Genomic DNA, 56,167 nt, shown 5'->3' on the forward strand with positions numbered 1-56,167 from the left:
GATGCAGGGGCAGCTCGCTGGTGGGGACCAGCGTGCCGAGCACCTGCCGGCCCGTGAGGTCCACCCCGGTGACGTCGGCCGGGGTGAGCCGGTCGTACGGGACCCCCGAGGGCGTGACGAGGACGGTGTCGCCGACCCGTACCGAGACGTTGCCCGAGGTGCCGACGACGAGCCCGTCGGCCACGGTCCGGCGGGCGGTCCCGACGAGCTCCGCCCAGGCGCGCGCCACCTCCTCCCCCCCGCCCCCAAAGCCCTTGCCGCGCGTGCCCGTGTCGCCACGCACAGCGCCTTCCGCTTCCTGTCCGGTCCGCTGTTCTTCGGCCATGCGGAGATCCTGCCAGGAGCCCAGGCGGCTTGGGCTGTACGGCGGAGCGCCCGCCCCCTCTTACGGTCACCGTGATGCCCATTCCAGTTCATCTTCCGTTCACCCTGGTTACGTACGTTCGACCAGCCAATGACCTCGAACGATTGCCTGGGTAAATGGAAAGCTTCTCGCTGATCCTCGCGATTGTGGTGGTAACCGCACTCGCGTTCGATTTCACGAACGGTTTCCACGACACCGCGAACGCGATGGCAACGACCATTTCGACCGGTGCGATGAGGCCCAAGGCGGCAGTGGCCATGTCCGCCGTCCTCAACCTTGTGGGTGCTTTTCTCTCGGTGGAGGTCGCCAACACGATCTCCAAGGGCCTCGTCGACGAGGCCGGCATCCGTCCCGAGGTCATCTTCGCCGCGCTGGTCGGCGCGATCCTCTGGAATCTCCTCACCTGGCTGGTCGGCCTGCCGTCCAGCTCCTCCCACGCCCTCATGGGCGGTCTGATCGGCGCCACGGTCGCCTCCGCCGGCTTCGGCGCGGTGCACGGCGACGTGCTGGTCACCAAGGTCCTGATTCCCGCGATCGCCGCCCCGCTGGTGGCCGGCGTCGCCGCGTTGCTCGCGACCCGGCTCACCTACCGCATGGGCCGCAACGCCGACGACAAGGCCTCCGCGAAGGGCTACCGCGCCGGCCAGATCGCCTCCGCCGGTCTGGTCTCCCTGGCCCACGGCACCAACGACGCCCAGAAGACGATGGGCATCATCACCCTCGCCCTGGTCGCCGGCGGCACCCTCGCCCCCGACTCCGACCCGCCCATGTGGGTCATCCTCTCGGCGGGCATCGCCATCGCGCTGGGCACCTACCTCGGCGGCTGGCGCATCATCCGCACCATGGGCAAGGGCCTCACCGACCTCCAGCCGCAGCAGGGCTTCGCCGCCCAGACCAGCGCCGCGACGGTCATCCTGGCCTCCTCGCACCTCGGTTTCTCGCTCTCCACCACGCACTCCGTCTCGGGTGCCGTCATGGGCGCGGGCCTCGGCCGCAAGGGCGGCGTGGTCCGCTGGTCCACGGCCACCCGGATGTTCGTCGCCTGGGGCCTGACCCTGCCGGCCGCCGCCCTGGTCGCGGCGCTCGCCGAGTGGGTGTGCGGCTTCGGCGACTGGGGCACCGCCGTGGTGGCCGTCTTCCTGGTCGCCTCCAGCGCGGCCATCTGGAAGATCTCCCGCCGTGAGATCGTCGACCACACCAACGTCAACGACCACGACGACGCCGGCGAGGAGCCGTCCGGCGTGGTGACCCAGGCGATGGCCGCCGTGACCCCGCCCCCGGCCGGCACCGTGGCCGAGGACCTCACGGCCTCCATCCCGGCGCCGACGGCCGGCGACCCGGCGGGCCCGCCGGCCAAGACGTCCGTCTGACCGCGACCCGGCACGAAGGAAGAAGAGCACCATGAAGATCGACTGGGCGGCCCTCGGTTCCGTCTTCGGCGTCAGCCTCGTGGTCACCGTGGCCCTGGTGGCCCTGTTCACCCTCGGCATCTCCGGCATGTCCCGCCGCGAGCGGGCCGCCGCGGCGGGCCGGTCCACGGCTCTCGCGGTCACCGGCGCCTACACCTGCTTCGCCGCGTGCGCGGCGGCGGTGGGCTACGGCATCTACCTGATCATGGCCTGACGACAGGCCGCACGCGTGAGCGGGCGGGGCGGGAGCAGCGGCTCCCGCCCCGCCCGTCGCCGTGTCCGCGCCCCCGCGGGCCGGTCACGCCGTTCCCGCCGTTCCCGCCGTTCCCGCCGTTCACCCACGTGAGTCCCGCTGTGGGCCTCGGCACACTTCAGCCCCGCAGGTCAACGGCAAGTTGACGGCCCTTCCGGGGTCATGGTGGACTGCCTCCGCCAACACGGCGGCAGGAGAGGAAGCCGGTGCGAATCCGGCGCGGTCCCGCCACTGTCACCGGGGTGACCACCCCGGGAGCCAGGAACTCTCACCGCCGGTCTCGTCGAACCAGGGCGTGGACACCCTGAGTGAGGACATATCGCCATGCGCGGCTGCCTGTCGAGGTCGATCAACGACGCCCCACCCGTTTTCGGGGCCGTGCCCTCCGGATCCGTCACCGGCTGACCCATGGGTGCCGATCGCGTGTTCGCGTACGGCGCCGCCGCCGGCCTCCTCGGCGACCTGCTGCTCGGCGATCCCCGCCGTGGGCACCCGGTCGCCGCTTTCGGGCGGGCCGCGGCTGCCGTGGAACGGGTGCTGTGGCGGGACGACCGGGGCCGCGGGGCCGTGCACACCGCCGTGTGCGTCGGCGGCGCCGTCGCGCTCGGCGGCCTGGCCGCCCGCGCCGTACGCCGTTCCCCCGCCGCTTCCGTCGCCCTGACCGGCGTCGCCACCTGGGCCGTCGTCGGCGGCACCTCGCTGGCCCGGGAGGCGCGTGCCGTCGGACGGGCCCTGGAGTCCGGTGACGTCGAGGCCGCCCGGGAGCGGCTGCCGCACCTGTGCGGCCGGGACCCGCAGGCCCTGGACGCCGACGGGATCGCCCGCGCCGTGGTGGAGTCCGTCGCCGAGAACACCTCCGACGCCGTGGTGGGCGCCCTGGTGTGGGGCGCGGTCGCCGGGGTCCCGGGTCTGGTGGGCTTCCGGGCCGTCAACACCCTGGACGCGATGGTGGGGCACAAGTCGCCCCGCCACCGCCGCTACGGCTGGGCCTCCGCCCGCCTCGACGACGTCGCCGGCTGGCCGGGGGCGCGCCTGACGGCCGTGCTCGCCGCGCTGAGCGGGCCGGACCCGCGCGGGGCGGTACGGGCCTGGCGTGCGGACGCGGCCAGGCACCCCAGTCCCAACGCCGGTCCCGTCGAGGCGTCCTTCGCGGGCGCGCTCGGCGTACGGCTCGGCGGAACCCTGTCCTACGGCGGCCGGGTCGAGCACCGGCCCGTCCTCAACAGCGGCGGGCGCCCCGTCGCCGTGGCCGACATCGAGCGGGCGGTGCGCCTGTCGCGGCGGGTCGGCTGGCTCGCGCTCGCGGCCGGGGTGGCCGCGCGGCGCGTGCTGAGGGGACGTGCGACGTGAGCGGTGGCGGGCTGCTGGTCGCCGGGACGACCTCGGACGCCGGCAAGAGCGTGGTCACCGCCGGGATCTGCCGGTGGCTGGTGCGCCAAGGGGTGAAGGTCGCGCCGTTCAAGGCGCAGAACATGTCGCTGAACTCGTTCGTCACGCGCGAGGGCGCCGAGATCGGGCGGGCCCAGGCCATGCAGGCCCAGGCGTGCCGGGTGGAGCCGACGGCGCTGATGAACCCGGTGCTGCTGAAGCCGGGCGGCGAGCGGTCCAGCCAGGTGGTGCTGATGGGCCGCCCGGTCGGCGAGATGAGCGCGCGCGGCTACCACGGCGGCCGTCAGGAGAGCCTCCTCGGCACGGTCCTGGACTGCCTGGACCGGCTGCGGAGCGAGTACGACGCGGTGATCTGCGAGGGCGCCGGGAGCCCCGCGGAGATCAACCTGCGCCGCACCGACATCGTGAACATGGGCGTCGCCCGCAACGCCGGTCTGCCGGTCCTCGTCGTCGGGGACATCGACCGGGGCGGCGTCTTCGCCTCCTTCTTCGGCACGGTCGCCCTGCTCTCCCCCGAGGACCAGGAGCTGGTCGCCGGGTTCCTGGTGAACAAGTTCCGCGGGGACGTCTCGCTGCTGGAGCCGGGCCTGGAGATGCTGCGCGGCCTGACCGGGCGGCGCACCTACGGCGTGCTGCCGTTCCGGCACGGGCTCGGCATCGACGAGGAGGACGGGATGGGGGTCCCCCCGCTCGAGCGAAGCCGGGAGTGGGGGAGGACGTCGCTCAGGGGCGCCGCGCGGGAGTCCGCGGTGGCCGCGCCGGCCGGTGAGGAGGTGCTGCGGGTCGCGGTGTGCGCGGTGCCGCTGATGTCCAACTTCACCGACGTGGACGCGCTGGCCGCCGAACCGGGCGTCGTGGTGCGGTTCGTGGACCGGCCGGACGAACTCGCCGACGCGGACCTCGTGGTCGTGCCGGGCACCCGCGGGACCGTGCGGGCGCTGCGCTGGCTGCGCGAGCGCGGGCTGGCCGACGCCCTGGTGCGGCGGGCCGCCGAGGGCCGGCCGCTGCTGGGCGTCTGCGGCGGCTTCCAGCTCCTCGGCGAGCGCATCGAGGACGACGTGGAGAGCCGCGCGGGCCGCGTGGACGGGCTCGGCGTGCTGCCCGTACGGGTGCGGTTCGCCCGCGAGAAGACCCTGGCCCGCCCGGTCGGCGAGGCCCTCGGCGAGCGCGTCGAGGGGTACGAGATCCATCACGGGGTCGCCGACGTACGGGGCGGCGAAGCCTTCCTGGACGGCTGCCGGGTGGGCGGCACGTGGGGCACGCACTGGCACGGCGCGCTGGAGTCGGACGGGTTCCGGCGGGCGTTCCTGCGCGCGGTGGCCGACCGCGCGGGACGCCGCTTCGTGCCGGCCCCCGACACCTCTTTCGCCGCGCTGCGCGAGGAGCAGCTCGACCGGCTCGGCGACCTGATCGAACAGCACGCGGACACGGACGCGCTGTGGCGGCTCATCGAGTCCGGCGCGCCACGAGGACTGCCCTTCATTCCACCGGGAGCGCCCGCATGAGCACTGTGTTGTTGTTGTCGACCGCCGACACGGACCTGCTGGCGGCCCGGGCCTCCGGCGCCGGCTACCGCATCGGCAACCCCACCCGCGTGGACGTCGCGGAGGAGCTGCCCGCGCTGCTCGACGGCGCCGACCTCGCCGTGGTGCGGCTGCTGGGCGGAAAGCGCGCCTGGGAGGACGGGCTGGCCGCACTCAGGGCGTCCGGGATCCCCACGGTGCTGCTCGGCGGGGAGGCCGTGCCGGACGCGGAGCTGATGGCCGAGTCCAGCGTCCCGGCGGGCGTGGTGGCCGAGGCGCTGCGGTACCTCGTGGAGGGCGGCCCGGAGAACCTGGCCGAGCTGGCGCGCTTCCTGTCGGACACGGTGCTGCTGACCGGCGAGGGCTTCGAACAGCCGCGCAGGATGCCGGAGTTCGGGGTGCGCGGGGAGCGTCCCGTCGTGCCGGGCCGTCCGACGGTCGGCGTGCTCTTCTACCGTGCCCACGAACTCAGCGGCAACACCGCGTTCGTGGACACCCTGTGCGACGCGATCGAGGCGCGCGGCGCCAACGCGCTGCCCGTGTACTGCGGTTCGCTGCGCGACGCCGACGCGGAGCTGTACGAGCTGCTGGGGCGGGCGGACGCGCTGGTCGCCACCGTGCTCGCGGCCGGCGGCACGCACGCCTCGCAGGCGTCGGCGGGCGGCGAGGAGGAGGCCTGGGACGTCGGCGCGCTCGCCGAGCTGAACGTCCCGGTGCTGCAGGGGCTGTGCCTGACGTCCTCGCGGGCGGCCTGGGAGGAGTCCGACGCCGCCCTCTCCCCCATGGACGCGGCCATGCAGGTCGCCATCCCCGAGTTCGACGGCCGGCTGATCACGGTCCCGTTCTCCTTCAAGGAGCAGGGCCCGGACGACGTGCCGGTGTACGTCGCCGACCCCGAGCGGGCGGCGCGGGTCGCCGGGATCGCCGTGCGGCACGCGGCCCTCCGGCACAAGCCGAACGCGCGGAAGAAGGTGGCGCTGGTCTTCACCGCGTACCCGACGAAGCACTCGCGCGTCGGCAACGCGGTGGGGCTGGACACGCCCGCGTCGGCGGTGCGCGTGCTGGACGCGCTGCGGGACGCCGGGTACGCGGTCGAGGGGCACCCGGCCGAGGGCGACGAGCTGATCCACCGGCTGATCGAGGCGGGCGGGCACGACGTCGAGTGGCTGACGGAGGACCAGCTGGCCGCCGCGCCCGCGCGGGTGCCGCTGGCCGACTACCGGGCGTGGTTCGAGACGCTCGACCCGGGGCTGCGGGAGGCGATGACCGAGGCGTGGGGCGAGCCGCCGGGCTCGCTGTACGTCGACGGGGACGACATCGTGCTGGCGTCGCTCCGGTTCGGGAACGTCGTGGTGATGATCCAGCCGCCGCGCGGCTTCGGGGAGAACCCGATCGCGATCTACCACGACCCGGACATGCCGCCGTCCCACCACTACCTGGCCGCCTACCGCTGGCTGGAGAACGGTTTCGGCGCCGACGCGATCGTCCACATGGGCAAGCACGGCACGATGGAGTGGCTGCCCGGCAAGGGCCTCGGGCTGAGCGCCGGGTGCGCGCCGGACGCGGTGCTGGGCGACCTGCCGCTGGTCTACCCGTTCATCGTCAACGACCCCGGCGAGGGCACCCAGGCCAAGCGGCGCGGGCACGCCACGGTCGTCGACCACCTGGTCCCGCCGATGGCCCGCGCCGACACCTACGGCGACCTCGCCAAGCTGGAGCAGCTCCTGGACGAGTACGCGCTGGTCTCCGACCTGGACCCGGCGAAGGCGCCGGCGGTGCGCGCGCAGATCTGGACGCTGGTGAAGGCCGCCGAGCTGCACCACGACCTGCACGTGGACGACCAGCCGGACGACGACGCATTCGACGAGTTCGTCATGCACATCGACGGCTACCTGTGCGAGATCAAGGACGTGCAGATCCGCGACGGGCTGCACATCCTGGGCGGCGGTCCGGCCGGCGGACCGCGGGTGAACCTGGTGCTGGCGGTGCTGCGCGCCTCGCAGGTGTGGGGCGGGCGGGCCAACGCCCTGCCCGGACTGCGGGCCTGCCTCGCCGGGCACTTCGGGCTGGTGGAGAAGGAGCTGCTGGCCGAGCCGGGCGCGCCGGTGAAGGCGCCGGTGGAGCTGACCGACCTGGTCGAGGGTCCGTCCCGTACGGCCGCCGACGCGATCGACCTGCTGGAACAGCTGTGCCGGCGGCTCGCGGAGGGCATGGAGGAGCGGGGGTGGGCGGCCGAGGCCGTGCCCGCGCTGGTGCGGGAGGCGCTGGGCACGGAACTCCCGGACGCGGTGGCCGTGCTGCGGTTCGCGTGCGAGGAGGTCGTGCCCCGCCTCGAGCGGACGACGGACGAGATCGGACACATCCTGCGCGCGCTGGACGGCGGGTACGTCCCGGCGGGCCCGTCCGGCTCCCCCACGCGCGGACTGGTCAACGTCCTGCCGACGGGCCGGAACTTCTACTCGGTCGACCCCAAGGCGATTCCCTCACGGCTGAGTTGGGAGGTCGGACAGTCGCTGGCGGACTCGCTGGTACGGCGCTACCTGGAGGACACGGGCGCGTACCCGAGGTCGGTGGGCCTGACCGTGTGGGGCACGTCCGCGATGCGCACCCAGGGCGACGACATCGCCGAGATCCTGGCGCTGCTGGGGTGCCGCCCGGTGTGGGACGACGCGTCACGCCGCGTGACCGGCTTCGAGGTCGTTCCGCTGGAGGAACTGGGCCGGCCCCGCATCGACGTCACCGTCCGCATCTCCGGCTTCTTCCGGGACGCGTTCCCCCACGTGGTCGGCCTGATCGACGACGCGGTGCGGGCGGTGGCCGAGTTGGACGAGCCGGCCGAGTCGAACTACGTGCGTGCGCACGTGGAGGAGGACGCCGCCGAGCACGGTGACCGGCGGCGGGCCACCGCACGCGTCTTCGGCTCCAAGCCGGGGGCGTACGGGGCGGGGCTGCTGCCGCTGATCGACGCCCGGAACTGGCGCTCCGACGCGGACCTCGCCGAGGTGTACGCGGTCTGGGGCGGCTACGCCTACGGGCGCGGGCTCGACGGGCGGGCGGCGCGCGGCGACATGGAGACGGCGTTCCGGCGGATCGCGGTGGCGGCGAAGAACGTCGACACCCGCGAGCACGATCTCGTCGACGCGGACGACTACTTCCAGTACCACGGCGGCATGGTCGCCATGGTGCGGCACCTGACGGGCGCGAGCCCGGAGGCGTACGTCGGCGACTCGGCGACCCCGGACCAGGTGAAGACGCGCACGCTGGGCGAGGAGACGCACCGGGTGTTCCGGGCGCGGGTGGTGAATCCGCGCTGGATGGCCGCGATGCGCCGGCACGGCTACAAGGGCGCTTTCGAGATGGCGGCGACCGTGGACTACCTGTTCGGGTACGACGCCACGGCCGGGGTCGTGGACGACTGGATGTACGAGAAGCTCAGCGCGGAGTACGTGTTCTCGCCGGAGAACCGGGACTTCATGAAGAAGTCCAACCCCTGGGCGCTGCGCGGCATCACGGAACGGCTGCTGGAGGCGGCGGACCGCGGGCTGTGGGCGGAGCCGGACGCCGACACGCTGGAGCGGCTGCGCGCCACCTACCTGGAACTCGAGGGCGACCTCGAAGGCGACTCGGAGGGCGACGACCAGTGACCACCCCCTTTCCTTTCACGGCCGTCGTCGGCCAGGACGACCTGCGGCTCGCGCTGCTGCTGAACGCGGTGTCGCCGTCGGTCGGCGGTGTGCTGGTGCGCGGCGAGAAGGGCACCGCGAAGTCCACCGCCGTACGCGCGCTCACGGCGCTGCTGCCGGAGGTCGCCGTGGTGCCGGGCTGCCGCTTCTCCTGCGATCCGGCCTCACCCGACCCCGCGTGCCCGGACGGGCCGCACGAGGCGGGCGAGGGCACCGCACGGCCCGCGCGCATGGTGGAGCTGCCCGTCGGTGCTTCCGAGGACCGGCTCGTGGGTGCGCTGGACATCGAGCGGGCCCTGGCAGAGGGGGTGAAGGCGTTCGAACCCGGTCTGCTGGCCGCCGCGCACCGGGGCATTCTGTACGTGGACGAGGTGAACCTTCTCCATGACCACCTCGTCGACCTGCTGCTGGACGCGGCGGCGATGGGCGCCTCGTACGTGGAACGGGAGGGCGTGTCCGTGCGGCACGCGGCGCGGTTCCTGCTGGTCGGGACCATGAACCCGGAGGAAGGGGAACTCAGGCCACAACTCCTCGACCGGTTCGGGCTGACCGTCGAGGTCGCGGCCTCCCGGGAGCCGGACCAGCGGGTCGAGGTGGTCCGGCGGCGGCTGGCGTACGAGGACGATCCGGCCGCCTTCGCCGCACACTGGGCCGACGAGGAGGCCGCCGTACGGCAGCGGATCGTCGCGGCGCGGGAGGTGCTGCCGTCGGTGCGGCTGGGCGACGGGGCGCTGCGGCAGATCGCGGCGACCTGTGCCGCCTTCGAGGTGGACGGCATGCGGGCCGACATCGTGATGGCGCGGACCGCGACCGCGCTGGCGGCCTGGGCCGGGCGGACGGACGTGCTCGCGGAGGACGTGCGGCAGGCCGCGCTGCTCGCGCTGCCGCACCGTCGGCGGCGCAACCCCTTCGACGCGCCGGGGCTGGACGAGGACAAGCTCGACGAAACGCTGGAGGAGTTCTCCGGGGACGACGGTCCGGACCCGGACGGGGACGGCGGCGGCCCCGGTGGGGGTGGTGGGCAGCCGGAGCCGGACGAGGGGCCGGCGGGCGACGGCGCCGACGCCGCCCGGTCCGAGGCGGGTGAGGGTGGGCCTGCGCCCGGTGGGGCCGGGGAGCAGTCCCCCGTGCGGGCGGCGGAGCCCTTTCGCACCAAGGTGCTGAGCGTCCCCGGCATCGGCGAGGGGACCGCCGGGCGGCGGTCGCGGGCCCGGACCGAGCACGGGCGGACGACGGGCGCGCGCCGGCCGGAGGGTCCGCTGACCAAGCTGCATCTCGCGGCGACCGTCCAGGCGGCGGCTCCGCACCAGCGGGCGCGGGGGCGCTCGGGGCGCGGTCTCGTCGTGCGCCGGGACGATCTGCGGCAGGCGGCCAGGGAGGGCCGCGAGGGCAACCTCGTGCTGTTCGTCGTGGACGCCTCCGGCTCCATGGCCGCGCGGCAGCGGATGAGCGCCGTGAAGGGCGCCGTGCTGTCGCTGCTGCTCGACGCCTATCAGCGGCGGGACAAGGTGGGCCTGGTGACCTTCCGGGGGACGTCCGCCGATGTCGCGCTGCCTCCGACCTCGTCGGTGGACGCGGCGGCGGCCCGGCTGGAGTCGCTGCCGACCGGGGGGCGCACCCCGCTGGCGGCGGGGCTGCTCAAGGCGCACGACGTGCTGCGCGTGGAGCGGCTGCGGGACCCCGCGCGGCGGGCGCTGGTCGTGGTGGTGACGGACGGGCGGGCGACCGGTGGGCCTGAGCCTGTCGCGCTGGCGTCGCGTGCGGCGCGGCTGTTCGCGGCGGAGGGCACCGCCTCCGTGGTCGTGGACTGCGAGTCGGGGCCGGTGCGGCTGGGGCTGGCCGGGCGGCTCGCCGGTGAGCTGGGCGGGACCGCCGTGACGCTGGACGAGCTGCGGGCCGACTCGATCGCCGGACTGGTGAAGGACGTGCAGAGGAGGGCCGCGTAATGCCCAAGGGGCAGCCGAGTGTTGTGCCGGATGACGGCTTGACGACCCGTCAGCGCCGTAATCGGCCGCTGGTGGTGGTGCACACGGGCGTCGGCAAGGGCAAGTCGACGGCCGCGTTCGGGCTGGCGTTGCGCGCCTGGAACCAGGGATGGCCGATCGGGGTGTTCCAGTTCGTCAAGTCGGCGAAGTGGAAGGTCGGCGAGGAGCGGGCGCTGCGGGTGCTCGGGGACTCCGGTGAGGGCGGGTCCGTCGCCTGGCACAAGATGGGCGAGGGCTGGTCCTGGGTGCAGCGCGAACTGCAGGGCGACAACGTCAGCAACGAGGAGAAGGCCCGCGAGGGCTGGGAGCAGGTCAAGCGGGACCTGGCCGCCGAGACGTACAAGCTGTACGTGCTGGACGAGTTCGCCTACCCGATGCACTGGGGGTGGGTGGACACCGCCGAGGTGGTGTCCGTGCTGCGGGAGCGGCCGGGGACGCAGCACGTGGTGATCACGGGGCGTAACGCGCCGGCGGAGCTGGTCGGTTTCGCGGATCTGGTGACCGACATGTCCAAGGTGAAGCATCCGATGGACGTCGGGCAGAAGGGGCAGAGGGGAATCGAGTGGTGACGGGAACTGCCGTCGGCTCCGTTCCCCGGCTGGTCATTGCCGCGCCCGCGTCGGGGAGTGGGAAGACCACCGTCGCCACGGGGCTGATGGCCGCGTTGTCCGCGCGCGGGATGGCCGTCTCGCCGCACAAGGTGGGGCCCGACTACATCGATCCCGGGTATCACGCGCTCGCCACGGGGCGGGTGGGGCGGAACCTCGACGCGTACCTGTGCGGGGCCGAGCTGGTGGCTCCGTTGTTCGCGCACGGCGCGCGGGGGTGTGACATCGCCGTCGTCGAGGGCGTGATGGGGCTGTTCGACGGGGCCGCCGGGGAGGGGGAACTGGCGTCCACCGCGCAGGTGGCGAAGTTGCTGCGGGCGCCGGTGGTGCTGGTGGTCGACGCGTCGGCGCAGGCTCGGTCGGTGGCGGCGTTGGTGCACGGGTTCGTGAGCTTCGATCCTGAGGTGCGGGTCGGGGGCGTGATCCTCAACAAGGTGGGGTCCGAGCGGCATGAGGTGCTGCTGCGGGAGGCCTTGGAGGCTGTCGGGGTCCCTGTGATGGGGGTGTTGCGGCGGGGTGCGGGGGTGGAGACTCCGTCTCGGCACCTGGGGCTCGTGCCTGTGGCTGAGCGGGCCGACATGGCTGTCGAGGCCGTCCGGGCGATGGGGGCGGTGGTTGCCGACGGGTGTGATCTGGCGGGGCTGGTCGCGCTGGCTCGCGGTGCGGGGCCCTTGGCGGGTGCGGCTTGGGATGCGGGCGACGCCCTGGCTTCCCCGCCCCCGCCTCCCCTTCCCTCCCCGGCCCCGGGGGCTGCGCCCCCGGACCCCCCTGCCGGCCCTGGCGGGTCCCGTCCTCAGACGCCGGACGGGCTGAGGGCGCCGGTCGTCGCCGTTGCCGGTGGGGCCGCCTTCACCTTCTCCTATGCCGAGCACGCCGAACTGCTGGCCGCCGCCGGGGCGGACGTCGTCACCTTCGACCCCCTGCGCGACGAGGAACTGCCCGAGGGGGCCTCCGGGGTCGTCATCGGTGGGGGCTTCCCCGAGGTGTACGCCTCCGAGCTGTCCGCCAACGAAGCCCTGCGGAAGCAGATCGCCGAACGTGCCGCGAGCGGCGCGCCCGTCGCCGCCGAGTGCGCCGGGCTGCTGTATCTGTGCCGGGAGTTGGACGGGATGCCCATGTGCGGCGTGCTGGACGCCTCCGCTCGGATGTCGGAGCGGTTGACGCTCGGGTACCGGGATGCCGTCGCCGTCAGCGACAGCGTGCTGGCGGCGGCCGGGACGCGGATGCGGGGGCACGAGTTTCATCGGACGGTCGTCGAGCCGGGGGCCGGGGCTTCTCCCGCGTGGGGGCTGCGCACGCCTGAGCGGCGGGTCGAAGGATTCGTCGGGAAAAGCGTGCACGCCAGTTATCTGCACATCCACTGGGCGTCGGCGCCCGGTGTCGCCCTTCGGTTCGTGGAGAGGTGCCGGACGTCATGAGCAGCAGGCTGATCGGGGTGGGCGTCGGGCCCGGGGACCCGGAGCTGGTGACCGTGAAGGGGGTCAACGCGCTGCGGGCCGCCGATGTCGTCGTCGTGCCCGTGATGGACACGGGTGAGCGCGGGCGGGCCGAGGCGACCGTGCTGCACCACGTGCCCGCCGAGAAGGTCGTCCGGGTGGTGTTCGCGCTGAACGAGCGGACCGACCGGGCGCGCCGCGAGGCCGCCTGGGACGCGGCCGGTGAGCGGGTCGCCGGGCTGTTGCGGGAGCGGGGGTGCGTGGCGTTCGCGACGATCGGCGACCCCAACGTCTATTCGACCTTCACTTATCTCGCGCAGACCGTCGCCGGGCTGGTGCCGGGAGTGGTCGTGGAGACCGTGCCCGGGATCACCGCCATGCAGGATCTCGCGGCCCGGTCGGGGGCCGTGCTGACGGAGGGGACCGAGCCGCTCACCCTGGTGCCGGTGACCGCCGGGGCGTCCGTGCTGAAGGAGGCGCTGGCCGGGCCCGGCACCGTCGTCGCGTACAAGTTCGGGCGGCAGGCCGGTGAGGTCGCCGACGCGCTGCGGGAGACCGGGCGGCTCGACGACGCGGTGTGGGGGTCGGCGCTGGGGCTCCCGGAGGAGTCGGTGCGGCCGGCGGCGGAGCTGGACGGGCGGCCGCTGCCGTATCTGTCGACGCTCATCGCGCCGCCCCGGCGCGGGGACGGGCGGGGCGGCAAGCTGTGAGCCGGGCGGACGGGCGGTCAGTGGGCGGCGCCCACGACCAGCCAGATGAACAGCACCCCGGCGACCGTGCACACCAGGGTGGAGCGGGCCGGGTGGTCGTGGTGGGCCTCGGGCAGGATCTCGGCCGCCGCGAGGTACAGCAGCGCGCCGCCGAACAGGCCGAGGTAGCCGCCGAGCAGCGGCTGGGGGATCGTGAAGAACAGGGTGGAGGCGGCGCCCGCGACCGGCGCCACGGCGTCCGCCCCCAGCATCGCGAGGGCGCGGCGGCGGGCGTTGCCGTAGGCGTGGGTGAGCGTGTACGTGTTGAAGCCGTCCGCGAAGTCGTGGGCGATCACGGCGACCGCGACGGCGGCGCCCATGCCGCCGCCGACCTGGAAGGCGGCGCCGATCGCCACGCCGTCCATCGCGCTGTGCCCGACCATCGCCGCCGCGGCCGTGAGGCCCACCTCGGGGATGCGGCCGCGGTCCTCGCCCGCGCCGTGCGCGGCCATGGGGGTCCCCCCGGCTCGAGCGGAGCCGAGATGCCGGGGGATGTGGGCGAGCAGGCGTTCCACCAGGTGGGCCAGCAGGAACCCGGCGACGAAGAGCAGCAGCGCCGCCGGGACGCCGTGCACCTCGGCGCCGGCGGCCTCCAGGGACTCCGGAAGGAGTTCCAGGCCGACCACGCCGAGCATCAGTCCGCCGGCCAGGCCCAGCACCAGGTGGCGGCGGTCGGTCACCCGGTGTGCCGACCAGCCGCCGGCCAACGTCATCAGGAACGCGCCCAGCGCGACGAGGACCGCCATGTGCCCTTCGTATCCGATCGGCGGCCGCTCGCGCACGCGTGACGGCCGCCCGCCTCACCCCGACTTGTGACCGCATTCAGGAAGGACCCCTTTTCCATGGCCGACGCCCCCACCGGCAAGGTGACCTTCGTCGGGGCCGGTCCCGGCGCCGCCGATCTGCTGACGTTCCGCGGCGCGCGGGCCATCGCCGAGGCGGACGTGGTGATCTGGGCCGCCAGTCTCGTCCAGGCGGAGGTCCTGGAGCACGCGCGCCAGGACGCCGAGGTCCTGGACTCGGCGACGATGTCGCTGGAGGACGTGGTGGCCGTCTACGCGCGGGCCCGGGACGAAGGGCTGAGGGTCGCGCGGATCCACTCGGGTGACCCCGCGCTGTGGGGCGGCACCCAGGAGCAGCTCGACCGGTGCGCGGAGCTGGGCATCCCGACGGAGATCGTGCCGGGCGTGTCGTCGTTCTCGGCGGTGGCGGCGCTCGCGGGGCGGGAGCTGACGGTGCCGGAGGTGGCGCAGTCGGTGATCCTCACCCGGCTGGGCGGCGGCAAGACGCCGATGCCGCCGGGTGAGGAGGTCCGGGAGTTCGCGCGGCACGGCACCACGATGGCGGTGTTCCTGTCGGCGGCGCGCAGCGGACAGCTGGTGCGGGAGCTGCTGGAGGGCGGCTATCCGACGTCCACGCCGGTCGTGGTGGCGTACCAGGCGACCTGGCCGGAGGAGCTGGTCGTGCGGTGCACGGTCGGCACGCTGGAGGAGACGGTCAAGGAGCACAAGCTGTGGAAGCACACGCTGTTCCTGGTCGGTCCCGCCCTCGACGCGCACGGCACCCGCTCGCACCTGTACCACCCGGGGCACTTCCACGGCTTCCGCAAGGCCGACCCGCGGGCCCGCAGGGAGCTGCGGGAGCGGGGGGCGAGCACATGATCACCGTGGTCGGGACGGGTACGGGCGGGCCGGCCGGCGTCCTGGTGCCCGAGGAGGCCGCGCTCGTGGTCGGCGGGCGGCGGCACCTGGACGCCGTGGAGCTGCCGGAGGGGGCCGAGCGGGTGGTGCTGGGGCCGTTGGCGCCCGCCCTCGACACCGTCGCCGCGTACGTGGCCGAGGAGCGGCCCGTGGTGGTGCTGGCCTCGGGTGATCCGGGGTTCTTCGGGATCGTGCGGGCGCTGGCCGAACGGTTCGGGCCGGAGCTGCTCGACGTGCGGCCCGGGGTGTCCTCCGTCGCGGCCGCCTTCGCGCGGGCCGGGCTGCCGTGGGACGACGCCGTGGTGGTCAGCGCGCACGGCCGGGACCCGCGCACGGCGGTCAACGTGTGCCGGGCGCACCCGAAGGCCGCCGTGCTGACCGGGCCCGGCGCGGGACCCGCCGAGCTGGGGGCGGCGCTGCGCGGGGAGCGGCGGGTGCTGGTCGTCGCGTCCGGGCTGGGGTCGGCCGGGGAGTCGGTGGAGCGGGTGACGCCCGAGGAGGCGGCCGGCCGTGACTGGGGAACGGCGGTGAGCGTGGTGCTGTGCCTGGACGAGACGCGGGCGTCCGGGCCGGTGCGTACCGTCGCGGGGCCCGCGGGACGCCCTGCCGGGTGGGCGCTGCCGGAGGCGGAGTTCGCGCACCGGGACTCGATGATCACCAAGTTCGAGGTGCGGGCGCTGGCGCTGGCCCGGCTGGGTCCGCGCCCCGGCGACCTGGTGTGGGACGTCGGCGCGGGGTCGGGGTCGGTGGCCGTGGAGTGCGCGCGGCTCGGCGCGGCGGCCGTCGCCGTGGAACGCGCCCCGGACGGTGTGGAGCGGGTGCGTGCCAACGCCGCCGCGCACGGTGTCGACGTGCGGGTGGTGCACGGGGAGGCGCCCGGGGCGCTGGACGGGCTGGACGACGATCCGGACGCCGTGTTCGTCGGCGGCGGGGGCCGGGACCTGCCGGCGGTCGTCACCGCGTGCGCGCGCCGGGCGCGGCGGACGGTCGTGGTGGCGATGGCCGCGCTCGACCGGGTGCCGGCCGCCCGTGCGGCGCTGGCCGGCGCCGGTCTGGTCTGCGACGGCGTGCTGCTGCAGTCGTCGCGGCTCGCGCCGCTCCCGGGGGACGTGACCCGGCTGGCGGCCGCCAATCCGGTTTTCCTGCTGTGGGGCGTCCGGCCCCCGGCGCACAGTGAAGGAGTCTGCGAGTGATCGGCCTCATCTCCGCCACGGCGGCGGGAGCGGCGGCGCGCGACCGGCTGGCCGCCGCCTGGCCGGACCGCACGCGCGTGTACGACGGTCCGGTGGCGGACGCGGTACGGGCCGCGTTCGCCGAGTGCGACCGTCTGGTGTGTTTCCTCGCCACCGGGGCCGTGGTGCGGCTGGTGGCGCCGCTGCTGGACGGCAAGGCGAGCGATCCGGGCGTGGTGTGCGTGGACGAGGCGGGCCGGTTCGCGGTGTCGCTGCTCGGCGGGCACGGCGGCGGGGCGAACGACCTGGCCCGCGAGGTCGGCGAGGTGCTGGGCGCGGAGCCGGTGGTGACGACCGCGACGGACGCGGTGGGCCTGCCCGGTCTCGACACGCTGGGCCTGCCGGTGGAGGGCGAGGTCGCCGCCGTGTCGCGGGCGCTGCTGGACGGGGAGGCGGTGGCGCTGCGCGCGGAGGTGGCCTGGCCGCTGCCGCCGCTCCCGGTCGCCGACGAGGGCGCGTACACGGTCCGGGTGACGGACCGGCTGGTCGGACCGGCCGACGGGGAGGCGGTGGTGCGGCCGCCGAGCCTCGTCGTCGGGGTGGGCGCGTCGAAGGGCGCCCCCGTCGAGGAGGTGCTCGGGCTCGTCGAGAGCGTCCTGCGGGAGGCGGGGCTGTCGGCCGCGTCCGTGGCGGAGCTGGCCACCGTGGACGCCAAGGCCGGGGAGCCGGGGCTCGTGGAGGCGGCCCGGCGGCTGGGGGTGCCGCTGGTGACGCACCCCGCCGGGGAGCTGGCGCGGGTCGAGGTGCCGAACCCGTCCGACGCGCCGCTCGCCGCCGTCGGCACCCCGTCGGTCGCGGAGGCCGCCGCGCTCGTGGGCGGGGGCGAACTCCTCGTGCCCAAGCGGAAGTCCGCGGGATCTCCGGCCATGGCGACCTGTGCCGTCGTACGGCGCCCGGGGCGGGGGAGGCTCGCGGTGGTCGGACTCGGGCCCGGTGCGCGGGACCTGCTCACCCCGCGGGCGCGGGACGAACTGCGCCGCGCGTCCGTGCTGGTGGGCCTGGACCAGTACGTCGACCAGATCCGCGACCTGCTGCGGCCCGGCACGCGGGTGCTGGAGTCGGGGCTCGGCGCGGAGGAGGAGCGGGCGCGCACGGCCGTGGAGGAGGCCCGGCGCGGGCAGGCGGTCGCGCTGATCGGCAGCGGTGACGCGGGGGTGTACGCGATGGCGTCCCCGGCGCTCGCGGAGGCGTCCGACGACATCGACGTGGTCGGCGTGCCGGGGGTGACGGCGGCGCTCGCGGCGAGCGCGCTGCTCGGCGCCCCGCTGGGCCACGACCACGTGTCGATCAGCCTGTCCGACCTGCACACGCCGTGGGAGGTCATCGAGCGACGGGTGCGGGCGGCGGCCGAGGCGGACCTCGTGGTGACGTTCTACAACCCGCGCAGCCGGGGCCGCGACTGGCAGCTGCCGAAGGCGCTCGCCGTCCTCGCCGGGCACCGTGCGCCCGCCACCCCCGTCGGGGTGGTGCGCAACGCGTCCCGCGCGGACGAGTCCGTGCGGCTGACCACGCTGGCCGCGCTGGACCCGGCGACGGTCGACATGATGACGGTCGTGACCGTGGGCAACACGGCGACCCGGGAGATCGCGGGGCGCATGGTCACCCCGCGCGGCTACCGCTGGCAGGAGGAGGCCCGGTGAACCGCGTGGTCCACCCCATCGAGCAGGAGTCCTTCCGGCGGCTGCGCGCCCGCCTCGACACCACGTGCTTCCCGCCGTTGACCCGCGCGGTCGTGGAGCGGGTCGTGCACTCCTCCGCCGACCTGGAGTACGCCCGCGACCTCGTCATGGACGAGGGCGACCTGGTACGCGCGCACGCCGCGCTGCACGCGGGCGCGCCGGTCGTCGCGGACGTGGAGATGGTCGCGGCCGGGATCACCCGCCGCGAGACCGTGTGCCGGCTGCGCGACGCGCGGTCCGGGCCGGGGCTCACCCGGTCCGCGCACGCCGTGCGGCTCGCCTACGAGGAGGTCGGTCCCGGCGCCCTGTGGGTGATCGGCTGCGCCCCCACCGCGCTGGAGGAGCTGCTGGCCCTGGACGCCTCCCCCGCGCTCGTCGTCGGCCTGCCCGTCGGGTTCGTCGGCGCCGTCGAGTCCAAGGCGGCGCTGCGGGAGAGCGGACTGCCCGCCGTGAGCAACGTGTCCGAGAAGGGCGGGTCGGCGGTCGCCGCCGCCGCGCTCAACGCCCTGCTGTACCACCCCCTTCCGACCGAGGAGACCCTGTGACCACCCCGCCCGCCCTGCTCATCGCCGGCCACGGCACCCGGGACGACGCCGGAGCGGAGGCGTTCCGCGCCTTCGTGCGGGAGCTGGGCCGCCGCCGGCCCGACCTGCCCGTCGCGGGCGGCTTCATCGAGCTGTCCCCGCCGCCGCTGGGCGAGGCCGTCGCCGAGCTGGTGGAGCGTGGGGTGCGGCGGTTCGCGGCCGTGCCGCTGATGCTGGTGTCCGCCGGACACGCCAAGGGCGACATCCCGGCCGCGCTGGCCCGCGAGAAGGAACGCCACCCCGGCATCACGTACACGTACGGCCGTCCGCTCGGTCCGCACCCGGGTCTGCTGCGGGTGCTGGAGCGGCGGCTCGCGGAGGCGGTGGACCCGTCCTGGGACCCCGCCGAGGTGACCGTGCTGCTGGTGGGGCGCGGGTCGACGGACCCGGACGCCAACGCCGAGGTGTTCAAGGCGGCCCGGCTGCTGTGGGAGGGGCGCGGCTGGGCGGGCGTGGAGACCGCGTTCGTGTCGCTGGCCGCGCCGGACGTGCCGGGCGGGCTCGAGCGCTGCGCCCGGCTGGGGGCGCGGCGGGTCGTCGTCCTGCCGTACTTCCTGTTCACCGGCATCCTGCCGGACCGGGTGCGGACGCAGACCGAACAGTGGGCGGCGGCGCACCCGGACACCGAGGTGCGGTCGGCGGACGTCATCGGCCCCGAGCCGGAGCTGCTGGACCTGGTCCTGGAGCGGTACGAGGAGGCCGTCAAGGGCGATCTGCGGATGAACTGCGACACGTGCGTGTACCGGATCGCGTTGCCCGGTTTCGAGGACAAGGTGGGGCTGCCGCAGCAGCCGCATTTCCATCCCGACGACGACGGGCACCATCATCACGGTCATGGTCACGCCCCCGCGCACACCCATGCCCACTGACCCGGCCCGCGGCCACGACCTGCGCCATCACGGTGACGCCGAGGTCCGCGACGACGGCGGCACGCTCGTCGACCTCGCGGTGAACGTCCGCGCGGGCACGCCCCCGGCGTGGCTGCGGGAGCGCGTCGCGGCGTCGCTGGCGGGGCTCGCCGCCTACCCCGACGGGCGGGCCGCGCGGGCCGCGGTGGCGGCGCGGCACGGGCTGCCCGTGGAGCGGGTGCTGCTGACGGCGGGCGCGGCGGAGGCGTTCGTGCTGCTGGCGCGGGCGCTGAAGGTGTCCCGGCCGGTGGTGGTGCACCCGCAGTTCACCGAGCCGGAGGCGGCACTGCGGGACGCCGGGCACACGGTGGACCGGGTGCTGCTGCGGGAGGCCGGCGGTTTCCGGCTGGACCCGGCGGCGGTCCCCGAGGACGCGGACCTGGTGGTGGTCGGCAACCCGACCAACCCGACGTCCGTGCTGCACCCGGCGGAGGCGCTGGCCCGGCTGGCCCGGCCGGGGCGCACGCTGGTGGTGGACGAGGCGTTCATGGACGCGGTGCCGGGTGAGCGGGAGGCCCTGGCCGGGCGGACGGACGTGCCGGGACTCGTCGTCCTCCGCAGCCTCACCAAGACGTGGGGGCTGGCGGGCCTGCGCATCGGGTACGTGCTGGCGGCCCCGGAGATCGTCACGGAGCTGGAGCGGGCGCAGCCGCTGTGGCCGGTGTCGACGCCGGCGCTGGCGGCGGCGGAGGCGTGCGTGGCCCCGGCCGCCCTCGAGGAGGCGGCCGGGGCGGCCCTGCGCATCGCCGAGGACCGGGCGCGTCTGATCGCCGGCCTGCGGGGGTTCGCCTCCCGCGGCCTGCGGGTGGTGGAACCGGCCGAGGGCCCCTTCGTCCTGCTCCGCGTCCCGGACGCGGCGGGGGTGCGGGAGCGCTTGCGCGCCCTCGGCTACGCGGCCCGCCGCGGCGACACGTTCCCGGGCCTGGACGAGGACTGGCTGCGCCTGGCGGTACGGGACCGGGGGACGACGGAGGGCTTCCTGCGCGCGCTGGACCGGGCGCTGGCCGGCTGACCGCCGTCGCGGTGGACGGGGAGGGGGCCCTCACACACGCACCCCGCAGCGGCGCACAGTGCCCCGCCGTCACCCTCCGGGGCCCCACCGGCGGGCGCGCCCTACGCGACGACGCGCCCGTTCAGCACCACCCGGCGCGGACCGGTGAGCACCCGGAGGTCCGCGCGCGGGTCGGCGTCGTAGACCACCAGGTCGGCCGGGGCGCCCTCCTCGAGACCGGGGCGGCCGAGCCACGCCCTGGCCTTCCAGGTGCCGGCCGCGAGGGCCTCGACGGGCGGGAGGCCTGCCTTGGCGAGCTCCGCCACCTCCTCGGCGGCGAGCCCGTGCAGGAGGGAGCCGCCGGCGTCGGTGCCGACGAAGACGGGGACGCCGGCCTCGTACGCGGAGCGCACGGTGTCGTAGCGGCGCTCGTGCAGCCGGCGCATGTGGGCGGACCAGCGCGGGAACTTGGCCTCGCCGCCGTCGGCGAGCGCGGGGAAGGTGGCGATGTTGACCAGGGTGGGGACGATCGCCACGCCCCGCTCGGCGAACAGCGGGACCGTCTCGTCGGTCAGACCGGTGGCGTGCTCGACGCAGTCGATGCCGGCCTCGACCAGGTCGCGCAGGGAGTCCTCGGCGAAGCAGTGGGCGGTGACGCGGGCGCCGAGCCGGTGCGCCTCGGCGATCGCCGCCTCGACGGCGCCGCGCGGCCAGCAGGCCGACAGGTCGCCCAGGTCGCGGTCGATCCAGTCGCCGACCAGTTTGACCCACCCGTCGCCGCGCCGGGCCTCCTGGGCGACGTACGCCGCGAGGTCGTCCGGCTCGACCTCCCAGGCGTAGTTCCGGATGTAGCGGCGGGTGCGGGCGATGTGCCGGCCCGCCCTGATGATCTTCGGGAGGTCCTCGCGCTCGTCGGTCCAGCGGGTGTCGGACGGCGAGCCGGCGTCGCGCAGCAGCAGCGCGCCGGCGTCCCGGTCGGTGAGGGCCTGCTGCTCCGCGACGTCCGCGGGGACGGCGCCGTGCCGGTCGAGACCCACGTGGCAGTGGGCGTCGACCAGACCGGGCAGCACCCAGCCGTCGACGGTCCGGAGGTCACGGGCCCCGGCGGGACGGTCGTAGGAGATGCGCCCGTCGACCACCCAGAGTTCGTCGCGGACCTCGTCCGGGCCGACGAGGATCCGTCCCTTCACGTGCAGCACCGCGCGTTCGCTCATGGAGCGCACCCTAGTTGTGCGTCAGCCGGGCCTCCCCACCTGGTCCGAGGTCTCCTCCTCGACCTCCGCCATGGCGGGGTCGAGCAGCCGGGAGAGGAAGTGGCGGGTGCGCTCGTGCCGCGGCGCGCCGATGACCCGCTCGGGGGCGCCGTCCTCGACGATCACGCCGCCGTCCATGAAGACCACCCGGTCGGCGACCTCGCGGGCGAAGGTCATCTCGTGGGTGACGACCATCATCGTCATGCCCTCGTCGGCGAGCATCCGCATCACCGCGAGGACGTCGCCGACCAGTTCGGGGTCGAGCGCCGAGGTCGGCTCGTCGAACAGCATCACCTCGGGGCCCATGGCGAGCGCGCGGGCGATGGCGACGCGCTGCTGCTGGCCGCCGGAGAGGGAGGACGGGTAGGCGCCCGCCTTCTCGGCGAGGCCCACGCGCCGCAGGTTCTCGGCGGCGACCTTCGCGGCCTGCGCCTTGCCGCGCCGCAGCACCCGGCGCTGCGGCAGCGTGAGGTTCTCGGTCACGGTCAGGTGCGGGAACAGGTTGAACTGCTGGAAGACCATGCCGATCCGGCGGCGTACGGCGTCGATGTCGACGTCCGGGTCGGTCAGCTCGGTGCCGCCGACGAAGACCTGGCCCTCGCTGGGCTCCTCCAGGAGGTTCACGCAGCGCAGCAGGGTGGACTTGCCGGACCCGGACGGGCCGATGACGCAGACGACCTCGCCCTGGCCGATCTCCAGGTCGATGCCGCGCAGCACGTGGTTGTCGCCGAACGACTTGTGCAGGCCGCTGACGCGGATCTCGGGGCGGTTCACCTGACGGCCTCCTGGGCCTTGGCCTCCATGCGGCGCACGACGAAGCCGAGCGGAACGGTGATCAGCAGGTAGCACAGACCGGCCACCAGGATGGGCGTGGAGTTGGCGGTCTGGCTGGCCAGGTCGCGGCCGTACTTGGACAGTTCGCGCTCCTCCAGGGTGACGCCGAGGAACAGCACCAGCGAGGAGTCCTTGAACAGCAGGACCAGCTCGTTGGTGAGCGGCGGCAGGATGATCCGGAAGGCCTGCGGGATGATGATCGACACCATGGCGCGGGCGGGCGAGAAGCCCAGCGAGCGGGCCGCCTCCATCTGTCCCTTGGGCACGGCCTGGATGCCGGCCCGGATGGTCTCCGCCATGTAGGCGGCGGCCACCAGGCCGAGCGCGAGGGCGACCTTGCCGTACGTCCCGCCGACGATCTCCGTGCCGGGGAAGGCGAGCGGGACGGCGACGCCGATGAAGATGAAGATCAGCAGGGCGGGCAGGCCGCGGAAGATCTCGATGTAGATGCCGGCCAGCCAGCGGTAGGGGCCGACGGACGACAGCCGCATCAGGGCGATGACCATGCCGAGCGCGAGCCCGACGCCGAAGCCGGTCACCGTGTAGAGGACGGTGTTCTTCAACGCGAGCGTGATGACCTCGGGGAACATCCGCTCGGCGATGTCGACCTGCGCGAACTGGTTCTGCAGCCGCCCCCAGTCGGCCGTGACGCCGAACGCGGTCACGGCCGCGACGAACACGGCGTACTGGATGCCGCGCGACACACTGCGCTTCTGCCGCCGGGTCAGGCCCTTCCGCCGGGGCTGGAGCGGCGTCTTCTCCGTGTCGGCCATGGGGGTCAGGAGGTGGCCGGCGAGGCGGCGGACTCGTCGTACGGGCCGATCCACTGCTCGTAGAGCTTCTTGTACGTGCCGTCGGCCCTGGCGTCCGCGAGCGCCTTGTTCACCGCCTCGCGCAGGGCGGTGTTGCCCTTCTTGACCGTGAAGCCGTACTGCTCGCCGGTGTCGATCTGCTCGGCGACCGTGAAGGCGTCGGCGTTGGCCTCGTCCTTCAGCCAGCCCTGGACCACGGGGTAGTCGATGACGACGGCCCCGACCTGGCCGGTGCGCAGGCCGTTGAGGACGGCGTCGGAGGACTCGAAGGAGACCGGGTCGAAGCCCTCGCCCTTGACGTGGTCCTCGCCGGTGGTCTGGGCCTGGGCGCCCAGCTTGACGTTCTCGGCCTTGACGTCGGCGAGGGAGCTGACGCCGCTGTCCTTGTCGACGAGGACGGCCTGGGTGGCGTTGAAGTACGGGTCGGAGAAGTCGACGTTCTTCTTCCGCTCCTCGGTGATGGTCATACCGGCGGCGGCCAGGTCGCACTCGCCCGAGTTGAGGAAGGCGCCGGTCTTGAAGTTCTCGAACGGCGTGTCGAGGATCTGCTGCTCCACCCCGAGGTCCTCGGCGACCAGGTCGATCAGGGCCACGTCGAAGCCCTGCACCTCGCCGTCGATCTCCGACTGGAACGGCGGGTACGGCAGGTGCGTGCAGGTGGTGAGCTGCCCCGCCTTGACGAGCTCGACCCCGCCGGCCGCGGTCGTGGACCCGCCGCCCCCGTCGTCGGTGGAGGTGCAGGCGGCGAGGAGGATCATCCCGGCCGTCGCGGTGGTGGCGGCCAGGACCCGGGTCCTGCGGCCGAGAAGCGTCTTCACGGAGCCTCCTGTCGGGGGAACGGAACCGTCCGCCGAAGGTTTACCCTCGACGTCGTCGTACCTACCCGCGCCGCCGTGAAGCATGAGCAAAGAGAGCACAGCCGTGACGAACCTCCTCCTCGACCTGCCCCCGCTGAGCGCCGCGCGCTTCGCCTCGATCGAGGACCGGGTGGCACGGCTGCTGGGCACCGGACAGGACGTCGTGATCACCCAGGGTGAGGCGCTGCTGCCGCTGGAGGGCGCGATCCGTGCGGCGGCCGGGCCCGGGACGACCGCGCTGAACGTCATCACCGGCCCCTACGGGCAGACCTTCGGCGACTGGCTGCGGGACTGCGGCGCCACCGTCGTCGACCTGGCGGTGCCGTTCCACACGGCGGCGACCGCCGGGCAGGTGCGGGACGCCTTCGCGGAGCACCCGGAGATCGACTTCGTGTCGCTGGTGCACGCCGAGGCGGCCACCGGCAACACCAACCCGGTCGCCGCGATCGGCGAGGTGGTCCGGGAGCACGGCGCGCTGTTCTACCTGGACGCGGTCGCCTCGGTGGGCGCGGAGCCGGTACTGCCGGACGCGTGGGGCGTGGACCTGTGCGTCATCGGGGCGCAGAAGGCGATGGGCGGGCCCGCCGGCGTCTCGGCGGTCTCCGTGAGCGAGCGGGCCTGGGCCCGGATGGCGGCGAACCCGAACGCCCCGCGCCGCTCCTACCTCTCCCTCCTCGACTGGAAGGAGCGGTGGATCGACGGCGGCCGCAAGGCCCTGCCGCACGCCCCGGCGCAGCTGGAGATGCTCGCGCTGGAGGCGTGCGTGGAGCGGATCGAGGCGGAGGGCCTGGAGACGGTGATGGCGCGGCACGCCGCGGCGGCCGCCGCGACCCGGGCGGGTGCGCTGGCGCTCGGCGGCGGGATCGCGCCGTACGTCCATGACGCGGGGGACGCGGCGCCCGTCGCGACGACCCTGCGGGCGCCGTCCGGCACCACCGCCTCGGACCTGGTCGCCCGCGCCCTGGCCGCCGACCCGGACCTCCCCCTCGCGGCGGGCGGCGGCGCCCTGGCCCGCGAGATGGTCCGCGTCAACCACTACGGCCCCGACGCGACCCGGCACACGGTCCGCGCCTGCCTCACCGCCGTGGCGACGGCCCTGACGGACGCGGGGCTGTCCGTCGACCTGCCCGCGGCCCTCACGGCGGCGGAACGGGCCTGGCGGTAGGCGCGGAGGCTGTGGCCGACGGGGAAGGTGCCCCGCCGGCTTGAGAAGGCCGGGGGCTGACGTGCGGCCAGGAAAGCTCGGAGCGGCTGACGCATGGCCTGCGAAGGCCGGGGGCTGACGCGCGGCCTGCGAAGGCCGGAGCGACCGACGCGCGGCCAGGAGAGCTCGGAGCGGCCGACGTGCGGCCCGAGGGACGGCGGGGCGACTGCCCGGGGCCGGAACCGTCCGGTGGGCCGGGTGACACGGCCCGCCCCCGTGTCATGCTCCCCGCATGTGTGCCGACGCCTCCTCGTCCGTGCCCGCGCCCCCGCGTCTCCCCGACGGGCGGCCCGTCCCCCGGTTCACCGGGGACGAGCGGGCCATGCTCGAAAGCTGGCTCGACTACCACCGGTCGACGCTCGCGCTGAAGTGCGCGGGCCTGGACGACGCGCAGGTGCGGGTCGCGGCGGTCGAGCCGTCGCGGCTGACGCTGCTGGGGCTGGTGCAGCACATGGCGGAGGTGGAGCGGAACTGGTTCCAGCGGATCGCCGCCGGTCAGGACGTGCCGGCGGTGCACGAGGACGGGACCGGGTTCGCGCTGGCGCCCGCGCGCGGGATCGACGAGGCGCTCGCCGTGTGGCGGCGGGAGATCGCCCGTGGGAGGGAGCTGTGCGCCGGGCGCCCCCTGGACGGCACCGGACGGATCGCCGACGGCCCACTGGCCGGCACGGAGGTCGGCCTGCGCTGGGTGCTGGTCCACATGATCGAGGAGTACGCGCGCCACAACGGTCACGCCGATCTCTTGCGGGAACGCATCGACGGAGTGACCGGAGCGTGAATTCCAGGGGATTATCGAAATCCCTCGCACAGATACTCCTGCGACATTACCCGGCTTATTTCCCTATTACTTTACGGAGCAGCTTCCCGTCTTCTTCTGCCCGCTTCTCCGAACCCTAAACACCCCGATCCAGGGATCGGCTACCGGACGATTCCGGGCGCGGTCACGAGAGTTACACAGATGTGACCGGTTCCACATCGCGCCCGATTCATCCCTCTTCATCCGCATCATAGCGGGGCATTTCGCCAACCCCTCGCGCAGACCCGTCCGCTCGCGCGATAACATATCTCGCGCTCGTACGTAACCCCGCAGGACGATGCAATTTTGAATTTACCTGGGTAAGTTCAATTCGCATGACTGCCGCACAAGCAGACCTGCAAATCGACCGCCCGACCGTGGCGGACGGAGCCGTGCTGTGGCGGATAGCCAGGGACTCGAAGGTCCTCGACCTGAACTCGTCGTACAGCTATCTGCTGTGGTGCCGTGACTTCGCCGCCACCTCGGCCGTCGCTCGCGACGAGCGCGGAGAGCCGGTGGGCTTCATCACCGGCTACCTCCGCCCGGACAGCCCGCGCACCCTGCTGGTCTGGCAGGTCGCCGTCGACGCGTCGCACCGCGGCCGCGGCCTGGCCGCCGCCATGCTCGACGGCCTGGCCGCCCGGACCGCCGCGGAGCACGCCGTGGACACCGTGGAGACCACCATCGCTCCCGGCAACACGGCCTCCGAGCGCCTGTTCACCGCGTTCGCGGAGCGTCACGGCGCCCTGCTGGAGCGCGAGGTGCTGTTCGACACCGGACAGTTCCCCGACGGACCGCACGACCCCGAGGTTCTGTACCGCATCGGGCCGTTCGCCTTCTGACGGGCCGGCCCGGCCCCCCGATCTTCCGACTCCCTCTGACTTCCCACGCCACCGAGGAGCGATTCGTCGTGACCATCACCCAGCCCGACCTCAGCGTCTTCGAGACCCTCGAGTCCGAGGTGCGCAGCTACTGCCGCGGCTGGCCCACCGTCTTCGACCGTGCGCACGGCAGCCGCATGTACGACGAGGACGGCCACGAGTACCTCGACTTCTTCGCCGGAGCCGGCTCACTCAACTACGGCCACAACAACCCCGTCCTGAAACGCGCGCTGATCGACTACCTGGAGCGGGACGGCGTCACCCACGGTCTCGACATGTCGACGACGGCCAAGCGCGCGTTCCTGGAGACCTTCCAGAACGCGATCCTGCGCCCCCGCGACCTGCCGTACAAGGTCATGTTCCCGGGCCCGACGGGCACCAACGCCGTGGAGTCCGCGCTGAAACTGGCGCGGAAGGTGAAGGGCCGCGAGGCCATCGTGTCGTTCACCAACGCCTTCCACGGCATGTCGCTGGGCTCGCTCGCCGTGACCGGCAACGCCTTCAAGCGGGCCGGCGCGGGCATCCCGCTGGTGCACGGCACGCCGATGCCGTTCGACAACTACTTCGACGGCCAGGTCCCGGACTTCCTGTGGTTCGAGCGTCTCCTGGAGGACCAGGGCTCGGGCCTCAACAAGCCGGCCGCGGTGATCGTCGAGACCGTGCAGGGCGAGGGCGGCATCAACGTGGCGCGGCCCGAGTGGCTGCGCGCGCTGGCCGACCTGTGCGAACGCCAGGACATGCTGCTCATCGTCGACGACATCCAGATGGGCTGCGGCCGCACCGGCGCGTTCTTCTCCTTCGAGGAGGCGGGCATCACGCCGGACATCGTCACCGTCTCCAAGTCGATCAGCGGCTACGGGCTGCCCATGGCGCTCACCCTGTTCAAGCCGGAGCTGGACGTCTGGGAGCCGGGCGAGCACAACGGCACGTTCCGCGGCAACAATCCCGCGTTCGTGACGGCCACCGCCGCCCTGGAGGCGTACTGGGCGGACGGCTCCGCGATGGAGAAGCAGACCCGGAAGCGCGGCGAGCAGGTGGAGCAGGCGATGACCGCCATCACCGAGGAGAACCTCGCCGACGTCAAGGAGTACCGCGGCCGGGGCCTGGTGTGGGGCCTGGAGTTCCACGACAAGGAGCGCGCCGGCCGCGTCGCCCGGCGCGCCTTCGAGCTCGGGCTGCTGATCGAGACGTCCGGCCCGGAGGGCGAGGTCGTCAAACTGCTCCCCGCCCTGACCATCACCCCGGACGAGCTGGACGAGGGCCTCACCGTCCTCGCCCGCGCCGTCCGGGAGACCGCCTGACACACACCCCCCAGCCGAGGAGGCATCGCAACACCGTGATCGTCCGTTCGTTCAAGGAGATCGAAGGCACCGACCGGCACGTGAAATCGGCGTCCGGCACGTGGGAGAGCAAGCGCATCGTCCTCGCCAAGGAGAAGGTCGGCTTCTCCCTGCACGAGACGATCCTGTACGCGGGCACGGAAACGGACATGTGGTACGCGAACCACATCGAGGCGGTCGTCTGCACCAAGGGCGAAGCCGAGCTGACCGACCGCGAGACCGGGAAGACCTACCACATCACTCCCGGCACCATGTACCTCCTCGACGGCCACGAGCGGCACACGCTCAAGGTCAAGGAGGACTTCCACTGCATCTGTGTCTTCAACCCGCCCGTGACCGGACGGGAGGACCACGACGAGAACGGCGTCTACCCGCTGCTCACCGAGGAGGTGTGAGTCACCGTGACCACGACCACGCACGTCACCGATCTCTACCCGACCCGCGGTACCACCGAGGTGGTCACCCCCCGAAAGGACCCGGTCGTCTGGGGCTCCCCGGACACCCCCGGTCCCGTCTCCGCGACTGACCTCCAGGCGCTCGACCGCGACGGCTTCCTGGCCGTCGACCAGCTGATCGGCCCGGACGAGGTCGAGGTGTACCACCGCGAGCTGGAGCGGCTGGTCAACGACCCGGAGATCCGCGCGGACGAGCGCTCGATCGTCGAGCCGAAGTCCAAGGAGATCCGCTCGGTCTTCGAGGTGCACAAGATCAGCGAGGTGTTCGCGAACCTGGTGCGCGACGAGCGGGTCGTCGGGCGGGCCCGGCAGATCCTCGGCTCGGACGTGTACGTCCACCAGTCGCGGATCAACGTCAAGCCCGGCTTCGGCGCCAGCGGCTTCTACTGGCACTCGGACTTCGAGACCTGGCACGCCGAGGACGGTCTGCCGAACATGCGCACCATCTCGGTCTCGATCGCGCTCACCGAGAACTACGACACCAACGGCGGTCTGATGATCATGCCGGGGTCGCACAAGACGTTCCTCGGCTGCGCCGGCGCCACGCCGAAGGACAACTACAAGAAGTCCCTGCAGATGCAGGACGCGGGAACGCCGTCCGACGAGGCGCTGACCAAGATGGCGTCGGAGTACGGCATCAAGCTGTTCACCGGCAAGCCCGGTTCGGCGACGTGGTTCGACTGCAACTGCATGCACGGCTCCGGCGACAACATCACGCCGTACCCGCGCAGCAACGTGTTCATCGTGTTCAACAGCGTCGAGAACGCGGCGGTCGAGCCCTTCGCCGCCCCGATCCGCCGCCCCGAGTTCATCGGGGCGCGGGACTTCACTCCCGTCCGGTGAACCCCCCCGGCCGGGGGTCCGGGGGTCGCCCCCCAGTGAACACAGCATCGGGGCGCGGGACTTCACCCCCGTCCGGTGAACCCCCCCGGCCGGGGGTCCGGGGGTCGCCCCCCAGTGAACACAGCATCGGGGCGCGGGACTTCACCCCCGTCCGGTGAACCCCCCCGGCCGGGGGTCCGGGGGGCGCCCCCCAGTGAACACAGCATCGGGGCGCGGGACTTCACCCCCGTCCGGTGAACCCCCCCGGCCGGGGGTCCGGGGGGCGCCCCCCGGTGAACACAGCATCGGGGCGCGGGACTTCACTCCCGTCCGGTGACCCCCCCGGCCGGGGGTCCGGGGGTCGCCCCCCGGTGAACACAGCATCGGGGCGCGGGACTTCACCCCGGTGAAGTAGGAACGCACGGCGGTGACGTGTGCGCACCGCCTCACCGACCGCGGGCCGGGCCTCCTCGTGTGGGACAAGGAGGCCCGGCCCGCTGCCGTGCGCTCAGCCGGACAGCGCGTCGAGCAGCCGGTCCACGTCGGCGACCGTGTTGTACAGGTGGAAGGACGCCCGCAGGTGGCCCGCGCGGTCCGACACCTGGATGCCCGCCTCGGCCAGCTCCGGCTGCAGCCGCCCCAGCCCCGGCACGGACACGATGGGCGAGCCGGGCGCGGGCACGGGCTTGTGTCCCAGCTCGGCGAGTCCCGCGCGGAACCGGTCGGCGAGGGCGAGGTCGTGGGCGCGGACGGCGTCCACGCCGATCTCCTCGAGGAGCGTGAGGGACGCCCGCAGCCCCGCGTAGCTGAACAGCGCGGGTGTGGTGTCGAACCGCCGCGCCGAGCGGGCGAGTTCGGTGACCGGGCCGTAGCAGCTGCCCCACGGGTCCTCCCCCGCGCGCCAGCCGGCCTGCACCGGGACGAGGTCCCCGAAGTCCTCGGGGACGACGAGGAAGGCCGCGCCGTGCGGGCCCAGCAGCCACTTGAAGGCGATGGCGACGCTGTAGTCGTACGCGTCGGCCTCCACCGGCAGCCAGCCCGCCGCCTGGGAGAAGTCGACGTAGGTGCGCGCCCCGTGGGACCGGGCCGCCTCGCGCAGCGCGGGCAGGTCCGCGATCCGGCCGTCGGCGGACTGCGCGGCGCTGACCGCGACCAGCGCGGTGCCCGGCCGCACGGCGTCGGCCAGCCCGTCCAGCGGCGCGGCCCGCACCGTGAGGTCGCCGCGTGCGTGGAAGGGGTTGAGCACGGAGGTGAAGTCGTCCTCCGCGGTGAGGACCTCGGCGCCCGGCGGCAGGGAGGCGGCGACCAGCGAGGAGTACAGGGCGACGGTCGCCCCGGCCGCCACCCGTTCGACGGGCACGCCCGCGATCCGGGCGTAGGCGGCACGGCACGCCTCGACGTCGGCGAACAGCCCGTCGAGCGCGCCCCCCTCCGCGCGCAGCCGGGCGGCCGCGTCGAGCGCGGCCACGGTACGGGCCGGCAGCAGGGCGCTGCTCGCGGTGTTCAGATAGGTGTTCTTCGGGGTGAACTCGGCGCGGACGAGGCTCTCGAAGGTCTCCATGGGACCACTCTGCGGCTCCGCCCCCTCCCCGTCCATGGCATATCTCTGCGCGGTACCGCTAAGGAATGCTTATGGATACGCCCCGGCCTGCGCGTTCTACCTCTGAGGCACCGCGCACCCGTCCGGGCCGCAGGCCTCGGCGTCCGTGCCGCCGTCGACGAGGGTCAGCGGCGCGCGCTCGCCCCAGGCCTGGGTGAGTGCCCGGGTGAAGACCTCGACGGGCTGGGCGCCGGAGACGCCGTACTTCCGGTCGAGCACGAAGAACGGCACCCCGCGCGCGCCGAGCCGCGCGGCGTCCTGCTCCTCGGCGCGCACCTCGGCGGCGTACGCCTCCGGGTCGGCGAGCACCCGGCGGGCGGCATCGGTGTCGAGGCCGGCGGCGCCGGCGAGTTCGACGAGCCGCTCGTCGTCGCCGAACAGGGAGCGCTCCTCGGCGAAGTTGGCCCGGTAGAGCAGGTCGAGCAGCTTCTCCTGGCGGCCGTGCTCGCGGGCGAAGTGCAGCAGGCGGTGCATGTCGAAGGTGCCGCCGTGATCGCGGCCCCGGGTGCGGTAGGGCAGGCCCTCGGCGGCGGCCTGGGCGCCCAGGTCGTCCTCGCCCGCCTCGGCCTGCGCCTGGCTCATGCCGTACTTCTTGGTGAGCATCGTGAGCACGGGCTCGGTGTCGTCCTTGGCGCGGCCCGGGTCCAGCTCGAAGGAGCGGTGCACCACCTCGACCCCGTCACGGTGCGGGAAGGAGGCCAGCGCCTTCTCGAAACGGGCCTTTCCGACATAACACCAGGGGCAGGCGATGTCGCTCCAGATCTCGACGCGCATGGGCCGGCTCTCTCCAGGGTCGTACGGCTGCGGAGACTCCCTCCGCAGCCGGATGAACGTTCAAGCAGTGGTCGGCATTCCCCGGCGCGGGACGGGCCCCGCTCAGCTTCCGTCGCGCAGGTCCGGCGGCCAGTACGGCCGGTACTCGATGTGGTCGAAGGTCACCACGCAGCCCTCCCCCGTCGGCGACTGGGTCGCGAACCCGGCCAGGGCGGCCCCGGTCTCCTTCTCGTCACCGAGGGTGAACAGGCGGACGAAGGTCCACCGCTCGCCGTCGCGGGAGGCGTGGAAGGCGAAGGCGCGCCCGGTGCGGCTCACCCGCAGCCAGACGGTGTCACCGTCCACGGTGAAGGAGTTGGCGTCGTCGGAGTGGCCCCGGGTGACGACCGTGCAGACGGTGGGCACGTCCGGGGAGTACTCCAGACAGAGCTTGGCCCAGGCCCGCTCGCCGGCGTGGACGTGGAGCACCCCCGCGTCGAAGGCGGCGGCGAAGCCGACCGTGACGCGGGCGATGAGCTGGAAGTCCCCCTCGGGCGCGCCGAGCAGCCGGGGCGCGTCGGCGGCGGGCTCCAGGGACTCGCCGGTGGGCGGCACGAAGCGGTCCTGCCGCGGTCCGGCCCGGCCGGTGAGGACGCCGTCCTCGTAGGACCAGGAGCCGTCAGGGCCGTAGGTCCGCAGCGGGAAGGGGAGTTCGGGTAGGTCGAGGTCCATGGCGGGATTGTTCCAGGCGGTGCGCCGGTCCGCACGGCCGGTCCGCTCAGCGGCCGTGGAAGGTGTCCGGGGCGACCGCCTGGGCGACGGCGCGCGGCGAGGACGCGCGCCGTCGTCTGTCCGCGCTCACCGGGCGGGAGCTCGAGGCTCCGGCGCTCCTCGGGGAGGGGCTGTCGAACGCGGACGCCGGGGCCCGGCCGCACAGGAGCGAGGCCACGGCGAAGACGTACGCCGGCCGGATGCCGACCGAGCCGGCTGCGACAACCGGGTGCGGGCCGCGCTCCCGGCCCGCGTCGCGGGCCGGGAGCGCGGCCGGCGGGTGAGCGGGGGTCAGCGCTCCAGGCGGCCGTTGAACCTGCGGGGCAGCCCGAGCGGGTTGTCGTCCCTCAGTTCCGGCGGCAGCAGCGCCTCGGGGGCGCCCTGGTAGACCACGGGCCGCAGCCAGCGCTCGATGGCGGTGCCGCCCACGGACGTGGAGGTGGAGGTGGTCGCCGGGTAGGGGCCGCCGTGGTGCTGGGCGGGGGCGACGGCGACGCCGGTCGGCCAGCCGTTGACCAGGACGCGTCCGGCGAGCGGGGTCAGCTCCCGCACCAGTTCGGCCCCGCGGCCCCGGCCCGCAGCCTCCTGCGAGGACAGGTGCACGGTCGCGGTGAGGTTGCCGGGGAGCCGGGACAGCACGGCGCGCACCTCGCTCTCGTCCGTGTAGCGGGCCACCACGGTGACCGGTCCGAAGCACTCCTCCAGCAGCAGGTCGTGCTCGCCCTCGCGGGTCAGCCGCTCGGCCGGGACGGTGAGGAAGCCGGCGCTGACGGTGTGCTCGCCGCCCGCGCCCGCGGTCACCGGGGACTCCACGTCGGGGAGCTGGGCGCGCTCGGTGACCCCGGCGAGGAAGTTGTCGCGCATGCGGTGGTCGAGCAGGACGCCGGGGTCGGTGTCGCTGACCGCGTCCGTCAGCGACTTCAGCAGCGCGTCGCCGGCCGTGGAGGCGGGGGCGAGGACCAGGCCGGGCTTCACGCAGAACTGGCCGACGCCGAGCGTCATCGAGCCGGCCAGTCCGGCGCCGATCGTCTCGCCGCGTTCGGCGGCGGCGTCCTCGGTGACCACGACCGGGTTCAGCGAGCCGAGTTCGCCGTGGAACGGGATGGGCACGGGCCGGGCGGCGGCCTCGTCGAAGAGGGCGCGGCCGCCGCGGACCGAGCCGGTGAAGCCGGCCGCCGCGACCAGCGGGTGCCGGATCAGCTCGATCCCGGCGTCGAAGCCGTGCACCAGGCCGAGCACCCCGTCGGGCACCGCGTGCCGGGCGGCGGCCCGCCGGATCACCCTGGCGACCAGCTCCGACAGGGCGGGGTGGTCGGGGTGGGCCTTGACGACGACGGGGCAGCCGGCCGCCAGCGCGCTCGCGGTGTCGCCGCCGGCCACGGAGAAGGCGAACGGGAAGTTGGACGCCGCGTACACGGCGACGACGCCCAGCGGGATCCGGTAGCGGCGCAGGTCGGGGACGGGCGGGGTGGCGGTGTCGTCGGGGTGGTCGATGACGACGTCGAGGAAGGCGCCCTCCTCGACGATGCCGGCGAAGGCGCGCAGCTGGTAGCAGGTGCGGGCGAGTTCACCGGTGAGCCGGACCGGGCCGAGCGCCGTCTCGGCGTCGGCGGCCTCGACGAGCCGGTCACGGGCGGCTTCCAGTTCGTCGGCGGCGGAGCGCAGGAAGGCGGCGCGGACGGTGCGGTCGGCGAGCGCCTCGCGCGCGTCGTGCGCGGCCCGGACGGCGGCGTCCACCTCCGGGGCCGTGGCCTCCACCGCGACCTGTTCACGCTGCTTCCCGGTTCGGGGGTCGACACTCCAGACTGGTGCTGCTGCCACCGCGGGTCCCTCCACTTGAATGCCGCTTGCCATGCCGCAGTACGGACGCCACCCACGGCGCTTGTTCGATATACTGAACACTGTCTCTGTGGGTGAATGCGCTTCGGAGACTATTTCCCGGCGAACGAAGGGGTCAAGGGCGATGTCGGCTGGCGAGACGGGCGGCGGGGCGCAGGTCAAGTCCGCGGTGCGGACCGTTGAACTGCTCGAATACTTCGCCGGGCGCCCCGGGATGCACTCCCTGGCGGCGGTCCAGGAAGCCGTCGGCTACCCCAAGTCCAGCCTGTACATGCTGCTGCGCACACTCGTCGACCTCGGCTGGGTCGAGACCGACGCGACGGGCACCCGGTACGGCATCGGCGTGCGGGCCCTGCTCGTGGGCACCTCGTACATCGACGGCGACGAGGTCGTCGCGGCGGCCCGGCCCACGCTGGACCGGCTCTCCGACGACACCACGGAGACCATCCACCTGGCCCGTCTCGACGGCACCAACGTCGTCTACCTCGCCACCCGTCAGTCCCAGCACTACCTGCGCCCCTTCACCCGCGTCGGCCGCCGGCTGCCCGCGCACTCCACATCGCTGGGCAAGGCGCTGCTGAGCACCCGCACGGACGAGCAGGTGCGCAAGATGCTCCCGGAGACGCTGCCCGCGCTCACCGAGAACACCATCACCGACCGGGAGAAGCTCATCGAGGAGCTGCACCAGGTGCGGGAGCAGGGCTTCGCCGTGGACCGCGAGGAGAACACCCTGGGGCTGCGCTGCTTCGGCGTCGCCCTTCCGTACCGCACGCCCGCCCGGGACGCCATCAGCTGCTCGGTCCCGGTGGCCCGGCTCACCCCGGCGCACGAACAGACGGTGAAGGACGCCCTGTTCGACGCCCGCGACCGGCTGACCCTGGCCACCCGGAGGCTCTGACCCGTGGACATCGCCCTGCGCCCGGTGCACGACAGCGACCTGCCCGTCTTCTACCGGCAGATGAACGACCCGGAAGCGGTGCGGATGGCCGCCTTCACCCCGGAGGACCCGGCCGACCGGGACCGCTTCGACGCGCACTGGGCGCGCGTCCGCCGCTCCCCCGGGATCGTGGCGCGCACCGTGCTCGCGGACGGTGACGTGGTGGGCACCGCCTCCGTCTACGGCGAGGCGGGCGAGCGCGAGGTGACGTACTGGATCGACCGCGCCCACTGGGGCAAGGACATCGCCACGACCGCGCTGCGCCTGCTGCTGGCGGAGGTGACCGACCGCCCGCTGTACGCGCGCGTGGCCGCCGACAACGCGGGGTCGCTGCGGGTGCTGCACAAGTGCGGTTTCCACGTCACCGGGCAGGCCACGGCGTACGCGCCGGGGCGGGGCGAGGAGACCGACGAGCTGGTGCTGGAACTGGAAGGCTGACCGCGCGTCGCGGCACCGCGGGCGCCGTCCGGACGGCGGGGGAAGCCGCGTTCGGGGACTGGACCCCTCCGGCCGGGAGGCCGCCCGCACGGACGGGCCGCCCCCTCCCCCCGGGGGACGGCCCGTCCTCTTCCGCCCGCACCCGCCCAGAGCCCGGGATCCGCTCGACCGGGCCGACCGCGGAGCGGGCCGGCGACGGCGTCGTCCTCCGCGCGCCGGACGCGGTGCCGGAGCTGACGAGTGCCCCCTGCGCCGGAGGGCCGACGGGCGCGCGCCGGCCGGACCGCGCCCGTCCGGTACGGAGTTCGGACGGAGCCCGGAGGACGGAGCCCGGAGGACGGAGCCCGGAGGGCGGAGCCGGCTGTCGGCCCGTCAGACGGCGTTCGGCCCCCCGCACGAACGCATGAACGATCACTGCTACGCTCCGGATCTCGTCCGGTCGACGCCGGACACGCACACGCCGTCCACACGACGCGCACAGCCACACAGGTGCCCGCCGGGCGCCCGACGCCGCCGCGAGGGGAGGGAGGCCATGGGCACCGTCGTCGACGACACCGCCTCCGTGGAGTTCCACGCCTTCTTCGAGCGCCACTACGCCGAACTGTCCCGGCTGGCCCATCTGCTGACCGGTGAGGCGGACGCCGCCGACGACCTGGCGGCGGACGCGCTGCTGGCGCTGTGGCACCGCTGGGACCGGGTGCGGGCCGCCGACCACCCGGTGGCGTACGCCCGGGGCGTGGTGGCCAACCTGGCCCGCACCCGGATCCGCAGCGCGGTGCGCGAGCGGCGCCGGATCGCGCTGTTCTGGCCGCAGCGCGAGGAGTGGACCGAGAACCCCGACGTGGCGGGCGTGGTGGACGTGCGGGAGGCGCTGCGCCGGCTGCCGTTCCGCAAGCGGGCGTGCGTGGTGCTGCGGCACGCCTTCGACCTGTCGGAGAAGGACACCGCGCTGGCCCTGGGCGTCTCGGTGGGTACGGTGAAGAGCCAGACCTCGAAGGGGATGGCCGAACTGCAGCGGCTGCTGGGCGCGCGGGAGGTGCCGCAGCGGGTGCACGCGGCGATGGGGGCGGCCGCCCGCGGGGACACGGCCGAGGGTATGCGCAAACACTCCGGCGGGAACGGGGGAAGGGACCGGTGACGATGCGGCGGGACGTGCACGAGGAGCTGCGCGCCCGGCTGCAGGAGGCGGCCGGGGCGCACGAGCCCGACCGGGAGCGCATGTGGGCCCGGATCGAGCGCGGCATGGCCGGCCCGGCCCGGCCGGACCACCGGGCCCGGCGCCCGCCGGTGTTCGGCTGGCTCCGGATGGCGGGCGCGACGGCCGCGGTGTCCGGTGTGCTCGCGGTGGGCGGTTACGCAGTCGCCTCCGCGGTGAAGGACGACGAGCCGCCTTCGCAGCGGCACGTGGCCGTCTCCCCGGTCCCGACGCCCACGCCTTCCCCGGACGCGACGAGCAGGGCGCCCGTGCCGCCGGTGGAGCCCTCCTCGGAGGCCCCGGACCGGCCGCGGGACACCGGCGCCCCGTCCGCCGGAACGCCGAGTGCGTCCGGCACCGTCCGGCCGCCGGCCGGGGTGGAGGACGGGCCGCTGTGGTCGGACGGCTCGGTGGACCCGCACAGCAACGAGTTCTGGGCGCAGAGCAACGTCACCCTGAAGACCACCGAGCGGCTGACCGCGCTCACCGTGGAGCTGCGGATCGCGCAGACCGGCAAGGTGGCCTCCACCGGCGCCTGGCGTTCGCTGCCCGAGGCCGACTTCGACCTCACGGTCCGGGAGCGGGGCGGCTTCCTCGTCTACACCTGGACGCTCAAGGAGGGCCGTGCGGTCCCGCCGGGCGAGTGGGTGTTCGCGGGGCAGTACGACCACGAGCGGGGCGGCCGGGACGCCGGGGACGACCGCTACACCGCGACGGCCGCCACCGATGCGCAGCGGCTCTCCGTGGGCGGCGACTTCGCGCGCCGGGGGGACAAGGCGGCGGCGGACGAGGACGGTTCGTCCGACGACGGGGACTCGTGACGGCCGGCCCGGAAAAAAATTCTTCGGAGAGGCGGCAACCCTTCCTGCTGCGGCGGCGACCAAGAGACGCAAAGACCCTCTCCACGCAAGGAATGGCATGACTGCACGAGCCGAACAGCGCGTCTCCCACCGGCGCCGGACCGCGAAGAGGCGGGCGGCGATCGCCGGGTTCTCCGCGCTCGGCATCACGGGTGCGGCGATCGTCACCTCGACGATGCTGTCCACCGCGAGCGCCGCTCCGTCCTGGCCCTCGGACACCGGCAGCAAGCCGGTGTCGAAGACCGTGCCGGTCTCCGGCGTCTACGACGGCGGCATGAAGAAGTTCTACGGCACCGGCGCCCTGGGCGGCGACAGCCAGGACGAGGGCCAGGACCCGGTCTTCGAGCTGGCCGACGGCGCCACGCTGAAGAACGTCGTCATCGGCACCCCGGCCGCCGACGGGGTGCACTGCAAGGGCAGTTGCACGCTGGAGAACGTGTGGTGGCTGGACGTCGGCGAGGACGCCGCCAGCTTCAAGGGCAAGTCCTCGTCGGCGCAGTACAAGGTGATCGGCGGCGGCGCGCGGAAGGCCGACGACAAGGTGCTGCAGTTCAACGGCGCCGGCACGCTGACCGTGAGCGGCTTCCAGGTCGAGGACTTCGGCAAGCTGGTGCGCTCCTGCGGCAACTGCAAGACGCAGTACAAGCGCACGATCGTGCTGAAGGACATCGACCTCACCGCGCCCGGCAAGTCGATCGTGGGCATCAACACCAACTACGGCGACACCGCCACGCTGTCGGGGATCCGCATCCACGGCGACAGCAAGAAGAAGATGAAGACCTGCACCCGCTACCAGGGCAACAACTCGGGCAAGGAGCCGAAGGACCTCGGCTCCGGCCCCGACGGGAAGTACTGCAAGTTCTCGGACTCGGACATCACCTACAAGTGATCCCGCCGCGTCCGTGACATGGTCCCGGGCCGCCGTCTCGACATCCGGCGGCCCGGTCCCGGCGGCGCCCGACCCCCCCTCGGGCCCGCCGGAACCCCGGCCCTTCGGACCCCCATCCAAAGGGCCGTCAGGGCGCCCCCGCCGGCCCACGCCCGGTGGGGGCGTCCGCGTTTCCCGGTGCGGGGCCCTCCGGTGCGGAGTCCTCCGCGCGGGTGTCCGGGGCCGGCGGCCACCAGCGGCACGGCGACGCTGGACACGGCCCTGCACGGCCCCGAGCCGGGGTCCCGGATCGCCGCGTCCGTCCGGACGCAGGAGGACCGCCCGGCCGCGTCGTCCACCGGCGGGTCCCACCGGCGAAGCCCCCGTGACACCGCACCGGGCACGCCGTCCGGTCACCGCGCTCAGGGCCCTGTTCACGGGCCTCGGCCAGGGCGTCGTCCTCGCCCTCGCCCCCGGTGCCGACGAGCGGTACTTCGCCGACGCCGCCCGCGACCTGGCGTCCGGCGCGGTCCTCACCGGTCACGGCACGCCCGCTCCCTGGCCGCACGGTTCACCGTGACGGCGGTGACCGGGGACCGCCCCGACGTTCCGGCGTCACGGAAGGGGCGGGCCGGCAGGTCCTCGGCCGCGCGGATCAGCCGCGCAGGACGGAGCCGAGCCAGGCGTGCACCTCGTCCTGCATCGCGGCGTCGAAGACGTGGCCGGCCTCGGGCCAGGTCTTCAGCCGCAGCCGGTCCTCCGCCCCGCACGAACGCCAGACGGCGCGCAGCCGGTCGTACGCGGCCCGCACCCCGCCGGCGGGGAAGAGGGCGTCGCGTCCGCCGTGGAAGAACAGCATCGGCTTCGGCGCGGCGATGCTCGCCACGTCGGGGATGTCGAGGTACCGGGCGAGCCCGGGGTGGAGCATGTGGAACGCCGACTGCCCGCGCAGCGTGTTGTTGCCGGGGACCATCATCTCCCTCAGGCCCGTCATCCAGCACACGCTCGCCGCGGCCGCGACGTCGTCGCTGAGGGCGGCGACCTGCCAGGCCCGGTAGCCGCCCATGGAGAACCCGAGGGCGGCGACCCGGCGCGCGTCCACCCGGTCCAGTCCCGCCAGGAAGGCCGCGGCCCGCTGGTCCTCGCGGGCGTGGAGTCCGGCGAGCGAGGAGCCGAGGTGGAAGAGGTTGCTCGCCAGCGCCTGTTGCTGCTCGTAGGCGAGGGGCCCGCGCTCGCCCCAGCCGAGGGCGTCCGGGCAGAGCACGACGTGGCCGCGCCGGGCGAGTTCGTCCCCGACGAAGCGGCCGTCGAAGTGCCGGCCGGCCCATTCCCCGGCGGAGGCGAGCCGGGTGTCGTCGTACCAGGGCCGGACGGCCTTCTCCTTGCCGATGTCGAACCGGGAGCCGTGGTCGTGCAGCAGCAGCACGGCCGGGAAGGGGCCGGTGCCCCACGGGGTGAGCAGGGCACCGCGGACCCGCGTGTGGCGGGTGAGGGTGACGGTCACGAGTTCGCGCGTGAAGCCGTCGGCCTCCGAGCGGTCCGTGTACCGCGGCGCGTACGGGACGCCGTCCTGGCGGGGGACGACGAGCAGTTCCTCGACCTTGGCCCGGGCCGCCCGCCGCCACGCGGGGAAGTCGCGGACCGGCGAGGTGCCCCAGGCGAGCGGGAAGCGCAGGTCGTCCCTGAGCGCCCGGTGGAGGCCGGGCGGGCCGGGGGCGGGGGCTGTCACCGGGGCCGCCAGTCGCCGAGGTGGGCCCGCGGGGTGTGGGAGGCGGCCCGGACCCGGTCGAGCTGGGGCCGGTTCTCCGGCACGGTGATCACGGCACCCGGCCCGGTGTTGCGGTACTCGGCGAAGCGCTGCTCCTGCCAGGGACGGCCGCTCGACATGTTCGCGTACGGGGCGACCGCGTCGATGCCGGCGTCGATCCGGGTCTCACGGACGGTGAGCATGGGCCGGGCGGTCGGGTCGGAGCCGGGCACCCAGGGGCGGGCCAGCTTGTAGCAGCCGTCCGGCGCCTCGCTGCTGATCCGGCTGCGGGTGACCAGGAAACCCCGCGGGTTGGCGACGGCGGTGGAGGGCGCGAAGACGAAGCCGAGGGGGGCGGAGCTCAGGTCGGGGCGGAGCAGCGTGCGGAAGTGACAGTCCTCGAAGACGGCCGTGGCCCGGCCGAAGACGAAGTCGACGTCGCCCTCGGCGTAGCAGCGCGCGAAGTACTGGCGGGCCACGGTGGCCAGGGACGCCGAGTCGGCGTAGAGGGTGTCCTGGTGGCCGAGGAACCGGCAGTCGAAGAAGGCGCTGCGGTCGCCCATGACCTTGACGGCGACGGCCTGTGTGCCGCTGATGCCGGGGTGGTCGGCGCGCAGCCAGTCGTTGGCGAAGGTGATCCGGCGGGCGGTGAAGCCGTCGGGGCGCAGGGTGGTGGTGGCCGACCCGGAGGTGCCGTAGGTGCCGCCTCCGGGTCGGGGGGTGCCGGCCGCGTTGTCGTGGACGACGACCACGTCGCGGGCGTCGTCACAGGCGCCGATCCAGGTCATGTCCGTGCGGTCGGCGGGGACGGAGACGGTCTCCCGGTAGACGCCGGGGGCGATGACGAGGGTGCGTCCGGGGCCGGTGGCGGCGTCGACGGCGGCCTGGACACCGGTGAAGTCGCCGGCGCCGTGCGGGTGGACGTACAGGGTGGTAGGGGTGAGCCGCGCGGACGGCGAGCCGTGCCGGCCGAACGGGCCGTGCGGGCGGCGGCGCGCGTGGGCGGGTGCGGCGGACAGCGCGAGGGCGGAGCCGGCCGCGGCGCCGGCCAGCAGGGCGTTCCTCCGGGACAGGGGCGAGGGCATGCGGGTGCTCCTTGGGGCGGGCGGGGGCCGGTGCGGTCGGCAGTGGGGGCGGACCGCACCGGCGGTACGGAGGGGTGCGGGTCAGCGGAGGCGGCCGGCGCCCGCGCCGAGGCCGACCAGGACGGGCACGGCCCACGCGGGGTGCACGGCCTTGCGCAGGGTGGGCGTCCAGCCGGCGCCGGAGCGCAGGGTCTCCTCGGGGATCTCCGCGTTGTGCACGGCGATCAGGTCGACCGGCCTGCCGTTGACCAGGTTGTGCCGGGCGGTGAGCGGCGCGTCGTTCCAGCGCTTGAGGATCTTCGCCGGGCTGGTGCCCCGGGGCAGGGTGAACGCGTTGTGTTCGGCGACGAGCTGGGACTCCTTGCCGATGCCGAAGCTGTAGCCGTAGCCGGAGCCGGCCACGAAGTGGTTGTTGTAGACGTCGACCTGTCCGAAACGGACGCGCGGGGTCCGCTCGGTGAGGTTCTCGAACAGGTTGTGGTGGAACGTCGCCTTGAGCTTGCCGCGGTCGCCCGCGGCGGTGGACTCGCTGTCGCTGTTGCCGATCAGGATCGTCTTGTCGTGCTCGGTGAAGACGTTCCAGGAGGCGGTGACGTGGTTCGCGCCCCGGACGATGTCGAGCTGGCCGTCGTGCTGCTGGTAGAGCATGCCGAAGTGGGTGGGGGCCGCGCTGTCGGGGTGCGCGCCGTCGGTGAAGGTGTTGTGGTCCAGCCACACATGGGTCGAGCCGTACACGACGACGGTGTCGTACTCGCTGTTCCAGTTGCCGCGGTCGCCGTCGGTCGGGTCCCACTGCGGGAAGCAGTCGACCGGGCTCTCCAGGGTGAGGTTGCGGACGATGACGTTGTCGACGCCCTTGATCTGGAGGCTGGCGCCCTTGACGGCGGCGCCGCGGCCGACGCCGATGATCGTGGTGTTGGAGGGGACGTTCACCTTGATCGCCGCGTCCTGGTTGGCCGCGGAGGCGCGGCGCAGGCCCTCGGGGCTGTCGTCGGGCTCGTCGGCCAGGTCCCGCTCCAGGCCCCAGGTCTCGGGGGCGTACGTCTCCAGGTAGGCGTCGAAGTCGTAGCCGGGGGCGGCGAGCGCGTCGCAGCCGTCGGCGACGGCGTCGAGGACGCCCTTCACCTTGATGATCTTCGGGGTGTCCCCGCCCTCGGCGAGGGCGGCGGTGAACTGGTCCCAGTCGGTCACGGTGCGGACGTGCGCGGCGTCGGCGGCGGCGCCTCCGGTGGTGCCGGTGCCGTACGAGGCCCAGCCGTCGCCCGCGGGCAGGGTCTGGCGTGCGGGGTCGCGGTGCGCGTGCGCGGGGGTGTGGGCCTGCGCGGCGGTACCGGTCAGGGCCAGCGCGAGGGCGGTGCAGCCGGCCAGCACACCGGTTTTTCTAGCATGCCCATGCCATACAGATACGTTCATGGTGCGGCTCTCCTGTTCGTGGTCCGGGGGGTGTCACGCGGCGGCATCCGGCCAGGTGATCCACGACGGGGGGATCTCCTGGTCCAGCCGCCGCACGTCGTGCGGCGCGAGCACCCGGGTGCGCGGCGGCTCCCGGGCGACCAGCCGTGCCACGGCGATCGCGCCCGTCGGGGGAACTGGGTGTCGTCCTGCTCGGTGTCGGTCCAGTTGAAGTACGTCCGCGTCGCCTCGGGCCCGAGCTCCTGCCACAGCGCCAGGGACAGCGCCTGGACGTCGAGCAGCGCGACCCGCTCCTGCCGGGCCGGCGCCCGCATCGCCGCCGGGCGCTCCCCGTGGCCGGGCACGGTCCGCCCGTCCGCGTCGAACCGCCGCCGTTCCACCGGGGTCGCCGGCACCGGACGCGCTCCCCGCGTCCGGGCGCCGTCCAGGTACCGGCGCGGGTACGGCCGGTACGTGGTCCAGGGTTCGGTGCACCGGCCGGGGACGGCCCGCGGCCTGCGCACTCACAGGCCGCCCCCGGCGAAAGGCACCGCTCAGCTCATCTGCTCGTCCCACTCGGTCTGCGCCTCGTTCAACTGCTTGGCCAGCCCGTCCAGGAAGTCCTTCGCGCTCATGTCCCCGAGCAGCACCTTCTGGAAGTTCGGCTCGTTGTCCGCCTTCGAGACGGTGTTCCAGTCCGGCAGGTAGTACGGCAGCTGCACGATGGTCGTCGACCCGTCGCTCAGCGCCTCGGCGGCCAGCTTCGTCGGCTCCGCCTTCGCGATCCACGCGTCCTTCGCGGCGTCCGCGTGCGCCGGCACCTGCCCCGCCGACTCGTTGAACTTCGAGTTGGACTGCGCGGAGGCGGCGAACTCGATGAACTTCCAGGCGGCGTCCTTGTTCTTGGAGCTCTTGAACAGGCCGAGGCCGTCGACCGGGTTGGAGACCTGCACCCGCTTGCCGCCGGGGCCGACCGGCTGCGGGATGCCCCGGAACTTCTCCGTGCCCAGCGCCTTCACGTGGTCCTGGTAGGAGCCGAGGTTGTGGTTGAGCATCCCGATCTCGCCGGAATCCCACTGCGCGACCATCTTGGTGAAGTCGTTGTTGAGGTCGGCGGCGGGGGTGACCCGCTTGAACAGGCCCGCGTACTTCTCCAGCGCCTTGACGTTCTCCGGGTCGTTGACCGTGGTCTTCTTGCCGGTGGAGTCCCAGAACGAGGTGATGCCGGACTGCCCGTACATCGCGTCCAGGGCCTGGGCGATGGAGCCGGCGCCGCCGCGGATGGTGTAGCCGAAGCGGTTGTCGCCCTTGTCGGTGAGCTTCTCCGCGGCCTCGAAGAAGCGGTCCCAGGTGGTCGGCTCCTTCAAGCCCGCCTTCTCGAACATGTCGGTGCGGTAGTACAGGACGCCGTTGTTGGCGGAGGTCGGCACGGAGTACAGCCGGTCGTCCCCGCCCCCGGCCGCCCGCATCGACTCGATCATGTCCTTGTTGAGCTTGCCGTCGAGGGACGACCCCTCCAGCCGCTCGTCCAGCGGTTCCAGCGCGCCCTGGGCGGCGAAGCCCGCGAGCATCGACGCGCTGATGCCGCCCACGTCCGGCATGCCGCCGCCCTGGATGGCGGTGTCGACCTTGGACTGGTACTCGGTGGAGGCGATGCCGACGTACTGGACGTCGATGTCCGGGTTCTCCTTCTCGAAGTCGGCGATGATCTCCTTCCAGACGTCGGTGCGGACACCGCCGTTGTTGTCCCAGAAGACGATCTTCCCGGTGCCGTCGCCCTCGGCTCCCGCGCCCCCGCCGCTGCCGTCGTCCCCGCAGGCGGTGGCGGTCAGGGCGAGGACCGCTCCGAGGGCGACGGCCGCCGACGTCCTGCCGCGGCGCCCGCTGCCCGTGCTTCTTCCGAGAATGCTGATCTTCATCGGTCGGCTCTCTTCTCCTGGATACGGATCCTGAACTGCGTGAACGTGGCGGTACCGGCGTGTCCCTGTCCGGTGGGCGCCAGGGCGACCAGGCCGAGCAGAGCACCGACCCAGCGCCAGGGAGTCGCGGCGAAGACCTGACCGGAGGGGCGGAAGCCGTCCCCGGTGCCGTCTTCGGTGCTGTCTTCGGTGTCGTCTTCGGTGCCGTCCTCCGTGCGGTACGAGAAACGGCAGCGCGCGCCGGCGCCGATGTCGACGCGCAGCCGGGCCCGGCCGCCGGGGGCGGGGCGCGGGGGTGCGGCGTCCCGCTCCCTCCCCCACTGCCCCGAAGGCGTGGGAGGCGCCCCCCTGGCCGCCGTCTCGGCGAACCGGTGCACCAGCCGCACCGCGCCGTCCGGGCCGCGCTCGAGTCCGATCCAGCTGTAGGCGTCCCCGAGCACCACGAGCCCGGCGCGCGCCCCGGGTTCGCCGTCGTCGAGCCGCAGGTCCACCTCGACGGTGCACGGGGCGCCGGGCAGCCGCTGGGTGAGGACGTGGGGCAGGGCGCGCAGGTCGTGCGCGTCGGCGGTGCGGACGCAGGCGAGGCGCAGTCCGTCGGCGAAGTGGTGGGTGGCCCAGCCGTCCCGGGGGTTGGCGGTCCACTGCCACTGGCGGCCGGGGCGTCCGCCGGGGAAGTCGTCGTCGCCGGCGGGCGCGGCGGGCGGCTGCGGCGGCAGGTCCGGGCGGCGGTGTGCGGCGACGGGGGCGCCGTCGTCCCCGATCACCGGCCAGCCCCCGTCCTCGTCCCAGCGCATCGGCTGGAGGTGGACGACGCGGCCGTAGGCGCCGCGCTGCTGGAAGTGCAGGAACCAGTCCTCGCCGGACGGGGTGCGCACCCAGCCGCCCTGGTGCGGACCGTTGACGTCGGTGTCCTTCTGCTCCAGGACCACCTTCTCCTCGTACGGGCCGAAGAAGGAGCGGGAGCGGAAGGCGCCCTGCCAGCCGGTCTCCACTCCCCCGGCGGGGGCGAGGATCCAGAACCAGCCGTCGTGCCGGTAGAGCTTGGGTCCTTCCAGGGTGAACCAGCCGGGGATGCGGTCGCCGTCGACGATCACCTCGCCCTCGTCGAGGAGTTCGGTGCCGTGCGGGTGCATCCGGTGACCGGTGAGACGGTTCTTGACGCCGGAGCGGGACATGGCCCAGGCGTGCACGAGGTACGCCTCGCCGGTCTCGTCGTCCCACAGCGGGCAGGGGTCGATCAGCCCTTTGCCGGCCTTGATCAGGTGCGGGCGGGTCCACGGGCCGCGGATCTCGGGGGCGTTGACCTGGAAGACGCCCTGGTCGGGGTCGCCCCAGAAGATCCAGAAGCGGCCGTCGTGGTGGCGCAGGGACGGCGCCCACACCCCGCAGTCGTGCCGGGGCACCGCGAACTCGCTCTCGGGTTCCAGGCGTTGCAGGGCGTGGCCGACGAGGGTCCAGTTGACCAGGTCGCGGGAGTGCAGCAGGGGCAGTCCGGGGACGCGGCCGAAGCTGGAGGCGGTGAGGTAGAAGTCGTCGCCGACGCGGATCACGTCGGGGTCGGACCAGTCGGCGTTCAGGACCGGGTTGCGGTAGACGTGCTCGTCCGGGCCGGCGCTCATGGGCTCACCGCCTTCGCGACCAGGGCGGCCGCCTCCGCGCGGCCGAGGCGGCCGTCGGCGACGACGGTGACGACCCGGCGCTCCACCGTCTCCCCGGGCGCGACCGGCAGCCGCGCGTCGTGCGCGAGGGAGGAGCCCACCCCGGGGTACTCCTCGGTGCGCACGAACCAGGGGTCGCGGCGGGTCTCCTCGGTGGCCGCGGCGAACACGAGGGTCCAGGCGGAGCCGGCCAGGGCGACCCAGTCGGCGGTCCGCCCGTGCGCCGCGTCCGTGCCGTCGGCCGCCGCGGTGAACACGTCCGGCGCAGCGTCCTCCTTGCGGGCCCGCCAGAAGAAGCCCCCGTAGGCGGCGCCGGGGCGGCCGTTGGTGGCGGGGCTGCCGAAGGACAGCGGGCGTCCGGTGACGTTGGTGAGCGCGAAGGCGAGGTCCAGGGCCCACGCGCGGTCGCAGAGCGCGGTCGCGGTGACCGTGCGCCGCTCGCGCAGCAGTTCGCCGGGCGCGGCCGTCCAGCGCAGTTCCTCGGTGAAGCCGTCGGCCCCGCGCCGGTGGTAGGCGGTGTGCCGCTGGGCGCCGTGGTTGTCCAGCTCGGTGGGGCCCTGGTCGCGGACGTAGGTGCGGCCGCCCCAGAAGTTGAACCCCTCGACGTCGGGAACGGCGACACCGACGCCGAGGTGGTGTGCGTGGTCGGCGGGGCTCAGCTCGGTGACCTCCGTGCCGGCCAGGGTGGTGACGGGGTGCAGACAGGGCCGCGGGGAGAGCCGGGCCGGCAGTTCCGGCCGGGTGACGTACCGGCCGACGGGCCGGCCGGCGACGCGCAGCACCACGGAGTCGTTGCCGGTCATCGGGTGCTCACCTCTTTCGGCGGACGGTGGCGGGCGGGCCGGGCCCAGGGGGCGCCCAGCTCGGAGTAGAGGGCCAGGCGCTCCGCGGCGGCCGCGACCAGGGCGTCGACGCCGGGCACCACCCGGCGGTCCTCGCCGGGGACGCGGCGCCAGGCGCCGTCGGGCAGCGGGACCGGGTCGGGGGCGGTGCGGATCGCCTCGACGACCCGCATGAAGGCGCCGGTGTCGTCCGGGGTGACCAGCAGCGGGGTGCCGTCGTCCAGGTGCGCGACGAGGTTCTCCAGCAGGTCGGTGCGGCCGAAGTGGAGTTCCTCGGGGCCGTGGCCGGCGCGCTGGAGCAGGACGCGGTCCTGCTTGTACCAGAAGGTGATCCGGCCGCTGGTGCCGTGCACCACCACGTACGGTTCGTCGGCCCGCTCCGCGCACAGGGTGGCGGCGACGGTGACCGAGCCGCCCCGGACGGTGGTGACGCGGACGCAGGAGGTGTCGTCGGACTCGATGTCGTTGGCGCGCAGCAGTTCGGTCTCGATGCTGGCGACGTCCTCGGCGCGGGTGCTCCCGGCGAGGGCGAGGGCGGTGGCGACGGCGTGCGCGAGGGGGTTGGTGAGCGCCCCGTCGACCACGTCGACGCCGTCAAGGCGTCGCCGGCCCGCCCAGGGCGCGCGGCGGAAGTACGCCTCGGGGCGCACCCAGGCGCCGGCCCCGCCGATCCCCGTCACCCGGCCGACGGCGCCCTCGGCGATCAGGCCGCGGATCGCGGGCACGGCGTGCGAGCCGAGCGACTGGAAGCCGATCTGGCAGGCCACCCCGGCCGCGGCGACCCCGTCCGCCATCCGGCGGAACTCGGCGTACGACGGGGCCGGGGGCTTCTCCAGCAGCAGGTGCACGCCCCGCTCGGCCGCGGTGAGGGCGAGTCCGGTGTGGGTGGGGATGGGGGTGCAGACGACCGCGGCGCGGGCGCCGGTGGCGTCGAGGAGCGCGCCGAGGTCGGCGGACTGCTCGGGGAGGTCGCCGCCGAACTCGTCCTCGGTGAGCGGGGTCAGCTCGCAGATGCCGGCGAGCCGTACCCGTCCCTTCGCCTGGAGGCGGCGGATGTTCTCCACGTGCCAGCGGCCGTGGCCGCGGGCGCCGGCCAGGACGACGGGCAGCGGGGCGCCGGATGCGGCGGGCGAGGCGGTCATCCCTTCACCGCCCCCGCGCTGAAGCCGGTGATCAGCCACTTCTGGATGAAGGCGAACACGATCACGACGGGGACGGCCGCGATGATGCCGCCCGCGGCGAGCGCGCCGAGGTCGACGCTGTCCGCGCTCATCAGGGTGTTGAGGCCGACCGGGATGGTCTGCTTCTCCTGGTTGTTGAGGAACATCAGGGCGAACAGGAAGTGGTTCCAGGAGTGCACGAAGGCGAAGGAGCCGACGGCGATCAGGCCGGGCCGCAGCAGCGGCAGCACCACCACCCGGAACGCCCGGAACCGGCCGCAGCCGTCGACCCAGGCGGCCTCCTCCAGGGAGTACGGCACGTTCTTGATGAAGTTGCTGATCAGGATCATCGACAGCGGCAGCTGGAACACCGTCTCGGCGATGATGACGCTGCCCAGGGAGTTGATCATCCGCAGTTCGGCGAAGATCTCGAACAGCGGCACGAGCAGCAGCGCGCCGGGCACGAACTGGGAGCAGAGCAGCGCCAGCATGAACCCGCGCTTGATCCTGAAGTCGAACCGGGCGAGGGCGTAGCCGCCGGCCAGGGCGACCAGGGTGGTCATGAGCAGGGTGACGACGCCGACGAGCACGCTGTTCTGGAAGAAGGTGGCGAAGCCGCGGTCGGTCCACACCTTCTCGAAGTGGGCGGTGGTCATCGGCCAGGGCACGAGCGAGGTGGAGCCGGCCGGGCGGAGCGCGAACAGCAGGATCCAGTAGAAGGGGATGAGGGTGAAGACGAGGTAGACGCCGAGGGGCAGGTAGATCTGCCAGCGGGGCGCCTCGTCCCAGGCCCGGTGCCGCTTCGCGGGCCGGGGCGGCTCGGGGACGGCCGGCGCGGGGGCGGGGGCGGCCGTGGCGGCCTCCTTGGTGATCACTTCTCGCCTCCGAACTTGCTCAGCCGCAGGTAGACCATCGAGCAGAAGAGCAGGATCACGAACGCCACCGTGGTCAGCGCCGACGCGTAGCCGAAGTCATGGGCGTCGACGGAGGTGTTGGCGATGTACAGCGGCAGCGTGGTGGTCGTGCCGGCGGGTCCGCCCCCGGTCAGCGTGTAGAGCAGGTCGACGTTGTTGAACTCCCACACGGCGCGCAGCAGCGTGGAGAGGATGATGGCGTCCTTCAGGTGCGGCAGCGTGATGTGCCAGAACTGCTTGATACGGCTGGCGCCGTCCACCTCGGCGGCCTCGTAGAGGTCCTTGGAGACGGACTGGAGGTCGGCGAGGATGAGGATCGCGAAGAAGGGCACCCCGCGCCACAGATCGGCGACGACCGCCGCCGGGAACACGGTGGAGGTGTCCGACAGCCAGCTCACGCCGTACTCGCCGATGCCCAGGTCCGCGAGGTAACGGGTGATGCCGGTCTGGGAGTTGTAGAGCAGCACCCAGATCGCGGAGGTCAGCACGCCGGAGACGGCCCACGGGGAGAAGACCAGCGCGCGGCCGAGGGCCCGGCCCACGAAGGTCTGGTTGACGATGAGGGCGAGGGCGAGGCCGAACAGCAGTTGCAGGCCGACCTCGACGAACACCCACTTGGCGCTGAAGACGAGGGTGTCCCAGAAGAGGGGGTCCTCGGTGAAGATGCGGGTGAAGTTGTCGAGTCCCGCGAAGCCGTTCCGCCAGGGCTTGGTGGGGTTGTAGTCCCGCAGGCTGTAGTAGAAGACGCTGAGGACCGGGTACGCGATGAACCCCAGCATGAGCAGGGCGGCCGGCGCGATCAGCAGGTAGGGCAGTCGGCGGGGTGTGGCGGAGGCACGGCGCCGCCTCGGTGGCGCGGGCGGTTTCGCCACGGCTGCGGCTTGGGCCATGACTGTTCTCCGTTTCTCGGTACGTCGTGCTGTGCGGTGCCTGGGACTGTGGCGCGGGGCGGATAGGAAGCGCTTTCTGCACGGGTGTGCGGAGGCCGGCTCCGCCCGGGCGGGCGGGTCAGCCCGCGTACGGGTCCTGGACGGCGCCCGGGCGGGCGAGGAACTCGAAGTCGCAGCCGGCGTCGGCCTGGGTGATCTGGTCGTCGTAGAGCGCGCCGTAGCCGCGCTCGTGGCGCGCGGGCGGCGGCGTCCACTCCGCGCGGCGGCGCCGCAGCTCCTCGTCGTCCACGTCGAGGGTGAGGGTGCGGTTCTCGACGTCGAGGGTGATCAGGTCGCCGGTGCGCACCAGCGCGAGCGGTCCGCCGACGTACGACTCGGGGGCGATGTGCAGCACGCAGGCGCCGTAACTCGTGCCGCTCATACGGGCGTCGGAGATCCGGACCATGTCCCGCACCCCCTGCTCGAGCAGGTGGCGGGGCAGCGGCAGCATGCCGTACTCGGGCATGCCCGGACCGCCCTTGGGGCCGGCGCCCCGCAGCACCAGCACGCTGTCCGCGGTGATGCCCAGCGCCGGGTCGTCGATGGTCCGCTGCATCTCCTTGTAGTCGTCGAAGACGACGGCGGGGCCGGTGTGCCGGAGCAGGTGCGGTTCGGCGGCGATGTGCTTGATGACGGCGCCGTCGGGACAGAGGTTGCCGCGCAGCACGGCGACCCCGCCCTCCTCCGCGACCGGGTTGTCGCGGGTCCGGATGACGTCGTCGTCGTGCACCCGCGCGCCGGCGAGCTGTTCGCGCAGGGTGTCGTGGCAGACGGTGGGACGGTCCAGGTGCAGCAGGTCCGGGATCCGGGAGAGGAACCCGGGCAGCCCGCCCGCGAAGTGGAAGTCCTCCATCAGGTACTTCTGGCCGCCCGGCCGCACGTTGGCCAGCACCGGGACGGTGCGGGCGATGCGGTCGAAGTCGTCGAGGGTGAGCTTCACTCCCGCGCGTCCGGCCATGGCGATCAGGTGGATGACGGCGTTGGTGGAGCCGCCGAGTCCGAGGACGGTCGTCACGGCGTCCTCGAAGGCGTCCGCGGTGAGGATGTCGCCGATCCGGCGGTCCTCGCGGATGAGGTCGACGATCGTCATGCCGGCCCTCGCGGCCATCCGGTCGTGCCCGGAGTCGACGGCCGGGATGCTGGACGCGCCCGGGACGGTGACGCCGAGCGCCTCGGCGGCGGCGGTCAGCGTGGACGCGGTGCCCATCGTCATGCAGTGGCCGGGCGAGCGGGCCAGGCCGCTCTCCAGCTCCTGCATCTCGCAGTCGCCGATGAGGCCGGCCCGCTTGTCGTCCCAGTACTTCCACATGTCGGTGCCGGAGCCGAGGGTCTCACCGCGCCAGTGCCCGGGCAGCATGGGCCCGGCGGGCACGAACACGGCGGGCAGGCCGGCGCTGGCCGCGCCCATGAGCAGGGCGGGCGTCGACTTGTCGCAGCCGCCCATCAGCACGGCCCCGTCGACCGGGTAGGAGCGCAGCAGCTCCTCGGTCTCCATGGCGAGGAGGTTGCGGTAGAGCATGGGGGTCGGCTTCTGGAAGGTCTCGCTGAGGGTGGAGACCGGGAACTCCAGCGGGAAGCCGCCCGCCTGCCACACCCCGCGCTTGACGGCCTGGGCGCGGTCGCGCAGGTGGGCGTGGCAGGGGTTGATGTCGGACCAGGTGTTGAGGATCGCCACGACCGGCTTGCCCAGGTGTTCCTCGGGCAGGTAACCGAGCTGGCGGGTGCGGGCGCGGTGGCTGAAGGAGCGCAGTCCGTCCGTGCCGTACCACTGGTGGCTGCGGAGCTCTTCGGGTGACTTCATATCGACCATCCGGCGACGATGGCGGCGACCTCGGCGCGCTCGCTCTCGGGCAGCGGCCTGCTGGGCGGGCGGACCTCGCGGCGGCACAGGCCGAGGCAGGCGAGGGCCTCCTTGACGACGGTGACGTTGTTGGCGGAGCCGTTGGCGGCGCGCAGTTCCTCGAAGCGGCGGATCCGCTCCCACACCTTCATGGCGGTCGGGTAGTCGCCGGTGCGCAGTGCCTCCAGCATGGTCAGCGACACGGACGGGGCGACGTTGACCAGCCCCGAGGTGAAGCCGGTCGCGCCGGCCGAGAAGTAGGAGGGGGCGTACGGCTCGGCGAGCCCCGCCACCCACACCAGGCGTTCCAGTCCCGCGTCCCGGGCGAAGGCGGCGAACCGGGCCGCGTCCGGCACCGAGTACTTCACACCGATGACGTTGGGGCAGGTGTCGACGAGTTCGGCGAGGCGGGCGCCGGTGAGCTGCGCGTTGCGGATGTAGGGAACGACGCCCAGCTCGGGCACGGCCTCGGCGATGGCCCGGTGGTAGTCGACCCAGCCGCTCTGCGAGACGTACGGGTGGACGGGCTGGTGCACCATCACCATCTGCGCGCCCAGCTCGCGGGCGTGCCGCGCGGAGGCGACCGCCGTGGGCACGTCGTGGCCGACGCCCACCAGGATCGCGGCGCGGTCGCCGGCCTCCTCGACGGTCAGCTCGGTGACCAGCCGCCGCTCGGACGGGGTGAGGGCGTAGAACTCCCCGGTGTTGCCGTTGGGCGTGAGGGTCGTGATGCCTCCGTCGAGGAGGCGGCGCAGCAGGGCCCGGTAGGTGTCCGGGTCCACGGAGCCGTCCTCGGCGAACGGGGTGACGGGGATCGCCACCACGCCGGCCAGGGCGGCCCGCTGGGGCTCGAACGTCCGGGACCCGGACGTGCGGGGTTCGTCCGCCTGGGCCCCGGACGCGCGGGGTTCGCCCGCCCGGGATCCGCCCGCCTGGGTGGGAGACGTCGTCGTCATGCCTGACCGTCCTTCCGGGATTCCAGCGCCGCCGCGAACTCCGCCTCGAACCCCGCTTCGGGGAAGGCGCGTCGCACGAAGGACGCGATGTGCGCGTGCAGGGCGCGCGCGGCGCCGTCCGCGTCCCCGGCGAGGGCCAGGTCGAGGATCACGCGGTGCTCGTCGGCCTCCCGCTCCCAGGACGGGTCGGCGGCCCAGGCGACCGCGGAGACCAGGGCGGCCTGGTCGCGGACCTCGTCGAGCATCCGGCCGAGCAGCGGGTTGCCGCAGGGCAGGTAGAGGGCTCGGTGGAACTCCCGGTTGGCCAGGGAGCGTTCGGCGGTGTCGGTGGCCTCGTCGGCGCGGGTGAGCGCCTCGCGGGCGTCGTCCAGGGAGGCGCCGCGGCGCACGGCGCGCTTGAGCGCCTCCGGTTCGAGCAACAGCCGCACGTCGTAGACCTCGCGCGCCATGTCCGCGTCGACCATGCGCACCGTGACGCCCTTGTACTGGCTCATCACCACCAGGCCGGTGCCGGCCAGGGTCTTGAGCGCCTCCCGCACCGGGGTCTTGGACACCCCGAACTGCGCGGCGAGGTCGGTCTCGACCAGGGCCTGGCCGGGGGTGAGCCGGCCGGTGAGGATGCGGCGTTTGATCTCCTCCAGCACGTACTGCGTGCGGGAGGGGATCGGCGTGGGCACAGAGGTCATGCGCGCCTCTCGGATCTCGCGTCGGATCACGCGTATCGGATCTCGCGTATCGCGTCTCATATATGACGTACGAAGTACGACGCGGACGACCGTAGGAGGGGGCGGAGAGCTTCGTCAATGCTTCTGACAAAGGAAGTTGAGGCTGCCTGGGCGGGGCGGATGCGCCGCGGGACGCCCTGATCGGGCGCTTCCGGGACAGACCGACGCGGCCCGCCTCTCGGGCGGTCGCCCGATGCCGGAGGCCGGTGCGCGCCCCCTGCCGTCCCGTGTCCAAGGCATCCTCCCGATCCGTACGGGCGGTCCTCAGCCGCAGGATGACCAGGCATGACGACGAGATGGACGGCGGTCCGCGTGCTGCGCGACCGCACGGCGGGCCGGTGCCTCACCGCCGTGGTGGTCTCCGGGTTCGGCACCTCCGCGCTGTGGCTGGCGTCGGGCGTGTGGGTCAAGGACCTCACCGGATCGGACGGGCTCGCGGCCCTGTGCATGCTGGCGATGTGGGCGCCGACCCTGGCCGGCCCCCTGCTGGGGACGCTCGCCGACCGGGTGCGCCGTCGGCCGCTGCTGATCGGCTCGAGCCTGCTCATGGCGGTACTGCTGCTCGGCCTGTGCACCGTGGACTCGCCTCGCGGGCTGTGGCTGCTCTACGCGGTGCTGTTCGTGTACGGTGCGGCCGGTGTCCTCCATGACGCGGCTGAGTCGGCCCTGATCGCCACGTCCGTGGACCGGTCCCTGCTCGGCGACTTCAACGGTCTGCGGATGACGGCCGGCGAGGGCATGAAGCTGCTCGCCCCGTTGGCCGGCGCCGCTCTCCACACGGCGTACGGCGGGCCCGGCGTCGCCGTCCTGGACGCGGTGAGCTTCCTGGTCGCGGCGCTGGTGTACGGGTCGCTGCGGGTGCGGGAGGAGCGGCCCGCGCCCCGGCGAAGCGGCCGGGGCGGGACCGCCGAGGGCCTCCGGCACCTGTGGGCGGACGCCGTCCTGCGCCCGCTGGTCCTGGCGGGCGGGGTCACCATGCTGTGCGCGGGCGTGGGCGGGGCGCTGGTGTACGCCGTGGTCGAGGACCTGGGCCGCTCCCCCGCCTACGCCGGTGTGCTGTACGCCGTCCAGGGCGCGGGGTCGGTGGTGGTGGGACTGCTCTCGGGACCGGCCCAGCGGCGGCTGGGCGCCCGGCGGTTCGCCGCGTACGGCATCGGTCTCCTGGCCGTCGCACTGGCGCTGCGCGCGGTGCCGTACGACCCGGCGGCCTGGGCGAGCGGTGCCGCGATCGGCGCGGGGCTGCCCGCCGTGCTGATCGCCGCGCTCACGAGCGTGCAGCAGCGCACTCCCGGCCCGCTGCTGGGCCGGGTCGCCGCCACCGCCAACACCCTGGTGCACACCCCGAACGTGATCGGCCTCGCCGCGGGCGCGGCGCTGGTCGAAACCGTCGACCACCGCGTGCAGTTGGTCGCCCTCGGGGTGGTGCTGGGGGTGACGGCGGCGGTGCTCCTCGGTCAGAGGCCGGCCAGCGCCGACCGTACGGCCGCGAGGTCCCCGTCCGACGCCAGCCCAGCGTGATACAGGCGCAGCTCGGTCGCGCCCAGCCGGCGCGCCTCGGCCGCGTCGGCCGCGAGGGCTCCGGGGCTGCCGCCCATGCCGGAGACCACGGTGAAGTTGGCGGCGAGGACGGTGTCCGCGCCGGCCTCCCGGGCGAACGGGGTCAGCGGCCCGGCGCCCCCGGTGCAGGGCACGACCACGCCGTCGGCGACGGAGAGGATGTGCGCGGGGTCGACGCCGGCGTTGGCACCGCAGTGGTAGGACACCGGGTCGGCGTGCAGCAGCACCTGGAAGCCGTCGGGCGCGGCCCGGCGCACGGCGGCGACGGCGGCTTCCTGGAGGGTGCGGGCCGTGCGGTCGCGCCACGCGCGTGTGGCGTCCGCCCGGGTGTCGCCGAGCAGTTTCCCGACACCGGCCCAGCCGCCCCCGGACGGGGCCTCCCCCCGCCACACCGGGTCCAGCGCCTCCCGCACGGCGGCGGCGAGCTCCTCCGCG

General features: G+C 73.8%; 51 protein-coding genes, 2 pseudogenes and 1 riboswitch (2 of these 54 cut by a window edge). Of the genes and pseudogenes, 29 read left to right on the forward strand and 24 right to left on the reverse strand.

Annotation, left to right across the window (positions count from 1 at the left end):
- Positions 1-325, reverse strand: partial view of a class II aldolase/adducin family protein gene (locus ACWH4W_RS28515; protein WP_473078678.1) — the start only. It extends 461 nt beyond the left edge of the window; the window shows 325 of its 786 coding nt (coding positions 1-325); the start codon lies at positions 323-325; the stop codon falls past the left edge of the window.
- Positions 326-480: 155 nt separating this feature from the next.
- Here ACWH4W_RS28515 and ACWH4W_RS28520 point away from each other — a divergent pair, with 155 nt between their 5' ends.
- The 9 genes from ACWH4W_RS28520 (at position 481) to cobI (ending at position 13,360) form a co-directional block, all read left to right on the forward strand.
- Entirely contained in the window at positions 481-1,734 is a 1,254-nt protein-coding gene (locus tag ACWH4W_RS28520; protein WP_473078679.1) for an inorganic phosphate transporter, read from the forward strand.
- Between the two features lie 31 nt (positions 1,735-1,765).
- Entirely contained in the window at positions 1,766-1,987 is a 222-nt protein-coding gene (locus ACWH4W_RS28525; protein WP_473078680.1) for a hypothetical protein, read from the forward strand.
- Between the two features lie 188 nt (positions 1,988-2,175).
- Positions 2,176-2,313, forward strand: a riboswitch (cobalamin riboswitch).
- A gap of 121 nt (positions 2,314-2,434) precedes the next feature.
- Positions 2,435-3,376, forward strand: coding sequence for a cobalamin biosynthesis protein (locus ACWH4W_RS28530; RefSeq protein ID WP_473078681.1), 942 nt, complete (start codon positions 2,435-2,437; stop codon positions 3,374-3,376).
- A complete protein-coding gene (locus tag ACWH4W_RS28535; RefSeq protein ID WP_473078682.1) occupies positions 3,373-4,920 on the forward strand; it encodes a cobyric acid synthase in 1,548 nt (515 codons plus the stop codon). The genes ACWH4W_RS28530 and ACWH4W_RS28535 overlap by 4 nt, the downstream gene beginning before the upstream one ends.
- Entirely contained in the window at positions 4,917-8,582 is a 3,666-nt protein-coding gene (gene cobN, locus ACWH4W_RS28540; RefSeq protein WP_473078683.1) for a cobaltochelatase subunit CobN, read from the forward strand. The genes ACWH4W_RS28535 and cobN overlap by 4 nt, the downstream gene beginning before the upstream one ends.
- On the forward strand, positions 8,579-10,567 hold the full coding sequence (locus ACWH4W_RS28545; RefSeq protein WP_473078684.1) for a putative cobaltochelatase: 1,989 nt from the start codon (positions 8,579-8,581) through the stop codon (positions 10,565-10,567). Before cobN ends, ACWH4W_RS28545 begins: the two co-directional genes overlap by 4 nt.
- The gene (cobO, locus tag ACWH4W_RS28550) at positions 10,567-11,175 is read left to right on the forward strand and encodes a cob(I)yrinic acid a,c-diamide adenosyltransferase (protein ID WP_473078685.1); all 609 of its coding nucleotides are present in this window, start codon (positions 10,567-10,569) and stop codon (positions 11,173-11,175) included. The genes ACWH4W_RS28545 and cobO overlap by 1 nt, the downstream gene beginning before the upstream one ends.
- Entirely contained in the window at positions 11,169-12,632 is a 1,464-nt protein-coding gene (locus tag ACWH4W_RS28555; protein WP_473078686.1) for a cobyrinic acid a,c-diamide synthase CobB, read from the forward strand. The genes cobO and ACWH4W_RS28555 overlap by 7 nt, the downstream gene beginning before the upstream one ends.
- Entirely contained in the window at positions 12,629-13,360 is a 732-nt protein-coding gene (cobI, locus tag ACWH4W_RS28560; RefSeq protein WP_473078687.1) for a precorrin-2 C(20)-methyltransferase, read from the forward strand. Before ACWH4W_RS28555 ends, cobI begins: the two co-directional genes overlap by 4 nt.
- Positions 13,361-13,377: 17 nt before the next feature.
- On the opposite strand, the gene ACWH4W_RS28565 is transcribed toward cobI, so the two are convergent.
- Positions 13,378-14,145 carry a ZIP family metal transporter gene (locus tag ACWH4W_RS28565; protein WP_473078688.1) on the reverse strand — a complete coding sequence of 256 codons (768 nt, stop codon included), beginning with the start codon at positions 14,143-14,145 and terminating at the stop codon, positions 13,378-13,380.
- Positions 14,146-14,241: 96 nt separating this feature from the next.
- On the opposite strand from ACWH4W_RS28565, the gene cobM reads away from it, so the two are divergent.
- Genes cobM through cobC form a run of 6 tightly spaced genes read left to right on the forward strand, consistent with a single transcriptional unit; the run spans position 14,242 to position 20,514 of the window.
- Positions 14,242-15,060, forward strand: a complete 819-nt coding sequence (gene cobM, locus ACWH4W_RS28570) for a precorrin-4 C(11)-methyltransferase (RefSeq protein WP_473078689.1) — start codon at positions 14,242-14,244, stop codon at positions 15,058-15,060.
- Positions 15,057-16,292, forward strand: coding sequence for a precorrin-6y C5,15-methyltransferase (decarboxylating) subunit CbiE (gene cbiE / locus ACWH4W_RS28575; RefSeq protein ID WP_473078690.1), 1,236 nt, complete (start codon positions 15,057-15,059; stop codon positions 16,290-16,292). Before cobM ends, cbiE begins: the two co-directional genes overlap by 4 nt.
- Positions 16,289-17,971, forward strand: coding sequence for a precorrin-3B C(17)-methyltransferase (gene cobJ / locus ACWH4W_RS28580; RefSeq protein ID WP_473078691.1), 1,683 nt, complete (start codon positions 16,289-16,291; stop codon positions 17,969-17,971). Before cbiE ends, cobJ begins: the two co-directional genes overlap by 4 nt.
- Complete coding sequence (locus tag ACWH4W_RS28585) at positions 17,968-18,555, forward strand: precorrin-8X methylmutase (protein WP_473078692.1); 588 nt, start codon at positions 17,968-17,970, stop codon at positions 18,553-18,555. The genes cobJ and ACWH4W_RS28585 overlap by 4 nt, the downstream gene beginning before the upstream one ends.
- Positions 18,552-19,463: a sirohydrochlorin chelatase gene (locus tag ACWH4W_RS28590; protein WP_473078693.1), complete on the forward strand. Its 912-nt coding sequence runs from the start codon at positions 18,552-18,554 to the stop codon at positions 19,461-19,463. The genes ACWH4W_RS28585 and ACWH4W_RS28590 overlap by 4 nt, the downstream gene beginning before the upstream one ends.
- Positions 19,453-20,514: an Rv2231c family histidinol phosphate aminotransferase CobC gene (cobC, locus tag ACWH4W_RS28595; RefSeq protein ID WP_473079284.1), complete on the forward strand. Its 1,062-nt coding sequence runs from the start codon at positions 19,453-19,455 to the stop codon at positions 20,512-20,514. Before ACWH4W_RS28590 ends, cobC begins: the two co-directional genes overlap by 11 nt.
- Positions 20,515-20,615: 101 nt before the next feature.
- Here cobC and ACWH4W_RS28600 read toward each other — a convergent pair whose 3' ends face one another.
- The 4 genes from ACWH4W_RS28600 to ACWH4W_RS28615 are packed head-to-tail and all read right to left on the reverse strand — an operon-like array spanning position 20,616 to position 24,210.
- Entirely contained in the window at positions 20,616-21,707 is a 1,092-nt protein-coding gene (locus ACWH4W_RS28600; RefSeq protein ID WP_473078694.1) for an amidohydrolase family protein, read from the reverse strand.
- Positions 21,708-21,728: 21 nt separating this feature from the next.
- On the reverse strand, positions 21,729-22,520 hold the full coding sequence (locus ACWH4W_RS28605) for an amino acid ABC transporter ATP-binding protein (protein ID WP_473078695.1): 792 nt from the start codon (positions 22,518-22,520) through the stop codon (positions 21,729-21,731).
- A complete protein-coding gene (locus tag ACWH4W_RS28610) occupies positions 22,517-23,353 on the reverse strand; it encodes an amino acid ABC transporter permease (protein ID WP_473078696.1) in 837 nt (278 codons plus the stop codon). Before ACWH4W_RS28610 ends, ACWH4W_RS28605 begins: the two co-directional genes overlap by 4 nt.
- A gap of 5 nt (positions 23,354-23,358) precedes the next feature.
- Positions 23,359-24,210 carry a transporter substrate-binding domain-containing protein gene (locus tag ACWH4W_RS28615; protein WP_473078697.1) on the reverse strand — a complete coding sequence of 284 codons (852 nt, stop codon included), beginning with the start codon at positions 24,208-24,210 and terminating at the stop codon, positions 23,359-23,361.
- Positions 24,211-24,313: 103 nt separating this feature from the next.
- Here ACWH4W_RS28615 and ACWH4W_RS28620 point away from each other — a divergent pair, with 103 nt between their 5' ends.
- The 6 genes from ACWH4W_RS28620 (at position 24,314) to thpD (ending at position 29,768) form a co-directional block, all read left to right on the forward strand.
- Positions 24,314-25,414, forward strand: coding sequence for a pyridoxal-phosphate-dependent aminotransferase family protein (locus tag ACWH4W_RS28620; RefSeq protein ID WP_473078698.1), 1,101 nt, complete (start codon positions 24,314-24,316; stop codon positions 25,412-25,414).
- Between the two features lie 271 nt (positions 25,415-25,685).
- Positions 25,686-26,231: a DinB family protein gene (locus ACWH4W_RS28625; protein WP_473078699.1), complete on the forward strand. Its 546-nt coding sequence runs from the start codon at positions 25,686-25,688 to the stop codon at positions 26,229-26,231.
- Between the two features lie 353 nt (positions 26,232-26,584).
- On the forward strand, positions 26,585-27,091 hold the full coding sequence (gene ectA / locus ACWH4W_RS28630; RefSeq protein ID WP_473078700.1) for a diaminobutyrate acetyltransferase: 507 nt from the start codon (positions 26,585-26,587) through the stop codon (positions 27,089-27,091).
- A gap of 68 nt (positions 27,092-27,159) precedes the next feature.
- On the forward strand, positions 27,160-28,431 hold the full coding sequence (ectB, locus tag ACWH4W_RS28635; RefSeq protein WP_473078701.1) for a diaminobutyrate--2-oxoglutarate transaminase: 1,272 nt from the start codon (positions 27,160-27,162) through the stop codon (positions 28,429-28,431).
- A gap of 35 nt (positions 28,432-28,466) precedes the next feature.
- Positions 28,467-28,865, forward strand: a complete 399-nt coding sequence (locus tag ACWH4W_RS28640; RefSeq protein WP_473078702.1) for an ectoine synthase — start codon at positions 28,467-28,469, stop codon at positions 28,863-28,865.
- A 6-nt stretch (positions 28,866-28,871) separates the two neighbouring features.
- Entirely contained in the window at positions 28,872-29,768 is an 897-nt protein-coding gene (thpD, locus tag ACWH4W_RS28645; protein ID WP_473078703.1) for an ectoine hydroxylase, read from the forward strand.
- A 487-nt stretch (positions 29,769-30,255) separates the two neighbouring features.
- Here thpD and ACWH4W_RS28650 read toward each other — a convergent pair whose 3' ends face one another.
- The 3 genes from ACWH4W_RS28650 to ACWH4W_RS28660 all read right to left on the reverse strand — a co-directional run bounded on the left by ACWH4W_RS28650 (position 30,256) and on the right by ACWH4W_RS28660 (position 32,832).
- Positions 30,256-31,308: an aminotransferase class V-fold PLP-dependent enzyme gene (locus ACWH4W_RS28650; protein ID WP_473078704.1), complete on the reverse strand. Its 1,053-nt coding sequence runs from the start codon at positions 31,306-31,308 to the stop codon at positions 30,256-30,258.
- Positions 31,309-31,404: 96 nt separating this feature from the next.
- Positions 31,405-32,121, reverse strand: a complete 717-nt coding sequence (locus ACWH4W_RS28655; RefSeq protein WP_473078705.1) for a DsbA family oxidoreductase — start codon at positions 32,119-32,121, stop codon at positions 31,405-31,407.
- Between the two features lie 102 nt (positions 32,122-32,223).
- Positions 32,224-32,832, reverse strand: a complete 609-nt coding sequence (locus tag ACWH4W_RS28660; protein WP_473078706.1) for a DUF1349 domain-containing protein — start codon at positions 32,830-32,832, stop codon at positions 32,224-32,226.
- A gap of 71 nt (positions 32,833-32,903) precedes the next feature.
- Between ACWH4W_RS28660 and ACWH4W_RS28665 the strand changes: the two are divergent.
- Positions 32,904-33,139: pseudogene (locus ACWH4W_RS28665) on the forward strand (helix-turn-helix domain-containing protein); the annotation flags it as partial.
- Between the two features lie 23 nt (positions 33,140-33,162).
- Here the strand turns inward: ACWH4W_RS28665 and ACWH4W_RS28670 are convergent.
- Positions 33,163-34,692, reverse strand: a complete 1,530-nt coding sequence (locus ACWH4W_RS28670; RefSeq protein WP_473078707.1) for an aldehyde dehydrogenase (NADP(+)) — start codon at positions 34,690-34,692, stop codon at positions 33,163-33,165.
- 142 nt (positions 34,693-34,834) lie between these two features.
- Between ACWH4W_RS28670 and ACWH4W_RS28675 the strand changes: the two genes are divergently transcribed.
- The 6 genes from ACWH4W_RS28675 (at position 34,835) to ACWH4W_RS28700 (ending at position 39,588) form a co-directional block, all read left to right on the forward strand.
- On the forward strand, positions 34,835-35,608 hold the full coding sequence (locus tag ACWH4W_RS28675) for an IclR family transcriptional regulator (protein ID WP_473078708.1): 774 nt from the start codon (positions 34,835-34,837) through the stop codon (positions 35,606-35,608).
- Positions 35,609-35,611: 3 nt separating this feature from the next.
- On the forward strand, positions 35,612-36,085 hold the full coding sequence (locus ACWH4W_RS28680) for a GNAT family N-acetyltransferase (RefSeq protein WP_473078709.1): 474 nt from the start codon (positions 35,612-35,614) through the stop codon (positions 36,083-36,085).
- A gap of 532 nt (positions 36,086-36,617) precedes the next feature.
- Positions 36,618-37,223 carry a SigE family RNA polymerase sigma factor gene (locus ACWH4W_RS28685; protein ID WP_473078710.1) on the forward strand — a complete coding sequence of 202 codons (606 nt, stop codon included), beginning with the start codon at positions 36,618-36,620 and terminating at the stop codon, positions 37,221-37,223.
- Complete coding sequence (locus ACWH4W_RS28690) at positions 37,220-38,101, forward strand: hypothetical protein (protein ID WP_473078711.1); 882 nt, start codon at positions 37,220-37,222, stop codon at positions 38,099-38,101. The genes ACWH4W_RS28685 and ACWH4W_RS28690 overlap by 4 nt, the downstream gene beginning before the upstream one ends.
- A gap of 97 nt (positions 38,102-38,198) precedes the next feature.
- The gene (locus ACWH4W_RS28695) at positions 38,199-39,029 is read left to right on the forward strand and encodes a pectate lyase (RefSeq protein WP_473078712.1); all 831 of its coding nucleotides are present in this window, start codon (positions 38,199-38,201) and stop codon (positions 39,027-39,029) included.
- 364 nt (positions 39,030-39,393) lie between these two features.
- Entirely contained in the window at positions 39,394-39,588 is a 195-nt protein-coding gene (locus tag ACWH4W_RS28700) for a hypothetical protein (RefSeq protein WP_473078713.1), read from the forward strand.
- 75 nt (positions 39,589-39,663) lie between these two features.
- On the opposite strand, the gene ACWH4W_RS28705 is transcribed toward ACWH4W_RS28700, so the two are convergent.
- The 13 genes and pseudogenes from ACWH4W_RS28705 to ACWH4W_RS28765 form a co-directional block, all read right to left on the reverse strand.
- The gene (locus tag ACWH4W_RS28705) at positions 39,664-40,737 is read right to left on the reverse strand and encodes a dienelactone hydrolase family protein (RefSeq protein ID WP_473078714.1); all 1,074 of its coding nucleotides are present in this window, start codon (positions 40,735-40,737) and stop codon (positions 39,664-39,666) included.
- On the reverse strand, positions 40,734-41,840 hold the full coding sequence (locus ACWH4W_RS28710) for a pectinesterase family protein (RefSeq protein ID WP_473078715.1): 1,107 nt from the start codon (positions 41,838-41,840) through the stop codon (positions 40,734-40,736). The genes ACWH4W_RS28705 and ACWH4W_RS28710 overlap by 4 nt, the downstream gene beginning before the upstream one ends.
- A gap of 81 nt (positions 41,841-41,921) precedes the next feature.
- The gene (locus tag ACWH4W_RS28715) at positions 41,922-43,253 is read right to left on the reverse strand and encodes a pectate lyase family protein (protein ID WP_473078716.1); all 1,332 of its coding nucleotides are present in this window, start codon (positions 43,251-43,253) and stop codon (positions 41,922-41,924) included.
- A gap of 33 nt (positions 43,254-43,286) precedes the next feature.
- Positions 43,287-43,735: pseudogene (locus ACWH4W_RS28720) on the reverse strand (SGNH/GDSL hydrolase family protein); the annotation flags it as partial.
- Between the two features lie 51 nt (positions 43,736-43,786).
- On the reverse strand, positions 43,787-45,151 hold the full coding sequence (locus ACWH4W_RS28725) for an ABC transporter substrate-binding protein (protein WP_473078717.1): 1,365 nt from the start codon (positions 45,149-45,151) through the stop codon (positions 43,787-43,789).
- Entirely contained in the window at positions 45,148-46,770 is a 1,623-nt protein-coding gene (locus ACWH4W_RS28730) for a glycoside hydrolase family 43 protein (RefSeq protein ID WP_473078718.1), read from the reverse strand. Before ACWH4W_RS28730 ends, ACWH4W_RS28725 begins: the two co-directional genes overlap by 4 nt.
- The gene (locus ACWH4W_RS28735) at positions 46,767-47,612 is read right to left on the reverse strand and encodes a DUF6807 domain-containing protein (RefSeq protein ID WP_473078719.1); all 846 of its coding nucleotides are present in this window, start codon (positions 47,610-47,612) and stop codon (positions 46,767-46,769) included. The genes ACWH4W_RS28730 and ACWH4W_RS28735 overlap by 4 nt, the downstream gene beginning before the upstream one ends.
- Entirely contained in the window at positions 47,609-48,793 is a 1,185-nt protein-coding gene (locus ACWH4W_RS28740; protein WP_473078720.1) for a Gfo/Idh/MocA family protein, read from the reverse strand. Before ACWH4W_RS28740 ends, ACWH4W_RS28735 begins: the two co-directional genes overlap by 4 nt.
- Positions 48,790-49,686, reverse strand: a complete 897-nt coding sequence (locus tag ACWH4W_RS28745; protein WP_473078721.1) for a carbohydrate ABC transporter permease — start codon at positions 49,684-49,686, stop codon at positions 48,790-48,792. Before ACWH4W_RS28745 ends, ACWH4W_RS28740 begins: the two co-directional genes overlap by 4 nt.
- Positions 49,683-50,615 (reverse strand): carbohydrate ABC transporter permease, encoded by a 933-nt coding sequence (locus tag ACWH4W_RS28750; RefSeq protein ID WP_473078722.1) that lies wholly within the window; start codon positions 50,613-50,615, stop codon positions 49,683-49,685. Before ACWH4W_RS28750 ends, ACWH4W_RS28745 begins: the two co-directional genes overlap by 4 nt.
- A 118-nt stretch (positions 50,616-50,733) precedes the next feature.
- The gene (gene araD / locus ACWH4W_RS28755; RefSeq protein ID WP_473078723.1) at positions 50,734-52,464 is read right to left on the reverse strand and encodes an L-arabinonate dehydratase; all 1,731 of its coding nucleotides are present in this window, start codon (positions 52,462-52,464) and stop codon (positions 50,734-50,736) included.
- Positions 52,452-53,450 carry a dihydrodipicolinate synthase family protein gene (locus tag ACWH4W_RS28760; protein WP_473078724.1) on the reverse strand — a complete coding sequence of 333 codons (999 nt, stop codon included), beginning with the start codon at positions 53,448-53,450 and terminating at the stop codon, positions 52,452-52,454. Before ACWH4W_RS28760 ends, araD begins: the two co-directional genes overlap by 13 nt.
- Positions 53,447-54,136, reverse strand: a complete 690-nt coding sequence (locus ACWH4W_RS28765; protein ID WP_473078725.1) for a GntR family transcriptional regulator — start codon at positions 54,134-54,136, stop codon at positions 53,447-53,449. Before ACWH4W_RS28765 ends, ACWH4W_RS28760 begins: the two co-directional genes overlap by 4 nt.
- Before the next feature lie 324 nt (positions 54,137-54,460).
- Between ACWH4W_RS28765 and ACWH4W_RS28770 the strand changes: the two genes are divergently transcribed.
- Positions 54,461-55,693 carry an MFS transporter gene (locus ACWH4W_RS28770; RefSeq protein ID WP_473078726.1) on the forward strand — a complete coding sequence of 411 codons (1,233 nt, stop codon included), beginning with the start codon at positions 54,461-54,463 and terminating at the stop codon, positions 55,691-55,693.
- On the opposite strand, the gene ACWH4W_RS28775 is transcribed toward ACWH4W_RS28770, so the two are convergent.
- Positions 55,630-56,167, reverse strand: partial view of a hypothetical protein gene (locus tag ACWH4W_RS28775; RefSeq protein WP_473078727.1) — the 3' portion only. The gene runs 632 nt beyond the window's last position; only the last 538 of its 1,170 coding nucleotides appear in the window; the start codon falls outside the window, past its right edge — the gene reads right to left on this strand; the stop codon is at positions 55,630-55,632. The two genes, ACWH4W_RS28770 and ACWH4W_RS28775, sit on opposite strands and share 64 nt — an antisense overlap.

Source organism: Streptomyces sp. DSM 120436 (assembly GCF_055778765.1).

Bases quoted from the DNA above. Each gene is read 5' to 3' on its own strand.
- ACWH4W_RS28600 (WP_473078694.1), bottom strand. From the start codon at position 21,707: ATGAGCGAACGCGCGGTGCTGCACGTGAAGGGACGGATCCTCGTCGGC.
- ACWH4W_RS28730 (WP_473078718.1), bottom strand. From the start codon at position 46,770: ATGAGCGCCGGCCCGGACGAGCACGTCTACCGCAACCCGGTCCTGAAC.
- ACWH4W_RS28625 (WP_473078699.1), top strand. From the start codon at position 25,686: ATGTGTGCCGACGCCTCCTCGTCCGTGCCCGCGCCCCCGCGTCTCCCC.
- ACWH4W_RS28530 (WP_473078681.1), top strand. From the start codon at position 2,435: ATGGGTGCCGATCGCGTGTTCGCGTACGGCGCCGCCGCCGGCCTCCTC.
- cobI (WP_473078687.1), top strand. From the start codon at position 12,629: ATGAGCAGCAGGCTGATCGGGGTGGGCGTCGGGCCCGGGGACCCGGAG.
- ACWH4W_RS28765 (WP_473078725.1), bottom strand. From the start codon at position 54,136: ATGACCTCTGTGCCCACGCCGATCCCCTCCCGCACGCAGTACGTGCTG.
- ACWH4W_RS28740 (WP_473078720.1), bottom strand. From the start codon at position 48,793: ATGACCGCCTCGCCCGCCGCATCCGGCGCCCCGCTGCCCGTCGTCCTG.
- ACWH4W_RS28710 (WP_473078715.1), bottom strand. From the start codon at position 41,840: ATGCCCTCGCCCCTGTCCCGGAGGAACGCCCTGCTGGCCGGCGCCGCG.
- cobO (WP_473078685.1), top strand. From the start codon at position 10,567: ATGCCCAAGGGGCAGCCGAGTGTTGTGCCGGATGACGGCTTGACGACC.
- ACWH4W_RS28660 (WP_473078706.1), bottom strand. From the start codon at position 32,832: ATGGACCTCGACCTACCCGAACTCCCCTTCCCGCTGCGGACCTACGGC.
- cobN (WP_473078683.1), top strand. From the start codon at position 4,917: ATGAGCACTGTGTTGTTGTTGTCGACCGCCGACACGGACCTGCTGGCG.
- cobC (WP_473079284.1), top strand. From the start codon at position 19,453: ATGCCCACTGACCCGGCCCGCGGCCACGACCTGCGCCATCACGGTGAC.
- cobM (WP_473078689.1), top strand. From the start codon at position 14,242: ATGGCCGACGCCCCCACCGGCAAGGTGACCTTCGTCGGGGCCGGTCCC.
- ACWH4W_RS28770 (WP_473078726.1), top strand. From the start codon at position 54,461: ATGACGACGAGATGGACGGCGGTCCGCGTGCTGCGCGACCGCACGGCG.
- ectA (WP_473078700.1), top strand. From the start codon at position 26,585: ATGACTGCCGCACAAGCAGACCTGCAAATCGACCGCCCGACCGTGGCG.
- ACWH4W_RS28725 (WP_473078717.1), bottom strand. From the start codon at position 45,151: ATGAAGATCAGCATTCTCGGAAGAAGCACGGGCAGCGGGCGCCGCGGC.
- ACWH4W_RS28565 (WP_473078688.1), bottom strand. From the start codon at position 14,145: ATGGCGGTCCTCGTCGCGCTGGGCGCGTTCCTGATGACGTTGGCCGGC.
- ACWH4W_RS28655 (WP_473078705.1), bottom strand. From the start codon at position 32,121: ATGCGCGTCGAGATCTGGAGCGACATCGCCTGCCCCTGGTGTTATGTC.
- ACWH4W_RS28525 (WP_473078680.1), top strand. From the start codon at position 1,766: ATGAAGATCGACTGGGCGGCCCTCGGTTCCGTCTTCGGCGTCAGCCTC.
- ACWH4W_RS28750 (WP_473078722.1), bottom strand. From the start codon at position 50,615: ATGGCCCAAGCCGCAGCCGTGGCGAAACCGCCCGCGCCACCGAGGCGG.
- ACWH4W_RS28610 (WP_473078696.1), bottom strand. From the start codon at position 23,353: ATGGCCGACACGGAGAAGACGCCGCTCCAGCCCCGGCGGAAGGGCCTG.
- araD (WP_473078723.1), bottom strand. From the start codon at position 52,464: ATGGTCGATATGAAGTCACCCGAAGAGCTCCGCAGCCACCAGTGGTAC.
- ACWH4W_RS28650 (WP_473078704.1), bottom strand. From the start codon at position 31,308: ATGGAGACCTTCGAGAGCCTCGTCCGCGCCGAGTTCACCCCGAAGAAC.
- ACWH4W_RS28685 (WP_473078710.1), top strand. From the start codon at position 36,618: ATGGGCACCGTCGTCGACGACACCGCCTCCGTGGAGTTCCACGCCTTC.
- ACWH4W_RS28735 (WP_473078719.1), bottom strand. From the start codon at position 47,612: ATGACCGGCAACGACTCCGTGGTGCTGCGCGTCGCCGGCCGGCCCGTC.
- ACWH4W_RS28760 (WP_473078724.1), bottom strand. From the start codon at position 53,450: ATGACGACGACGTCTCCCACCCAGGCGGGCGGATCCCGGGCGGGCGAA.
- ACWH4W_RS28675 (WP_473078708.1), top strand. From the start codon at position 34,835: ATGTCGGCTGGCGAGACGGGCGGCGGGGCGCAGGTCAAGTCCGCGGTG.
- cbiE (WP_473078690.1), top strand. From the start codon at position 15,057: ATGATCACCGTGGTCGGGACGGGTACGGGCGGGCCGGCCGGCGTCCTG.
- ACWH4W_RS28520 (WP_473078679.1), top strand. From the start codon at position 481: ATGGAAAGCTTCTCGCTGATCCTCGCGATTGTGGTGGTAACCGCACTC.
- ACWH4W_RS28695 (WP_473078712.1), top strand. From the start codon at position 38,199: ATGACTGCACGAGCCGAACAGCGCGTCTCCCACCGGCGCCGGACCGCG.
- ACWH4W_RS28715 (WP_473078716.1), bottom strand. From the start codon at position 43,253: ATGAACGTATCTGTATGGCATGGGCATGCTAGAAAAACCGGTGTGCTG.